Consider the following 57,671-nt stretch of genomic DNA (forward strand, 5'->3'; position numbering starts at 1 on the left):
CTGTGCCTGGAGTCGGTGGAGTTCTGGGGCAACGGCACCGAGCGGCTGCACGAGCGCCTGCGCTACGACCGCGACGAAGGAGGCTGGAAGCACCGCTACCTGCAACCGTGACGACACCGCTGCGCCGGCGTTTCACGGCGGATATGCGTCCCGCGGCCCCGGAGTCGGGCCGTAGGGCGGATAACGCCACCGGCGTTATCCGCCGCTGCGCCGACGTTTCATGGCGGATAACCGCAAGCGGTTATTCGCCCTACGCGGCCTCGAAGCCCACCCGTTTCACGGTGGGTAATCGCACGCGGTTATTCATCCCACACGGCCTTGGAACCCATCCGTTTCACGGTGGATAACCGCACGCGGTCATGCGCCCTGCGCGGGCTCGGAGTCCGGCCCAGGCGATGTTCGGGGTTGGACGCCGTAGCCGAATGCCCGGCGCAATCCGGCGATCGCCTGTTGCCGATCCATGCCGCGCACGGCCGGCGGATCGGCGCGTTCGCAGAATTCGCGCCAGACGAACAGGGTCAGCTCGGCGCCATCGGTAAGGGGGTCGGCGGTCGGCACGCCGAACTGCTGGAGCGTCCGGTAGCGCGTGTCCTCCCAGAACAATTCCTCGACCCAGTCGTACAGTGGAATCAGGTGGAAATGCACCGGCAGGCCGGGCATGTGGCCGTAGCGGCCGACATAGATGCGTCGCGGCCGCAGCAGCGTGTCCATTTCGCGTTCGACCCTGGCCAGCAGCGGCCCGAATTCGGCGAGGGCCTGTTCCGGCAACTGGTGGAAGGCCGTCGCCGGTTGCCGCGAGCCGAGCATGCAGTAGCCGGGCAGGGCCGAGTCGATCCGCTGGTTCAGCGTCCAGTGGCGGGTCTGGTGGATGATCAGCTCGGGCGGGATATGCATGGACGGCGCTCCGCAGATGGGGCGCCCACTGTAACCCGTCGTCAGGGAAGATCCAGCCCGGTCTTGCGCCGTTTCATTTCGTCGATGCGTTGTCGCAGCGCCAGGCGCTGGGCTTCCGGCTTGGCCAGCCACCAGTCGCGCACCGCCGAGTTGTCGTAGCGCGTCAGCCAGGCGGGGAAGCGCGCCATCTGCGCTTGCGGAAAGTCGTTGGCGCGGCCGCGCAGGTAGTGATCGAAGAAACCCAGCACCAGGGCGTTGGGAGCCTGGATGAGGACTTCCGTCGGTGCCGAGCCGAGCAGCCCGTCGCGCAGCGGCCGGCGGATGAACAGCGGATTGTCGGTAAGCCCGGCATGGGCCGAATCGCGCAGTACCAGGCGATGAATGTCCTGGCGTTGGCCGGCGTGCTCGAAGCGTTCGTAGGAAAAGTCGTTGAAGCTTCTCGGGCGGGCCGGCGGTTCGATGCCGAACAGCCGGTAGAAGTTGCCAAGGTCGGCGTGCAGCATCAGCAGCGGTGCCGGGAAATCGCTATCGAAGGGCGCGAAGTCGAAGTCGCCGCCGTCGAGGTTGACGGCCGCCGCGCAGCGTCGGTCGACCATGCAGACCGCGCCGGTGGTCGAGCCGCCGAAGGACATGCCCATCTCGCCGGTGTGCGCGAAGTCGCTGGCGGCCACCAGGTCGGCGACCCTGTCCGGGACCTCGCCGGCCTGCAGGCGGTCATGGACGAACAGGCGGTCGGCCAGCCATACCGGCGCGCTGAGGTTGACGGCGCGGTTGGCCGGGGCGGGCAGGTCGAGGGCGGTGTGCAACTGGCCGTCGAGGCGCTGGTCGAGATCGTCGCTGACATAGCCCTGGCGCATGGCCTGCGGCAAGCCGTCGTGGGCGGCCCGGCGCAGGTGTTCGACCAGCCCGGGGTCCATGGGCAGCAGCGTGCCGTCGGGCAGGCGGGTCGGCGACGCGTCGCCGCTGTGCTGGATGGCGTAGACCGCGTAGCCGTGGCTGGCCAGTTCTTCCATCAGGGTCCAGTTGCCGCCGGCGAAGGCGCTGTAGCCATGGCTGTAGAACACCACCGGCAGGCGAGCGGAGTCGTCGCGCAGCGGGGCGTCCGGATAGGAATTGGTGCGCAGGTGCTTGAGGTAGGTGAGCAACGGCGGAAAGCCGAGTATTTCACCGAAGCCCCGCGCGGTGCTGCGCGCCTCGCCTGGGTCGAAATAGTGACGCGGCGCGGCGCCGGCGATCGGGCGTGCCGGGTACCAGGCGCGCACCAGCAGGCGCCGCGGCTGCCCGGCCGGGGTGCCGAGCAGGCCGGGCCGGCTGGGGTCATCCAGTTCGAAATCGCGCACGCCGACCGCATAGGGGCCGCTCGGCGCCGGCAGCGGCGCGACCGGGAACAGGTACAGCGCGGCGATTGCCAGCAGCACCAGCAGGCCGTACAGCGAACCGGTCCGGAACGGCAGGCCGCGCTCGGGCTTCCGGCGCAGGCAGGCGCCGAGCAGCAGGGAGAAACCGGCGAAGGCGCCGACGCCGGCTTGCCAGCGGTCGTCCCATGCAGCGTACAGGCCGGCGCCGAGCGCCAGCGTCGAGGCGAGCGCCAGCAGGCCACGGCGGCCGGGCAGGGCGGGTATCCACCAGGCGAGCAGGGCCGCCAGCAGGGTCGCGACCAGCAGCAGGTCGACAGCGGTCATGGTGCTTCGCTCCTCGTTTCCACGGGGCGCGTCGGTTGGCTCGGCCAGAACGCCGCCAGCGCCAGCAGCAGACCGACCAGCGCGTAGGGGGCGCGGCTGTCCAGTTGGTGGAGCAGCGTGCCGAGCAGCGGCCCGCTGATCAGGCCGAAGCCATGTACGGCCACCAGGGCGCCGGCGGCGGCACCCTGTTCCTCGGCGCGCACGGCATTGGCGTTGAGCGCCGAGACTGCCGGGAATACCCAACCCATGCCCGCCGCGGCGACGAAGAAGGCCAGCCAGAGCAGCGGCGGCGAGTCGGCGAAGCACACGGCGGCGAAGCCGATGGCGGCGACCAGCCCGCCGACCCGGATCAGTCGCGGCGGTGGCCAGTCCAGGCGGCGCACCAGGAGCTGGGCCAGGATCAGCGCGACGCCCACTGCGGTCAGGGCGATGCCGGCCACCCGCGCGGCGTCGGCGGAATCCAGGCGCAGCCGGTCGAGGGCGAAGAAGCCCACGGTGATCTGCGCCACGGTGACGCTGAACATCGCCACGAAGCCCACCGCCAGCGGCCGCCGCAGGCGGCGGTCGCCGATCGCCAGGGCGGCGCCGCGGTTCGGCTGGCGACGCTCCTCGCGCGGCAGCCAGCGCCAGAGCGCCAGCAGGGCGACCAGGGGCAGCGCGCCGGTGACCAGCAACGGCAGGACCAGCCCGTGAGTCGCCAGGAGTCCGGCCAGCCCCGGCCCGATCACCATGCCTATCGCGCTGGCCGCGCCGAGTCCGGCCAGCGCCGCGGCGCGTCGTTGCGCCTCGACGTGATCGGCCACCAGTGCCGCCGTGCAGGCCGGCACCGCGGCGTAGAAACCGCCGGCGAGGCCGCGCAGGAGAACGATACCGGCGAAGGCGAGCAGGGTCGGCAACGTCCAGTGCAGGGCGAGCACGATGAACAGGCAGAGCGAGCCGTAGGAGAGGGCGAAGCCGGCCAGCCCGCCGAGCAGTATCCGCCGTCGCCCATGCCGGTCGCTGGCGATGCCCCAGGGCCGCGCCGCGAGCATCCAGGCGATGCCGCCGACGGTCACCGCGGCGCCGGCCTGCCAGGGCGCCAGGCCGAGCTTGCGGGCGAGCGGGCCGACCAGGGCGACGAAGGACATCACCGCGAGGGTGCAGACGAAGGTCTCGAACATCAGCGGACGCAGGTCCAGGGTGTTGGCGGAGGGCGGCGGGGTGGTCATCTCAGGGGTTCCTTCGGGTTCGCGGCAGGCGCAGCCAGACCCAGCCGACCAGCACCAGCGGAGTGCCCAGGGCGAGCCAGGAGAGCAGGTCGTAGAGGCCGTCGCCGAGCAGCGCCGAGAGCAGCCCGAAGAGGCCGAGCAGGGCCAGTAGCAGGGGCCAGCGGAAGATCATCCAGAGACCGCGCCTCATGCCTTGCCCTCCGTCGCCAGGCTGCCGTCCGGCAGTTCCGCCAGGCGCTTCTCCAATGGCGTCTTGCGTCGGCCGAGCCAGAGGTAGAGACCGCTGGCGAGGATGACGATGCTGACGAGGTCGAGCAGCGCCCAGACGATCTTCAGCGGCATGCCGCCGTAGTCGCCGAAGTGCAGCGGCTGCGACAGCAGGAGCGTCTTCACGTACAGCGGCATCTCGCGCATGTCGGTGAGTTCGCCGCTCTGCGCGTCGATCAGTGCCGGCTTCAGCAGGCGCTCGGTGAGCGGCGTGTTGCCGCGCATGAACACCGCATAGTGATGCTGGCTGCTGAACTGGGTGCCGGGGAAGCCGACGAAGCTGACCTCCATGTCCGGCGCCGCCCGGCGTGCCGTGGCCAGGGCCGCGTCGAGCGAGCCGAGGCGCTGTAGCGGCGGCGCGTCCTTGTAGGGCGCGGTCATTTCCGCCAACTGCCCGCCTTGCCAGAGCATCAGGATCGGCAGGGCCAGGGTGTTGATCACTCCGGTCACGCCGACCACCAGTACCCAGGACAGGGTGACGATGCCCAGCAGGTTGTGCAGGTCCAGCCACTTCAGGCGACGGCTGCGTTCGGCGCGTACCGTGGCGAAGTCCAGCTTGCGCATGAACGGCGTGTATACCACCACCCCGGACACCAGCGAGGCCACCAGCAGCAGGCCCATCAGGCCGAGGAACAGGTAGCCGGGCAGGCCGAGGAACAGGTCGGTGTGCAGCTTCAGCATCAGGTACATGAAGCCGCCCGGCGGCGGCAGTGCGTCGAAGAATTCCCCGGTGCGCGCGTCGAACGGCTGCATGTGGCCGTTCTCCGGCGGCGGTACCAGGCTCGGCGCGCTGATCACCAGGCCCAGCGGGTCGTCCTTTTCGAATACCAGGAAGCGCACCACTTCGCCCGGCCGGGCGGCCAGGGCGCGGGCGATCACGTCGTCGTAGTCGATGCGCGGCGACTCGGCGGTGAGCGGCTCGAGCTGCGGATGCGGCTCGAAGTAGTGCTCGATCTCCTCGTGGAAGATCAGCGGCAACCCGGTGAGGCAAAGCATCAGCAGGAAGATCGTGGAGATCAGGCTGGTCCATTTGTGCACCAGGTACCAGGTGCGCAGGGTTTTCGCGGTCATTAGCTGGTCATCGGCGGTTTCTGGTTATGGTGGGGCGGACTCAGAAGTCCGCCGTGAGGGAAAGGGAAAGGGTGCGCGGCGAGCTGATCGACAGGTAGCCGTTGGCTGCGGTCCAGTAGTCCTTGCCCAGTGCGTTCTCCAGGTTGGCGCGCGCCACCAGCGGCTTGCCGGCGACCTGGAAGGCGTAGGCGGCGCCGAGGTCGACGCGGTTCCAGTGCGGCACGGCGAGGGCGTTGGCGCTGTCCACATAGGCCGAGCCGGTGTAGATCCAGCGGCTGTCGAGGGTCAGTCCGTCGACGAACGGGGTGTCCCAGCTGACCCCCAGGTTGGCCTGGCGGCGGGCCACGCCGGGCGCGTCCTTGCCTTCGCTGGCAGGGTCGCCGGTCTTGTTCTGCTCGGGCTTGATGTAGGTGGCGCCGGCCATCACCCGCACGCCGTCCAGCGGTTCGCCATAGAGGCTCAGCTCCACGCCGCGGTTGCGTTGCTCGCCGTCGGCGCGGAAGACGTTGCTGGCGTCGGTATAGGCGTTCGGTTTCCTGATCTCGAACAGCGCCAGGGTGGTGGTGAAGCCGCCCAGGTCGTACTTGGCGCCGATCTCGTATTGCTCGGCCTTGTATGGCGCCAGCACCTGGCCGGCGTTGGCCGCGGTCATCGGCGCCGCCTCGCCCTGGCTGAGGCCCTGGATGTAGTTGGCGTACAGCGACAGGTCCTGCAGCGGCTTGACCAGCACGCTGGCCATCGGCGTCCACACGTGCCGCTTGTCGTGGCTGGTGCGCGCGCCGCTGGTCTGGTCGTAGTTGCGCGACTCGATCTGCTGGCGGCGCACGCCCAGGGTGACCTGCACGCGATCCTCGAGGAACGACAGCCTGTCGGCCAGCGCCACGCCGCCGAGGTCGGTTTCATTGGTCTTCGGAATGCTCCCGTCGAGGCTGGAGAAGTCCGGCAGCGGCGTATGCGGCGAGGTCTGGTAGAGGTTGCCCGGCTGCATCCCGGTGAAGGCATAGACCATGCCCAGCCGTTCGTGCAGGCGGTTGGCGCTGAGCGTCCAGTCGTGGCGGAGCGGGCCGGTGTCGAAGTTGCCGCGCAGGCCGACCTCGGCGGAATAGGTGCGGCGGTCGCCGCGCTGGCGTGCCAGGCTGTTGACGATATCGCCCTGGTTGCCGACGAGGATGCTGTTGGCGGCGATGGTTTCGTAGTTGCTCTGGCGGCCGCCGATGCTGGCGAACGCCGTCAGGTTGTCGGCGAGGTCGTACTCGCCGCGGTTGACCATGGAGTAATCCTCCTGGTCCAGGTAGGAATCGCGCAGGCCGAAGCGTGTCTTCGAGTCCGGGGCGTGGGGGATGTGGGTGGTTCCCGGGCCGGTCAGCAGCGGGCGCACCACGCCTTCCAGGCTTTCCTTCTGGTACAGCAGGTCGCTGGACAGGCGCAGGCGCTCGCCACGGAAGTCCAGGCCCAGGGAGAGCATGGGAAACTCGCGGCTCTGATGGTCGACGGCGGTATCGCCGTTGCGGTAGACGCCGTTGAAGCGCACGCCGAAGGCGTTGTTCTCGCCGAAGCGCCGGCCGATGTCGAGGTGAGTGCCGAGCTGGCCGCGCTGGGTCCAGTCGACGCTGACGCGGGTCAGCGGCTGGTCGTCGGCGCGCTTGGGCACCAGGTTGATGGTGCCGCCGACGCTGCCGCCGGGGGAAATCCCGCCGAGCAGGGCGTTCGGTCCCTTGAGCACTTCCACGCGCTCGGCGAATTCGATCGGTACCCGCCAGAACGGCAGCAGGCCATAGAGGCCGTTGAAGGCGACATCGGCGTTCTGCACGCTGAAGCCGCGAATCGTGTAGCTGTCCACCAGGTCGCCGCGCCCGCCGACCACCCGCACCGACGGATCGTTGGCCTGTAGCAGGTCGGCGACGCTGCGCGCCTGCTGCTGCTCGATGGTCCTGGCGGTGTAGCTGGTGATGCTGAATGGCGCGTCCATCACGTCGGCGTTGCCCAGCATGCCCAGGCGCGCGCCACGGGCTACCTGGCCGCCGGCGTACTCGGCAGGCAGGGTCTCGGCACCGGCGGCCTGGGCGGTGATCAGCGAGGATTGCAGTTCCAGCGCGCCATCGGTGGCTGCCGGCACCAGGGTGTAGCTGCCATCGCTGCGCTGCTGCAACTCCAGGCCGCTGCCCAGCAGCAGGCGGTGCAGCGCCTCGACCGGCGCGTAGCGGCCGCGCAGGGCGGCGCTGCGGCGACCCTCGGTGAGCGCCGGGTCGAACGCCAGGGATACCCCGTTGTCGCTGGCGAAGGCCGACAGGGTACGGCCGAGCGGGCCGGGGGCGATGTCATAGCTGCGCGCCGAGCTGGCGGCGGGCGCCTCGGCGGCAAGCAGGGCGGGGGCCGCGCCGGCGAGGGCGAGGGTCATGGCGGCGGCGTGGATGGCCAGGGACAGCGAACGGGGACGAAGCGTGCGTACGGGCATGTACAGGGTTCCTCGTGGTCTCTGCGGACCTTGGGTCGGGGCGGATTCCTCTACTTGCCAGCCGAGAAGGAAAAAGGTCTCAGGTCGAGGCGGTTATTTTTCTGCGGAGCACGGTATGTCGATGGCAACGCCTGTTCCGGCGCAACGGCGGACGGCCTGCCGGGGTGGACGCGAGGGGGCGGTTGCCACGGGGATGGCGGCCGCGCCGTCACGCCGGCACCAGGCTGATCCAGTAGTCGGTCACCCCGCGTACCTTCAGCGGATAGGTGGCCTGCAGCATGCCCAGCGTGCGCCGCAGGTCCAGCAGCGGATAGGCGCCCGACACCGCCAGCCTGGCCAGTTGCGGGTCGCAGCGCAGTACGCCGCGACGGTAGCGGGCGAGTTCGGCGAGCACCTCGGCCAGCGGCATCCGGTCGGCCATCAGCATGCCGCGGGTCCAGGCGTCCGGCAGGCCGTCGAAGGCCAGCCGGCGCGCTTCGCCGTCGGCGCCCAGGCGCACCGACTCGCCGCTTTCCAGCCAGCGCCCGCGTCCGTGGAGCGGGCTCAGTTCGACCCGCCCGGCGAGTACCGCGACCCGGGTCGCGGCCATCTCCTGGCGTACGTTGAAGCGGGCGGCACCGGCATGCAGCCGCGCTTCGGCGGTGGCGACGCGGAACGGACGCGGGTCGGCGCGGCTATCGACGAAGATCTCGCCGCGCAGCAGGCGTACCAGCCGCTGGCTGGCGTCGAAGGCCAGGTCCACGGCGCTGTCGGTGTTCAGGGTCAGCAGGCTGCCGTCGGGCAGGGTCAGGCGGCGCTGTTCGCCGACGCCGGTGCGCTGGTCGGCCAGCCAGTCGCGCAACGGCTCGGCCTGCCAGGTGGCGAGCCCCAGCGAGGCGCCGCCGAGGACCAGGGCGAGGTGCTTGATCGCGCGCCGCCGGTCCAGCCCGCGCTCGCGGCCGAGGGTCGGCAGGGCCAGCGCCGGCGGCAGTCGGCCGAGGCATTGCAGCAGGCGCTCGGCGCGCTCCCAGGCATGGGCGTGCTGTGGGCTGCGCTGCCGCCACTGGGCGCACGCCTGGCGCGTGTCGTCGGTGCAGCCGCTGTCCTGCAGGCGCACCAGCCACTCGGCGGCCTCGTCGAGGATCGGCGAGGGAATCCGGCCTTCGTCCGCGGCGTTCATTCCATCAGCTCCAGGCACTGGCGGAAGGCCTGCTGCATGTAGCGCTTGACCGAACCCAGGGACACGCCCAGGCGCTCGGCGATGGCTTCGTACTTCAGGCCTTCGATCTGCGCCAGGAGAAACGCCTGGCGGACCCTGTCCGGCAGGCTGCCGAGCAGGGCGTCTACTTCATGCAGGGTTTCCAGCACCATCAACCGCTGTTCCGGCGGCGGCGCGAGGTCTTCCGGGAGGTTGGCCAGGGCATCGAGGTAGGCGCGCTCCAGCGACTGGCGCTGGAACCAGTTGATCATCAGCCCCTTGGCGACGGTGGTCAGGTAGGCGCGCGGTTCGCGCGCATCCAGTACCCGGCGCGAGGCGAGCAGGCGGGCGAAGGTGTCCTGGGCCAGGTCGGCGGCGTTTTCCGCGCAGCCCAGGCGTCGCCGCAACCAGCCTTGCAGCCAGCCATGGTGGTCCTGGTAGAGATGGCTCACAGCGTCGTGCAGGGAGGCGTCGGCCGGCGGCATGGAGGGGATCGCTGTTGTAATTGAGAATGAGTCTCATACTACTTACAGCGAGGGCATGCCTACAAGTCCCCCGGATCGGCGGCGCAGCGCCTCAGGCGTTTTCCAGGCCGTACTGGAAGAAAGCCATGTCGGCCAGGCGCCCGGTGGGGTAGAGGAGCCCCTTGCGGGCGGTCTCCAGGCGCGGGAACGACAGCCTTTCTTCGCCGATCAGGCGGTGCAGCGCGGTGAGGGTCCCGCCGTTGACGCTCGTCAGGCCCCGGCGTGGATACAGCGCGCGACAGGCGGCCACGTAGTGGCGGTCGAGGGCGGGAAACTCGCCCCAGACGCCGAGCAGGATCTTGCTCTTCAGGGTGTCGGTCCAGCTCACCCGGCTGCTGAGGGCGTCCATCGACCCGAGTACCGTTTCCAGCAGCTTGCGGTTGTGCGCCAGGCGCGCGCCGTTGCCGGCGAAATCCACCAGGGACAGCTCGAAGAGTTCCGGTCCGGCACCGCTGAAGAGCTGCCGGGCCAGCGCTTTCATCAGGTCCAGGTTGCTGTTCTGCAGCAGTCCCGAGGAGCCACGGAACATGCCCCAGTTGGCCAGGTAGAAACCCAGGTGCAGGGCGGTGGTGTCGAGCTGTTCGGGGGCGGTCAGGTCGTCCCAGCTGCGACTGGGGTCCCAGACATACTCCCAGAGGTACTCCCAGGCCCTCAGGCGCGGGTATTCGTTGCCCGGGGCGGGCGCCAGGCTGGCGTAGTAGCGGTGGACATAGCGGGCGGCATCGAAAGCCATGCGTTCGTTCCCTGGCGGCTTGGAAAGACGGCATGGTAGAGCGTGTGATATCAAAAGGCCATATCGCTGTTCGCAGGGGACGCCTTAGCGCCCCCGCGGAGCGGCCTCAGGTGTTATTGCAGCCCTTGGCGATGGAGTCCTCGTTGGAGGTGTACGGCCGCGAGGGTTCCAGGTTCCACTCGGGCTTGTTGCGGGCGACGTTGAAGTGGCAGGCCAGTTGTCGGCGCATGCTGCCGATATTGCTGTCGCGGTTGTCCGGGTTGTCCTTCCATTCGCTGTCCAGGTAGTGGTCGACCACCAGCTCGTTGGGACGTCAGCGGGACGTGGCGGCGCCAGTCTGCAACCGGGCGCTGCGATGCACCGTGGTCCGGCATCCACAGGCCACGCCGCTGCCAGGCAACCGTTCCTGGCCGCGCCTGTTGGCGGCGGCGTCGCCCTGCAAGCGCCAGGTATCGGGCTCCGCCGTCAGTCCATGTCGCCGCCATGGTGCGCGGACTGCTCCAGGAGGCTGCCCTTCGCCGTCCTGCCCCTCGCTTCCGGCGACAGCCGGGTTGCCTGCAAGGCGAACCAGAGGGTCGCCACATCGGCGGTGCTGTCCAGCGAGCGACCGCTGATTTCCTCGATGCGGCGTATCCGGTAGACCAGGCTCTGCTTGTGTATGTGTAGCCGCTGCGCGGCGTTCAACCAGGACCTGTTTTCCTCGAGAAAGACCTGCAGCGTGTGTAGCAGTGCGGAGCCATTGGCCGCGTCATAGTCGTGGAGGGCGCCGAGGACCAGACGGAACGCCCGCTCGGCCTCGGCGAGGCTTCTGGGTAGCCAGGGCGCCTCGTCGTCCAGTTCCGCGTAGCGACACAACGGTCGCCGGGAATGGCTGTGGGCCAGGGCCAGACGCGCTTCGCGCAAGGCCTCGGCGCAACGTTCGGCACGACGGAGCGGGGCGCTCACGCCCAGCGAGCTGTCCAGGGCTTCCTGCAGTGTCGAGGCGAGGCCGGCCTGGTGCAGCAGAATGATTTCCTGGCCTTGCGCGCGAACCAGCAGGCGTGAGTCGTGGCCCCGGAAAAGACCGATAGGGTCGGTCGCGAGCCCCTCGGAACTTGCCACGGAAACGACTGCATCGTCGAGATCGAGCCCGGGCAGCAGTTCCTCCAGCCGCTCCTCGGCTTGTTCCCGGTATAGCCGTCGTTGCAGCAGGTCGTCGAGCAATTCCGAACCCAGGCGCAGGTGGCGTTCGCTTTCGACGCGCAGCCGTTCGATCTCTATGCCGAGCACTGCCGTCAGGTGGTGCAGGAGACTGTAGTCCGGCAGCCGCTCGCCCAGGGCTATCAGCAGGCAGTTCCGGTCGGAAGGAATGCCGATGCTGAGCGCTTCGCCTTCCGCGAGCGGATGGCGAAGGACCATTGGCTGCGGCTCCGCCTGCTCGCGACGGCGGTTGCGCAGCGCGTCGGCCAACTCCACGGGCAGCCCTGGCAGGCCTGGCTGCCAGGCCGCCAGGGTGTCGGGAACGATGAGGTAGAGGCTGCTTCGCACGTCCTTGCCGAGGCGTTGCAGCAGCGCCGGCAGGCCCAGTCCCTGCATGCTCAACCGGGCGCTTTCGTATATCCGGGCCAGGGCGTTGCGGCGCTCGTATTCGTCTTTCTGTCCCGCATCGACGATGGCCCGGGTCACGGCGGCGAAAGGGACGCCGTAGTGGGTGAGAATCAACGGGAAGCCCAGGGCCTCGGCCGTCTCGCGCAGGGCATCGAGGTCGCTCGGGGCTTCCATGTTCTCGCCGATCATCATGCCTGCCAGGCCGGCCTCGGCCAGTCTTCGGACGTAACGCCGTTGCCGCTCGGCCTCGCTCGGTATGCCCAGCCCGGTGGTCATCAGCAGGTCACCCTCGCCGAGCCATTCGGTGGGGTCGTCGAGTTCGCAGACATGCGCCCAGCGAACCGGGCGGTCGAGGCCGCCGGCTCCGCTCAGCAGGCGCGAACGGAGTTCGGGGAGGGCGATCAGGTGGCGGATGCTCTGCGGCATGTCCAGGAAACTCCAGGCATGGGCCTTCAGTGTAATCGCCCCGGGCGCAGGCAGCGCGCCCTGTCACCAACTGGCGGGCAGCATCCCCAGTGCCGAGGCGATCGCGTAGACCCCGCTGGAGGCGAACACCAGGACGATCAGCCCCTGTATCAGCGGATGGGCATACCAGCCGCAGCTGAATGCCGGCAGTTGGTCGCCGTGGCGCCGCGCCGCGTTGAGCAGGAGGATGGGGATGATGCCCATCAGTACGCCGCCGAAGGTACCGGCGAAGTACAGCGCGTTCACGAAGCCGCCGAGCCCCGCATAGGCCAGCAGGAACGGCGGGACCGAGACCGCGGCGAGCACCGCCAGGCGTTTGCGCCGGTTGGTTTCGCTGCCCAGGCGGAAGTGGTCGAAGATATTGGTGAACAGGCACCCGCCGAGTCCCCAGTAGGAGGTCAGCATCGCCAGCAAGGCGAAGGTGTTCGCCACGTAGTAGGCCCATTGGCCGAGGGAGCGTCCCCAGCTCAAGGTCGCCACCTCGCTGAGGTTGTCGGGGCCGACCAGGGCGATGACCGAGGCAGGAATGGCCGCCACCAGCAGGAAGGTCAGCAGCATGCCGACCACGATCAGGCGCGGCACGCGCCCGGGGGTTGCCAGGTTGCCGCGCACCAGCTCCGGAACCAGGAACTGCGCGCCGAACACGAAGACCGCCAGGTTGAACACTGGAACCACGTATTGCCACTGGCTCTGCCAAAGGTGGGCGAGACGGGCGTCGTCGTGCATCAGGGTAGCGCCGATGAGGATGCAGACGATGGCCACCATGCCGGCGCTGATCAGCTTCTCGCCCACGCCGAGCGCCTTCAGGCCCAGGTAGAGCACCAGCGCCGAGGGGACGAAGAAGATCAGGCTGCCGACCTCGCGCGTGAGGCCGTACTGGCCGAAGAACTCGAGCATGATGTTGCCGCTGCCGGTCATGTAGGCGACCAGGGCCCCGTAGCTGTTGGCCGCCACCGCGATGAAGATCAGCCAGCCGCCGAGCGGGCCCAGGTAACGCCGGGAGAGGCCGCTGAGCTGGTTGTTGCCGCGGGTTCTCAGGCAGGCTTCGGTCACGTAGAGCATGGTGACGATGCAGAAGAGGCAGGTCAGGGCCAGGCATACCAGCAACGGCACGTAGCCGACCTTGCGGGCGGCGTAGGCCATGCTCAGCACGCCGGCGCCGATGTTGGTGCCGATGATGATAGCGATCGTCTCGAGCGAGCCCAGGGGATGGGCCTTGAGGCCCGATGCGTTGTCGTTCGCTTCTCGCATACCCATTTCTTGTTTCCTCTGTCAGGGCGGTGGAGTTCGGTTCTTCGGGGTCAGTCGAAGATCAGGTAGGTCTTGCGCACGGTCTGGCGGATGTCCCAGGTGCCCTGGGTGGCAGCGGCGAAATAGAGCGCGTCGCCGGCGCGAAACTCCACGGCCTGGCCTTCGTCGGGGGTGAAGCGACCTTCACCGCTGACGATGTAGCTGTACTCGGCCTGCTCGACCTGTCGGCGGAAGCGCCCCGGGGTGCATTCCCAGATGCCGGTCACGCCGTTGCCGTCGGCGAGCGGGCGGTGGGCCGCGGTACGGGTCAGGGCTACCGGTTCGCCCAGGGGCTGGCCGACGGGCGTGGGCGAGGTGAAAGGACTTTCGTCGTCGAGACGGATGAGCGAAGGGTTCATGCCATGGGCTCCTCAGGATTTGTCTTCAAGGCCGGCGGGGGCGAAGCGCGCGAGAAAGCGGTCGGTGGCCGAGGGCGCGGTACCGGCGAGTTCCGCGCGTTCCTTGCGCAGGACGGCGTTGCGCACCAGGGAGCCACCCAGGTAGCGCAGCGGCTCGGGGGGGAAGCTCCGGCAGCGGCGTTCTACCAGCGGACAACGGCTCCACGGGTCGTCGCGGCCGAGGGCGAGGCTGGCGAGGATCCGCCCGCCCAGGCGGCTCGGTCCCACGCCGTTGCCGCTCCAGCCGATGCCGTAGTGGATGTTCTCGTGCAGGCGGCCGAAGACCGGCAGGCTGTCGTAGGTACGGTCGATGGGGCCGGACCAGCCGTCGACCAGCGGGATGTCGCCTAGCGAGGGATAGGTGCGGCGGAAGTCGGCCTCGGTCAGGGCCAGGCTCTCCCGGTCGACGTCGAATACCCGGCCGATGCGCGAGCCGTAGCTGATGGCGCCGGTGCCCTTGCCGAAGGCGATGCGCCCGTCGCGGGTGGTGCGGTAGTAGTCCACCATCAGTTGGGAATCGGTGATGGCTTCCCCGCCGGTCCAGCCGATTCGCTCCAGCCGTTGCGGTATCGCCTCGGTAACCGCGATGGAACTGTTCACCGGCACGATCAGCCTGGAGAGCCTGGGCAGGGCGGCCGACCAGGCGTTGGTCGCGAGAACCACCGCCTTGGCCTGGACCCGGGCCCCGGCGCTCAGCAGCTGTGCCGGCTGGCCGGGAACGATCTGGCTGACGCCACAACGCTCGTGGATTTCCACGCCGAGGGCCAGCGCCACGCGGCGCATGCCTTGCACCAGCAAGGCTGGTTGCACGGTGGCATTGCTGCGCTCGAAGACCCCGGCGAGATGCACCGGCGAACCGGTCCGGCGTGCCACTTCGCTGGCGTCGAGGCGTTCGAAGGGACTGACGCCGAGCCGTTCGCAGGCGGCGAGGGTATCGTTCCAGGCGTCGAGGTGGTGCGCCGTGGTGGCGGTCCACAGCCAGCCCTTCTGCTGGAAGTGCGCATCGATGTCATGCCGCGCGCAGAACTCCCCGAGTTCCTGGATTGCCCGCTCCGCGCTTTCGCCAAGGAAGCGCGCCTGCGCCTCGCTGCAGAAGCCCAGCAAGGTACCGATCTTCGGCCACCAGGACATCACGAAACCACCGTTCCTACCGGAAGCGCCGCCGCCGCAGACGTCCTGCTCCAGCAGCAGGACCCGTGCGTCCGGCTCCAGTTGTTTGAGGGTGATGGCGGTCCAGAGCCCGACGAAACCGCCGCCGACTATCGCCACGTCCGCCGAGTGGGTGCCGACGAGGGGGGCGCTGGTGGCGTCGGCCAGGTCGGTCGAGCGCATCCAGTGGCTGGGGGTCAGGGGAGGGGTGAGCGTGAGTTTCATGGCGCGGGTCCGGGGTCGCTGAATCTGGAGCAAGGGTGGCGAGCGGCGCCGTCCGCGACAATTGGACGCAACTAGGAATCGAGGAGGTGCTCTCGTACGATCGTATGAGTCTTGTGAAGGACAGGCCTGGTCGGGACTGCCCGCCCTGTCCGAGCGAGCTGGCAGGCCCGAGCGGCGCCGCTGAACCGGAGGCTCAGGCGTCGCGCAGTTCGAAGGCGGGAAACAGCTCTTCCAGTTCTCGCCATAGCTGCGCAGCGCCCTGCGGCGCGGGCTTCGCGAGAAGCTGCGGATCGAGCTGGCGGGCCGGGCGCGCCAGTTGTACGGCGAAGCGCTCCACGCCCATCTCGCGCAGGCGCGTCGCCAGGCGCCAGAGGCGTTCGCTATCGAACAAGCGCCAGTGCACCGTGGTCCGGCATTCGTAGGCCACGCCGCTGTCCAGCAGGCATTCCAGGCTGCGCCAGTTGGCCGCGCCGCTGCCGTCCACGCCGGTAATGGCGGCGACGTCCTCGGCCGGCGCCTTGACGTCGAAGCCCACCCAGTCGCTCTGCGCCAGCACCCGGGCGAAGGCGCGGGGGTTGATGCCGGCGCTGTGCAGGCCGACGCGGAAACCCAGTTCGCGGACCGTGCGCATGGCGTCGCCGAGGGCCGCCTGCAGGGTCGCCTCGCCGCCGCTGAAGACCACCGCCTGCAACAGGCCCTGGCGTCGGCGGAGGAAGTCGAGCAGGCGTGGCCAGGGGATTTCCTCCGCGCCGCGCGGCGCGATCAGTTCCGGGTTGTGGCAGTAGCGGCAGCGCCAGGCGCAGCCCTGGCAGAACAGCACGCAGGCGAGCAGGCCGGGGTAGTCGAGGGTGGTCAGGGGCACCAGGCCCCCGACCCTGAGCGTGGCGCTCATCGCGTCTCGCGGAAATGGCGGCGTTCGCGATGCTCGGACTGCTTGCCGGCATTGAACGCTGCCACGGGACGGTGGTAGCCCATCACGCGGGTCCAGACTTCGCAGCGCTGGCGCTGGCCTTCGGGCAACTGGTTGGGGTTCATCGGTGGTACTCCTTGCTGGTGGATGAAAGGAACGACAGGCGACTCAACCGCCGCAGCCGCCGCAACAGCTCTTGGGCGTGGAGCGTTGCAGCAGCTCCTCGTCGCACTTCGGGCAGAACTCGTGCTCGCCGGCCAGGTAGCCGTGCCGCGGGCAGATCGAGAAGGTGGGGGTGACGGTCAGGTACGGCAGGCGGAAGCGACCGAGGGCGGTGCGCACCAGGGTCTTGCAGGCTTCGGCGGAGGAAATCCGCTCGGCCATGTAGAGATGCAGCACGGTGCCGCCGGTGTACTTGCATTGCAGGGCGTCCTGCAGCTCCAGCGCCTCGAACGGGTCGTCGGTGAAGCCCACCGGCAGTTGCGAGGAGTTGGTGTAGTAGGGCGCCTCCGGCGTGCCGGCCTGGAGGATGCGCGGATAGCGCTTGCGGTCCTCGCGGGCGAAGCGATAGGTGGTGCCCTCGGCGGGCGTGGCTTCCAGGTTGTAGAGGTGCCCGCTGTCCTCCTGGAAACCCACCAGCCGCGCGCGCACGTGATCGAGCAGGGCCAGGGCCATCTCGCGCCCGGCTTCGCTGTGCAGTCCCTCGCGGTCGTCGCTGAAGTTGCGCACCATCTCGTGCAGGCCGTTCACGCCGATGGTGGAGAAATGGTTGCGCAGGGTGCCCAGGTAGCGTCGGGTGTAGGGATAGAGGCCGGCATCCATGTGCTGCTGGATCACCTTGCGCTTCAGCTCCAGGCTGGCGAAGGCGAGTTCGAGCAGGTGGTCGAGCTGGCGGTAGAGGCCGGCGGCGTCGCCACGGTGGCGATAGCCCAGGCGCGCGCAGTTGATCGTCACCACGCCCAGCGAGCCGGTCTGCTCCGCCGAGCCGAACAGGCCGTTGCCACGCTTGAGCAGTTCGCGCACGTCCAGTTGCAGGCGGCAGCACATCGAGCGCACCTGGTTGGGCTGCATGTCCGAGTTGAGGAAGTTCTGGAAGTAGGGCAGGCCGTAGCGCGCGGTCATCTCGAACAGGCGCGTGGCGTTGTCGCTGTCCCAGGGGAAGTCGTGGGTGATGTTGTAGGTCGGGATCGGGAAGGTGAATACCCGGCCGTGGGCATCGCCGGCCTGCATCACCTCGATGTAGGCGCGGTTGATCAGGTCCATCTCGGCCTGCAGCTCGCCGTAGGCGAAGGGCATCTCCTCGCCGCCGATGCGCGGCACCTGGTCGCGCAGGTCGTCCGGGCAGACCCAGTCGAAGGTCAGGTTGGTGAAGGGCGTCTGGGTGCCCCAGCGCGACGGCACGTTGAGGTTGTAGATGAACTCCTGGAGGGCCTGGCGCACGCTGGCGTAGTCGAGGCGGTCCTTGCGCACGTAGGGCGCCAGGTAGGTATCGAAGGAGCTGAAGGCCTGGGCCCCGGCCCACTCGTTCTGCAGGGTGCCGAGGAAGTTGACCATCTGCCCCAGGGCGCTGCCCAGGTGCTTCGGCGGACCGGCCTCGACCCGCCCCGGCACGCCGTTCAGGCCTTCGTTCAGCAAGGTGCGCAGCGACCAGCCGGCGCAATAGCCGGCGAGCATGTCGAGGTCGTGGATATGCAGGTCGGCGTCGCGGTGGGCGGCGGCGATGTCGGCATCGTAGACCTCATCCAGCCAGTAGTTCGCGGTGACCTTGCCGGATACGTTGAGGATCAGCCCGCCGAGGGAATAGCCCTGGTTGGCGTTGGCGCGCACCCGCCAATCCTCGCGGGACAGGTATTCGTTCATCGACGCGGCGACGTCCACCAGGGTCTTGCGCTCGCGGCGCAGCCGGCCGTGGCGTTCGCGGTAGACCACGTAGGCGCGCGCCGTGGGGTAGTGGCCGGCCTCCATCAGCACCCGTTCGACCAGGTCCTGGACCCGTTCGATATCCAGGCAGGCGCGTTCCGGCAGGCGTTCCACCACGCGTTCGGCGAGCGCCTGCGCCTGCTGCGGGTCGAACTCGCCGGTGGCTTGGCCGGCGGCGGCGATGGCGCGTTCGATCTTGCCGGGATCGAAAGGGACTTCACGTCCGTTGCGCTTGAGCAGGGTGGCCGGCCAGGTAGCCTTCCGGGGCTGGGTCATTTCAACTTCTCCACAACATGATGTGTTTTGATTTTGCAAAACAACAATATGTTGTGGATTCTGGCGAGCGATGCCGAGCCGGCGTTGATCTGCGTCAACGTCCGGCGGATTGGCCGGGTTCCATTGGAGGTATTCCCCGTGCTCGGGTGACGGCGTATCAGGCCTGGGCGAGGCGGGCGAAGACGACGTAGTTGTCCAACTGCTGCCAGACCGTGGCGGCCTCGGCGAAACCCGCCTGGCGCAGGGCGGCGAGATGGAAATCGAGCGAGCAGTCTTCGTCTTCGCTGGCGCGCCTGAGCGGGCGCCGCGCGAAATGGGCGTCGCGCTGCGCCTTCAGCGGGGCCAGCCGGGGGATCTGCGCGGCGCGTTGCCACCAGTCTTCCCAACTGTCCGCGCCGCTGGCCACGGACGCCTGGAGGACCCGCTCGCGGTGCTTCCGGGACAATTCCGCGAGTCCCGGCCAGCGTCGGTCGTAGCGCATGTGGTCGGCGTTCAGCAGCACGCCGCCGGGGGCGAGCAGCTCGCCGGCCTGGGCGTAGAACCCGGCGAGTTCGGCGGGCGACAGCCAGTGCAACGCGGTGGAAGAGAGCAGCGCCGCGGGCCGTTCGCCGGCGAGGGACTCGCGCGCTTCGGCGACCCGTTCGGTCCAGCCTGGATCGGTGAGGTCGCACTCCACCACGCGGACCCGCTCGGCGAAACCGGCCAGCGCCGTACGCGCGATCTCCAGCAGCATGACGTCGGCGTCCAGCGCCACCACCCGCGCCGCCGGGAAGCGTTCGAGCAGGCGCCGGCCGAGGGAGCCCGGGCCGCAGGCGGCGTCGATGGCGGTGAAGCGCCCGTCGCGGCCGAAGAGGTCTTCGAGCAACTGGAACATCGCCTCGTAGCGCTCCTCGCGCTGGCGGATGTAGCCCTCCTGCTGGCGGTCCCAGCGTTCGAGGAGCGCCATGATCTGCTCGGTTGCGGTCATCTTTCCTCCTGGGGGGCATGCCCGGTTGAGAGTGGGGTCCTGTGCTTCGAGGGATACGGCGAGCGAGACGTTCCCTCTCCTCGATGAAGAAGAAACGGCGGGCATTCTTCATTCGAAGAAATGTTATGTTATAACTTATAAATATTCATAATTCATACCTGCCGACCATGACCCCCCATTCCTCCCCGCACCGTCTTCCTCCGCTGCGGCTGGCCCGCGCCGTGCCGTTCCTCTACCTGCTTCCCTGCCTGGCGCTGGCCGCGCCGGTCGACCTGGAGCCGACCGTGGTCAGCGCCACCACTACCGAGCGCAAGCTGCGCGACGCCCCGGCCAGCGTTTCGCTGATCGCCGCCGAGGACCTGCGGCGGCGCCCGGTGCGCGACCTGCAGGAAGCCCTGCGCGGTTCGGAAAGCCTGCAGTTCAACGGCGTCGGCATGTCCCGGCGGGGCATCAGCGTTCGCGGCATGTCCAGCGAGCACACCCTGGTGCTGGTGGACGGCCAGCGGATCTCCACCTCGTCCGGGGCCATCGCCCATTCCGACTTCGACCTCGGCTGGGTGCCGGTGGAGAGCATCGAGCGCATCGAGGTGGTACGCGGGCCGATGTCCTCGCTCTACGGTTCGGAAGCCCTCGGCGGGGTGGTGAACGTGATCACCCGGCGCGCCACCGATACCTGGACGGGTAGCGGTCTGCTCGATGGCGGCGTGCGCGAGGACGGCCTCGGCGGGCAGAGCCACCAGCTCGGCGCCTATCTCGCCGGGCCGCTGGTGCCCGGCAAGCTGGGCCTCGCCCTGAACGGCGAGAGCCGCCGCCAGCAGGAAACCCCGGACGCCGATGAGCGCCGACTCTCCGAGCTGGAAGGCGGCAACGCCGACAGCGGTGGGCTGAACCTCAGCTGGACCCCGGACGACGCCCAGCGCATCGACCTCGGCCACCAGCGCGGGCGCGAACGACGCTGGCGCAACAGCGAGACCGGAGGGTCGCGCTCGCGCTACTACGAGTCGCGCGACGTGATCGAACGCGAGCGCTGGTCGCTCGCCCACAATGGCCAGTGGGACTGGGGCAGCAGCCAGCTGCGCACCTACCGCAACCGCCTGGAGCGGCACAACGCGCGTTCCGACGGACAACCGCCGAGCAACCCGCAGCGCCTTACCGACAGCGTGGTCGACGGCCACCTCAGCGTGCCGGCCTTCGAGCGACATCTCTTCACCCTCGGCGGCGAATGGCGCAAGGAAGAACTGGAGGATCGCTCGGTGAATACCGCCGGCGACGCCAGCGCGCGACACAAGGCGCTGTTCCTGCAGGACGAGATCGCCTTCGGCCCGGACTGGTCGCTGACCCTCGGCAGCCGCTTCGACAAGCACGAGGCGTTCGGCTGGGAAAGCAGTCCGCGCCTGTACCTGCTGCACCACCTTTCCGATGCGCTGACCCTGCGCGCCGGCGTCGGCCGCGGCTACAAGGCGCCGAGCCTGAAGCAGCTATCGCCGGAGTATGCGGCGGTCGGTGGCGGCGGGCGCTTCACCATCTACGGCAATCCCGACCTGAAGCCGGAGACCAATACGTCCTACGAACTGGGCGCCGACTACCAGGGCGATGACTGGTCGCTGAAGGGCACGGTGTTCGAGAACGATGTCCGCGACCTGATCCAGACCGTCTGCGTAGCGCGCTGCGGGGTGCGCGGCGGCGAGATACGCAACTACGAGAACGTCGACAGGGCACGGATCCGCGGCCTCGAGCTGGGCGGCGGCGTGGACCTGCCGGCGGACCTGCGCTGGGAACTCAACTACACCTACCTCGACGCGCGCAACCGCACCGCCGGCCAGCGCCTCGGCGACCGCTCCCGGCACCTCGCCAACAGCCAATTGCGCTGGAGCCCCAATGCCCGCTTCAGCGCCCAGTTGCGCACCGAATACGTCGGCAGCCAGGTGGCCTACAGCAGCAACGTCGGCTACGCCTTGCCGGCCTACAGCCTGTGGCACCTGGAGCTGAGCCAGAAACTCAGCGAGAACCTGACGCTGCGCGGCGGCATCGAGAACCTCGGCGACCAGCGCCTGGCCGACGACGACACGCACTTCACCTATGCCGAACCTGGGCGGACCTTCCATCTCGGCCTGGTGGCGAGCTTCTGATGCGCCGTTCGCTACTCTTCTGCGGCGCGCTGCTGGCCAGTCTCTGTGCCTGGGCGGAGCCGGCCCAGGTGCGTCTGCTCAGCAGCGATTTCGTCCTCCCGGGCAAGCACCAGCGCCTAGCCGGTTGGGCGCGCGAGGCCGGTGTCGAGTTGCGCGGCCTGCGCCTCGGCATCGGCGAGGCGCCGCCCGGCGAGTGGCTGGACGGCGGCAACCTGCTGATCCTCGACACGCCGCGGCCGACCGATCGCGCCCAGGTCGAGGAGGCGCTGGGCGAGCGCTTGCAAGGCGGGACGCAACCCTGGATCCGCGTCGGCGGCGGTCCGCCGGGTTTCGGCAACCTGCCGGCGGCGCTGGGCGGGCGCCTGGTCGGCTACTACGCGAACGGCGGCGAAGCCAACCTGCGCCGGCTGTTCGAGGCGGTCCGACGCTGGCATGCCGGCCTGCCCGTCGACGCGTTGCCGGCGCCGCAGCCCCTGGCGCAGGCCGGCTTCTATCATCCCGACGCACCGGCGCCGTTCGCCGGCCTCGCCGACTACCTGGCCTGGGGCGCCTCGCGCTGGGCCAGCGATGCCCCGCGCATCGCCTTCCTGATCCCGCGCGGCGCCATCGCCGACGCCCAGACCGGCGCCATCGACGAACTGTTGCGGCGTAGCGAGCGGCACGGCCAGGCGCCGCTGGCGGTGTGGTTCGACGACAGCGATCCGGAGGCGTTGAGGAAGTCCTTCGCTGGCGCCGATGTCCAGGCGCTGGTCAACCTGCAGCACCTGCAGAACGGCCCGGCGCGCCGTGCCGAGTTCCTCGCGCTGGACGTGCCGGTATTGCAGACCCTCGGCTACCGCGACGGCAACGAGGCCGACTGGCTGGCCGCCGCCAGCGGGGTGGCGCCGCGTACCGCGGCGGCCTTCCTCGGCATGCCGGAAACCTGGGGAATGAGCGATCCGCTGGTGATCAGCGCCCTGGAGAACGGCGAGCCGAAGCTGATGGCCGGGCAGGCCGAGGCCCTGCTGGACAAGCTCGACCGGCTGCTGCGCCTGCGTCGCCTGCCGGCGGCGGACAAGCACCTGGCGCTGATGTTCTGGAACCACCCGGAGGGCGAGAAGAACGTCGCCGCCTCGCATCTCAACGTACCGGCCAGCCTGGCCCGTCTCGGCGAGGCGCTGCGGGCGGCCGGCTACCGGGTTGCGACGAGCGACGAAAGCGCGCTGATCGATACCGCCCAGCGCCTGCTCGGCGGCTACTACCGGCCGCAGACCCTGGACGCGCTGTATCGCGACGGCCTCGCCGCGAGCCTGCCGCTGGACGCCTACCTGCACTGGCTCGAGGCGCTGCCGGCGGACCTGCGCGAGGAGATGCGCGCGCGCTGGGGCGACCCGCGTCGACATTGGGCCTTGCGCGATATCGACGGCCAGCGACGCTTCGTGTTCCCGGCGGCGCACCTGGGTAATCTGCTGCTGTTGCCGCAGCCGCCGCGCGCCGGCCGTCCGGGCGAGGCCTACCACGACAGCGCGGTGCCGCCGGACCATCTCTTCCTGGCGGTCTACCAGTTCGTCCGCGAGGGTTTCGGCGCCGACGCGCTGATCCATTTCGGCACCCATGGCACCCAGGAATGGCTACCCGGCAAGGACCGCGGGCTGGCGGTGGGCGACTACCCGCTGCGGACGCTCGGCGACCTGCCGGTGTTCTACCCGTACATCCAGGACAACGTTGGCGAGGCGATCCAGGCGCGCCGGCGCGGGCGCGCGGTCACCGTCAGCCACCAGACGCCGTCGTTCGCCCCGGCCGGGCTGTACGACGAACTGCGCGACCTGCACCAGTTGATCCACGAATACCAGCAACTGGACGAGGGCGCGGTGCGCGAACGCAGCGCCGAGCAGATCCGCGCGGCGGTGCGGGCGGCGCACATGAACGACGACCTGGGCTGGAGCGAGGCAGCGATGCGCGAGGATTTCCCGGCGTTCCTCGGCGTGCTCCACGACCACCTGCACCGACTGGCCGGCTCGGCGATGCCGCTGGGGCTGCACACCTTCGGTGTCGCCGCCTCGCCGGAGCTGCGCCTGGGCACCGTCATGCAGCAGCTCGGCGAGCCCTACTACCGCGCGCTCGGTCTCGACCCCGACGAACTGTTCGCCGCCGATTTCAGGGCGCTGCGGGAAGGTCGTGCCTACCGCACGCTGCAACGCTACCTGCGCGACGGCGGCGAGATCGCCAAGGTGGCCGATCCGCGCCTGCGCGAGCAGTTGCTGCGCGCCCGCGAACTGGACCGCCAGCTCGCCGACACCGGCGAACTGGAGGCGCTGCTCGCCGGCCTCGCCGGGCGCTTCGTCGCGCCCGGGCCGGGCGGCGATCCGATCCGCAATCCGCAGGTACCCAGCGGGCGCAACCTGTTCGCCTTCGAGGCCGACAAGGTACCGACCCGCGCCGCCTACGAAGCCGGCGCCGAGGCCTTCGGCCAACTGCTGGAAAGCTACCGCGCCGAGCACCAGGGCAGGGCGCCGGAAAAGCTCGCCTTCAGCCTCTGGTCGTCGGAAACCATGCGCCACCTGGGCATCGTCGAAAGCCAGGCGCTGCACGCCCTCGGCCTGCGCCCGCGCTGGGACGCCGGTGGCCGCCTGCTGGCGCTGGACATCGTGCCGGCGGCGGAACTGGGGCGTCCACGGGTGGACGTGGTGCTACAGGTGACCAGTGTCTACCGCGACCAGTTCGACGGCTTCATGCGCCTGCTCGCCGAGGCCATCGAGCGCCTCGCCGCGCTGGACGAGCCGGGCAACCCGCTGGCGCGCAACAGCCAGGCGCTGGAGCGGCGCCTGCGCGAACGCGGCGTCGAAGCGCCACTGGCGCAGCGCCTGTCGCGCCTGCGGCTGTTCGGCAATGCGCCGGGCGACTACGGCACCGGGGTAACGCAACTGACCCTCGACTCCACCCGCTGGGACGACGACTCGGCGCTCGCCGAGCAGTTCCTCGGGCGCTTGCAGTACGCCTACGGCAGTCGCGACTGGGGCGTGAAGCTGGATGGCGGCAACCTATTCGCCGAACAGTTGAAGGGTGTACAGGCGGCGATCCTCTCGCGCTCCTCGACGCTCAACGGCGTGCTCTCCACCGACCACCCGTTCGAGTACCTCGGCGGCCTGTCGCTGGCGGTACGCCACCTCGACGGCGCCAGCCCGGCGCTGTACATCGCCGACCTGCGCCAGCGCCAGCCGCGCACCACGGCCGCCGCGCAGTTCCTCGCCAGCGAGCTGCGCGGGCGCTACCTCAGCCCGCAGTGGATCGCCGCGATGCAGCGCGAGGGCTACGCCGGCAGCCTGGAAATGCTCGACCTGGCCAACAACCTGTGGGGCTGGCAGGCGGCGGATCGCACCATGGTCCGCGCCGACCAGTGGCAGGCGTTGCACGACACCTTCGTCATGGACCGCCGCGAGCTGGGTCTCGCCGAGTGGTTCGAAACGCACAATCCGACCGCCCAGGCGCAGATCATCGCGCGCATGGCCGAGGCCATCCGCAAGGGCTACTGGGACGCCAGCGAGCAGACCCGCCGCGAACTGGCCGAGCGCTGGCGGCAACTGGCGGCCGCCGGCGCCGGCGAGGTCGGCGCGGCGACCACCCGTGAATTCATCGAACGGATGGCCGGCGGTTTCGGCGAGGCCGCGGCGCAGGCAGAGGGCGCGGCCGCGTCCGGTGCCGGCGAAACGGTCAGCGGCCGCGTCCTCGAAGAAGTCGCGCCGCCGCCGTCCGGCGAGCCGCAGCCGTGGCTCCGGCTGGCCGCCGCCGTGCTGCTCGCGCTGTTCGCCGCCGGCGCCGTCCGGCAATCCGTAGTCAATCGTCGTCCGATGGAAAATCGCTCATGAATGGTCTGGAAACCAGCCTCTACGAACTCACCCGCCTGTTCCTGCTGCCGGTGCTGCTGTTGATCCTCGCCGCGCTGGCCTACGCCTTCGTCGCCCTCGGCGGCTTCGCCATGGAAGCCTGGCAGCGCCGTCGCGGGCGCTACCGCTCGCGCCTGGCGGCCTGGCAGGCGCTGCATGGCGGCAACAGCGACGACCTCGAACTGTGGATCATGCAGCGCCTGGAATGGCTGCGGATCACCTCGCGCAGCGCGCCGATGCTCGGCCTGGTGGCGACCATGATCCCCATGGGGCCGGCGCTGCTGGCGCTGACCCGCAACGACGCCCAGGGGATCGGCGAGAACCTGGTGGTGGCGTTTTCCGCGGTGATCCTGGCCCTGGTCGCCGCCAGCATCACCTTCTTCATCCTCACCGTGCGTCGCCGCTGGCTGCTCCAGGAACTGCGCGCCGTCGAACGTGCGCGGGAGGCCGGCTGATGCGCTTCCTCGAACACGACGAGGCGGACGACCCGATCCTCTCGATGGTCAACCTGATCGACCTGTTCCTGGTGGTGATCGGCATCCTCCTGATCGTCATCGTGCAGAACCCGCTCAACCCATTCAGCCAGGACAAGGTGGTGGTGGTCGAGAATCCCGGCGAGGCGGACATGCGCATGCTGGTCAAGGACGGCAAGGAGCTGAAGCGCTACCAGGCCAGCGGCGAGATCGGCGAAGGGCAGGGCAGCCGCGCCGGGGTGACCTACCGCTTGGCCGACGGACGGATGATCTACGTGCCGGAGAGCGGCGGGGAGGCCGGCAAGTAGCGACGCGTACGGCGGAGAGCTGGGACTTTTGCCCGGAGTTCCCGGATAATGGCCGGTTTCCGTTTCTCTTGGTGCTCGCCGTGGAAGTAAAGGTCAATTTTCTCGATAACCTTCGACTGGAAGCCAGGTTCGATGATTTCACGGTGATCGCCGACCAGCCGATTCGCTACAAGGGCGACGGCTCCGCGCCGGGGCCGTTCGACTACTTCCTGGCGTCGTCGGCGCTGTGTGCCGCCTACTTCGTCAAGCTGTACTGCCAGACGCGCAACATCCCCACCGACAACATACGCCTGTCGCAGAACAACATCGTCGACCCGGAGAACCGCTACCGGCAGATCTTCAAGATCCAGGTGGAACTGCCGGCCGACATCTCGGAGAAGGACCGCCAGGGCATCCTCCGCTCCATCGACCGCTGCACGGTGAAGAAGGTGGTGCAGACCGGGCCCGAGTTCGTCATCGAGGAGGTCGACAACCTCGATGCCGACGCCCAGGCGCTGCTGATGCCCGGCACCGATGCCGCCGGCTGCACGCGCATCCCGGGCAAGGACCTGCCGCTGGAGCAGACCATCGCCAACCTGTCGGCCATCCTCGCCGGCCTCGGCATGAAGATCGAGATCGCCTCCTGGCGCAACATCGTGCCCAACGTCTGGTCGCTGCACATCCGCGATGCGCAGTCGCCGATGTGCTTCACCAACGGCAAGGGCGCGAGCAAGGAAAGCGCGCTGGCCTCGGCGCTGGGCGAATTCATCGAGCGGCTGAACTGCAACTTCTTCTACAACGACCAGTACTGGGGAGAAGAGATCGCCAATGCGGCGTTCGTCCATTACCCGGACGAACGCTGGTTCAAGCCCGGCCGCGACGATGCGCTGCCGCTGGGACTGCTCGACGGCCATTGCCTGGCGATCTACGACCCCGACGGCGAGCTGCGCGGCTCGCACCTGTACGACACCAACTCGGGCAACGTGCAGCGCGGTATCTGCGCCTTGCCCTTCGTGCGCCAGTCCGACGGCCAGGTGGTGTATTTCCCCTCCAACCTGATCGAGAACCTCTACCTCAGCAACGGCATGAGCGCCGGCAATACCCTGGCCGAGGCGCAGGTGCAGTGCCTGTCGGAGATCTTCGAGCGCGCGGTCAAGCGGCAAATCCTCGAAGGCGAACTGGCGCTGCCGGACGTGCCGCCGGAGGTGCTGGCCAAGTACCCGGGCATCCTCGCCGGGATCCGCGGCCTGGAAGAGCAGGGCTTCCCGGTACTGGTCAAGGACGCCTCGCTGGGCGGCGAATTCCCGGTGATGTGCGTGACCCTGATGAATCCGCGCACCGGTGGCGTGTTCGCTTCCTTCGGCGCCCACCCGAGCTTCGAGGTGGCCCTGGAGCGCAGCCTGACCGAACTACTCCAGGGGCGCAGCTTCGAAGGCCTGAACGACCTGCCCCAGCCGACCTTCGAAAGCCATGCGCTGACCGAGCCGAACAACTTCGTCGAGCATTTCATCGATTCCAGCGGCGTGGTGTCCTGGCGCTTCTTCAGCGCCAAGGCCGATTTCCCGTTCGTCGAGTGGGACTTCACCCGGCAGGGCGAGGCTGCCAACGCCGAGGAAGCCGCGACCCTGTTCGGCATCCTCGAAGCCATGGGCAAGCAGGTCTACATGGCGGTGTACGAGCACCTCGGCGCTACGGCCTGCCGGATCCTGGTGCCGGGCTACTCGGAAATCTATCCGGTGGAAGACCTGATCTGGGATAACACCAACAAGGCCCTGGCGTTCCGCGAGGACATCCTCAACCTGCACCGCCTCGACGACGCCGCGCTCGGGGCGTTGCTGGAGCGCCTGGAAGACTGCGAGGTGGACGACTACACCGACATCACCACGCTGATCGGCGTCGAGTTCGACGACAACACGGTCTGGGGCCAACTGACCATCCTCGAGCTGAAAGTGCTCATCGGCCTCGCCCTGAAGCGCTTCGAAGACGCCAAGGAAGGCGTGGAGGCGTTCCTCCAGTACAACGACAACAGCGTCGAGCGCGGCCTGTTCTACCAGGCGCTGAACGTGGTGCTGGAGGTCGTCCTCGACGACGAGCTGGAGATCGCCGACTACGAGGCCAATTTCCGCCGCATGTTCGGCGACGCGCGGATGGATGCCGCGCTGGGCTCGGTGGACGGCAGCGTGCGCTTCTTCGGCCTGACGCCGACCAGCATGAAGCTGGAAGGGCTCGACCGGCACCTGCGGCTGATCGACAGCTACAAGAAGCTGCACGCGGCGCGAGCCAGGATGCAGCCCGTGGTCGACGGCGAGGCCGGCGCTGCCGCGGCTGGCGGTCTCAAGCCTCGGCGCATGGCGATCCGCAAGCGCAAGTGAGGAGGGCGCCGAGGTCAGGGCGCGAGGATGATCATGAGGGAAACTTGATTTCATCACGAAGAAATTGAGTTTGTCTCATGGCATGAGTCTCCCGAGAATCCCTCCATCGACCTTTCGACTGGAGGAACACCCATGGCCCTGGCCCACACTCTCGGCTTCCCACGCATCGGACGCGATCGCGAACTGAAAAAAGCCCAGGAAGCGTTCTGGAAGGGCGAGCTGGACGAGGCCGGCCTGCGGGCCGTCGGTCGGCAGCTGCGCGCTGCCCACTGGCAGGTACAGAAGGATGCCGGCATCCAGTTGCTGCCGGTCGGCGATTTCGCCTGGTATGACCAGGTGCTGACCCATTCGCTGACCTTCGGCGTGATCCCCGAGCGCTTCCGGGCGCACGGCGAGGCCGGGCCGACCCTGCATACCCTGTTCGGCATGGCCCGTGGCGTCAGCGACGACAGTTGTTGCGGCGGTGCCCATGCCCAGGAAATGACCAAGTGGTTCGACACCAACTATCACTACCTGGTCCCCGAGTTCAGCGCCGATCAGCAGTTCCAGCTGAGCTGGGAACAACTGTTCGAGGAGGTCGACGAGGCCAGGGCCCTCGGCCACCAGGTGAAGCCGGTGCTGATCGGTCCGCTGACCTACCTGTGGCTGGGCAAGGGCAAGGGCGCCGAGTTCGACAGGCTCGATCTGCTGGACCGCCTGCTGCCGCTCTACGGCCAGATCTTGCGCCGCCTCGCCGGCCAGGGCGTGGAGTGGGTGCAGATCGACGAGCCGATCCTGGTCCTCGACCTGCCGCAGGCATGGAAGAACGCCTTCGAGCGCGCCTACAACCTGCTACAGGGCGAACCGCTGAAGAAGCTGGTCGCCACCTACTTCGGCGGCCTGGAAGACAACCTGGGCCTGGCCGCCAACCTCCCGGTGGACGGCCTGCACATCGACCTGGTGCGAGCGCCGGAACAGTATCCGAGCATCCTCGACCGCCTGCCGGCCTACAAGGTCGTCTCGCTGGGCCTGGTCAACGGTCGCAACGTCTGGCGCTGCGACCTGGAGAAAGCCCTGGAGGTGGTGCGCCATGCCCGGGAGCGCCTGGGCGAGCGGCTGTGGGTCGCGCCGTCGTGCTCGCTGCTGCACAGCCCGGTGGACCTGGAGCGCGAAGACGGGCTGGACGCCGAGCTGAAGAGCTGGCTGGCCTTCGCCGTGCAGAAGTGCCGCGAAGTCGCGGTGCTGGCCCGTGCCGCCACTGAGCCGGAAGCCGCCGAGGTGCTTGCCGCCCTGGAAGAGAGCCGTGCGGTCCAGGCCAGCCGCGCTTCTTCGCCGCGAATCCACAAGCCGGCCGTGCAGGCGCGCCTGGCCGCGATCAAGGCCAGCGACGCCCAGCGCCGCTCGCCGTTCGCCGAACGCATCGCCAGGCAGCGCGCCGGACTCGACCTGCCGGCGTTCCCGACCACCACCATCGGCTCCTTCCCGCAGACCTCGTCGATCCGCCTGGCCCGCCAGTCGTTCAAGCAGGGCAAGCTGAGCGAGGCCGAGTACATCGAGGCGATGCACAGCGAGATCCGCCATGCGGTGCAGATCCAGGAGCAACTGGGGCTGGACGTGCTGGTGCACGGCGAGGCCGAGCGCAACGACATGGTCGAGTACTTCGCCGAGCAACTGGACGGCTACGTCTTCACCCGCTTCGGCTGGGTGCAGAGCTACGGCTCGCGCTGCGTGAAGCCGGCGGTGATCTATGGCGACCTGAGCCGTCCGCGGGCCATGACCGTGGAGTGGATCAGGTACGCCCAGAGCCTTACCGACAAGGTGATGAAGGGCATGCTGACCGGCCCGGTGACCATGCTGATGTGGTCCTTCCCGCGCGAGGACGTGTCTCGCGAGGTGCAGGCGCGCCAGTTGGCCCTGGCGATCCGCGACGAAGTGGTCGACCTGGAGGCCGCCGGCATCAGGATCGTGCAGATCGACGAGGCGGCTTTCCGCGAAGGCCTGCCGCTGCGCCGCAACGCCTGGCCGCACTATCTGGAGTGGGCCACCGAGGCCTTCCGCCTGTGCGCCTCCGGAGTCCGCGACGAAACCCAGATCCATACGCACATGTGCTACAGCGAGTTCAACGATGTGATCGAGTCCATCGCCGCCATGGACGCCGACGTGATCACCATCGAGACTTCGCGTTCGGACATGGAGCTGCTGGAGGCCTTCGAGCAGTTCGACTACCCGAACGAGATCGGTCCGGGCGTCTACGACATCCATTCGCCGCGCGTGCCGAGCCGGGAAGAGATCGTCGCGTTGCTGCGCAAGGCGGCCCGGCGGATACCCGCCGAGCGGCTCTGGGTCAACCCGGACTGCGGCCTGAAGACCCGCGCCTGGCCGGAAACCGAGGCAGCGCTGGTGAACATGGTCGCCGCGGCCCGCGAACTGCGTGGCGACCTCGCCCGCGGTTGACCGGCGGGCCTGGTGAGCGGAACGGGACGCCTGGCGTCCCGTTCCGCATTTGCACGTCGGTTCAGCGCGGAGCGTCCACCAGCGCCCGTAGCACATGGTCTTCCCAGACCCCGGCGATCTTCAGGTAGGCGCGGGCGTAGCCTTCCTTCTCGAAGCCGAGGCTTTCCAGCAGGCGCTCGCTGCGTGCGTTGCGCGGCAGGTGGCTGGCCATGATCCGGTGCAGGCCGAGCTGCTCGAAGCAATACCGGTTGGCTACCCGCAGGGCTCGTGCCATCAGGCCGCGGCCCTGCGCCGCAGCGGCCAGGGAAAAGCCCAGGTGGCAGGCCTGGAATACCCCGCGGACGATATTGGTGTAGCTGCAGCGCCCCAGCACCTCGCCGTCGTCGGGATCGAGCAACAGCAGGAGAAGCGCCTCGCCTTCGTCCATGCTCGCCACCTGTAGCAGGGTGCGGGCGCGGGCGTTGTCCACGGAAAAATACCCCGGGTCGCGCAGCGGCTCCCATGGCGCCAGGTGCTCGCGGTTGGCGTTCTCGTAGCGGCTGGTCCGGACGAAATCGTCGGGTTGCAGCGCGCGCAGGAGGAAGTCCGCGTCGCGATGCAGTATCGGCACCTGCCGCCGGTTGCCCGGCAAGACCCTCGGGTAGCCGGGCGGGAAGGGCGCCAGGGCAGACTTGAAGTCATTCATAGAACTTGCCCGCCAGCATCAGCTGCGCCGCGCGCCGCCAGGCATTCTCCGGCCTGGAATAGCCCGGCAGGCCGTCGCGGGAGTCCTCGCCCCAGGTCGCGGCGGCATCGAGGAAGCCACCGATGCTGCCGTTCTCCCAACCCAGCGGGCTGGGGCCGAATGGTTTCGGCGGGTTGGCGGCGGCGAGGCGGCGGTCTTCCTCCCAGTCCGCCGCCAGCGCGGCGAGGAAGTGCAGGAAACCCGCTTCGTCCTCGACCTGTTCGGCCAGCGCGTAGAGATCGGTTGCCATGTGCTTCCTCCTGGAAGTGGGTTTCGGGATACGACGGCGCGAGGTCGGAGCGCGGTCAGGCCGGGTGCAGCGATCATAGCGCGGACCGGCGCTGGCATGGCTCGCAGCCTGGCTGATGCGCGGGCGCGGGGCGATTGTCTGGGCGTACCAATGCCTGCCTCAACCAGAGCGTCTCGGTAGTCGGGCTGGCCGGCCTGGCAATCCTGGCATCGCGCGCCCCGCTGGGTCCCGCCCGCTAGGGGACGGACGGCGATGCGGGCACCGAGGAAAGTTGCCGGAGCCCGATCTACACTGGCGTTTAGCGGTAGGACGGCTATCTCCGGTTCTCCACTCCCTCGCGATGGACAGGCGCCATCAAGGAGTCGTGCGCGATGCTCTTCGGCAGAAAAAGCAGGGCGGTGGAAAGCGCCGCCAAGGATGAAGACTTGGCGTGGCGACTCGATGCCATCGGGCAGAACGTCGCCACCATCCGTTTCACTCCCGATGGCCAGATACTGTCCGCCAACCCGCTGTTCCTCGCGGCGGTCGGCTATTCGGCGGACGAACTGGTCGGCAAGCACCACCGGATCTTCTGCGACGAGGACTACCAGGCCTCCGCCGCCTACGTGCGCTTCTGGAAGGAACTGGCCAGCGGCACGCCCCAGCGCGGCGTGTTCAAGCGCCTGCGGCGCGATGGTACGCCGGTCTGGCTGGAGGCCACCTATTTCCCGGTGAAGAATGCCGAAGGGGCGGTCGTCGAGGTGCTGAAGATCGCCGCCGACGTGACCCGCAACCATTCCGAACTGCTCCTGCTCAACGCGATCAACGACGCCATACGACAGTCCATGGCGGTCATCGAGTTCACCCCGGACGGCGAGATACTCGATGCCAACGAAAACTTCCTGCGTCTCTTCGGCTACAGCCTCAAGTCGCTCAAGGGCCAGCACCACCGCATGCTCTGCTTCGACGAGTTCTATCGGGAGAACCCGGATTTCTGGGCTCGGCTGCGGCACGGCGAATTCTCCCGCGGGCATTTCGAGCGCCGCAGCGCCGCCGGCGAGCGGGTACATATCGAAGCCACCTACAACCCGGTCAAGGACAGTTCGGGGCGGATAATCAAGGTCATCAAGTTCGCCATCGACGTTACCGAGCAGGTCAATCGCAACGAGGAAGTACGGCGCGCCGCCGAGCTGTCGTTCTCCACCGCGGAAGAGACCGCGCAGATTTCCACCCGCGGCATCGACTCCCTCGACCAGTCCGTCGCCCTGTCGGCCAAGACCCTGTCGATGGTCAACACCGCCGTCGGCCTGATTTCCCAGCTCACCCACCAGACCAAGGACATCGAGAACATCGTCACCACCATCCAGAGCGTCGCCGAACAGACCAACTTGCTGGCCCTCAACGCCGCCATCGAGGCGGCTCGCGCCGGCGACATGGGGCGCGGCTTCGCGGTGGTCGCCGACGAGGTGCGGCAACTGGCGGCGCGCACCAGCGGCGCCACGGTGGAGATCAAGAACGTGGTCACCGAGAACGTCAAGCTGACCCAGCAGATCAACCACAACATGCAGACCATCGAGTCCAGCGCCCAGGAGAACAACAACCAGATCACCACCGTGGCCGGCATCATGCAGGAGATCAGCAAGGGCGCCGAGCACGTGGCGCGGGTGGTGTCGAGCCTGTTCAAGTGACCTCGGCGCAGGCCTCCGGCGGCCGATAGCGGCGCAGGCGTCGAGCATCCGCCCGCCTTTGTGGCATGGCCATGGCCGTCATTTACTTTGAACGTATCTTCGAGCCGTTCGGTCGGACCTGAAAAAGCGGCATCCGCCGCGCCGATGCACCGACCGTGAGGCTTGTACCATGACCAATCCGGAGCCGGCGGACCTGCCGATCAGCCTGCTGATCAATGGCCAGCGCCGAGAGCTGAGAGTACCCCCGTGGCTGACGCTGCTCGACCTGCTGCGCGAGCGGCTCGACCTGGTGGGCAGCAAGAAGGGCTGCGACCACGGCCAATGTGGCGCTTGCACGGTGTTGCGCAACGGTCGCCGGATCAACGCCTGCCTGACGCTGGCGGTGATGTGCGACGGCGATGCACTGACTACCATCGAAGGTCTGGCCGAGGGTGATCGCCTGCATCCCCTGCAACAGGCGTTCATCCGCCATGATGCCTTCCAGTGCGGCTACTGCACGCCCGGACAGATCTGTTCGGCCCTTGGCCTGGCGAGCGAGGGGCGGGCGCGCTCGCGGGCGGAGATCCGCGAGGGCATGAGCGGCAACCTGTGCCGCTGCGGCGCCTACGGCAATATCCTCGACGCCGTGGAAGACGCCTTGCCGCTGCTCGATCGCGACGGGCAGGGAGGGCAGCGCGCATGACGCCCTTCGCCTATGCCAAGCCGGCCGACATCGAGCAGGCGCTGGGCCTCGCCGGCCCGGAGTCGCGCTACATCGCCGGTGGCACCAACCTGCTCGACCTGATGAAGGAAAACGTTGCCAGGCCCCGGCGACTCATCGACATCACCGGCCTCCCGCTGCGCGACATCCGCCGGACGCCCACCGGCGGCCTGCTGGTCGGAGCCCTGGTCAGCAACGCCGAACTGGCCTGGAATCCCGCCGTGGAGGCGGACTATCCCTTGCTAGCCCAGGCGATCCTCGCCGGCGCCTCGCCGCAGTTGCGCAACATGGCCAGCACCGGCGGCAACCTGTTGCAGCGTACCCGCTGCCAGTATTTCTACGACACCGGCACGCCATGCAACAAGCGCGAGCCGGGCAGTGGATGCCCCGCGCGCAGCGGGCTGAACCGCAACCATGCGATCCTCGGCGCCAGCGAACACTGCGTGGCGGTACATCCATCCGACCTGTGCGTGGCGCTGGCGGCGCTGGAGGCTCAGGTACTGGTGCGCGGCCGCGCTGGCGAGCGGCGGGTCGCTTTCGCCGACTTCCATCGCCTGCCGGCGGACACGCCCGAGCGCGACAACTGCCTGGCCGTCGACGAACTGGTCACCGCCATCGAGCTGCCAGCGCCGCGCTTCGCCCGGCATTGCCACTACCTGAAGGTGCGCGACCGGGCCTCCTACGCCTTCGCCCTGGTCTCGGTGGCGGCGGCCCTGGAACCGGACGGCGAGCGCATTGGCGAACTGCGCCTGGCGCTCGGCGGCGTGGCCCACAAGCCATGGCGCGTCGCAGAGCTGGAGGAACGTTTCAGGGGCCACCCGGCGAACCGGGACAGCTATGTCCGCTTCGCCGAAGCGCTGCTGCGTGACGCCAGGCCGCTGGCCCACAACGCCTTCAAGATCGGATTGGCGCGCAACGCCATCGTTCGCGCACTGGAAGAAGCCCACTCGGGAGGGATCGGCCAATGAGCAGCCTGCCACACAGCACCGGGCAAGCCCTGGATCGCGTCGACGGGCCAGCCAAGGTCACCGGCCAGGCTCGCTACGCCGCCGAATATCCTGCCGCCGACCTGCTCCACGGCAGCGTGGTCAGCAGCGACGTCGCCCGCGGCCGGGTGCGCGGCATCGACTGTGCGGCGGCCCTGGCGGTACCCGGGGTGGTCGCGGTACTGCATCACCTGAACCGGCCGCCGATGGCGGGCGACGACGAGCCCTACAAGGACGCCGATGCCGCCGAAGGCGAACCCTTCCGCCCGCTGTTCGACGACCGCGTCCTGTACAGCGGCCAGCCCCTTGCCCTGGTCCTGGCACGGAGCCTGGAACTGGCCCGCTACGCGGGCTCGCTGCTGCGCATCGATATCGAGCCCGAGCCGCACCAGACCGACCTGCTGGTCGCCCTCGACCAGGCCCATGAGGCTCCCGCCGAACTGCCCGCCGAGCGCGGCGACTTCTACACCGCCTACCGCGCCGCGCCGATTCGGGTCGAGGCCAGCTACAGCACGCCGATCGAGCACCACAATCCCATGGAACCGCACGCGTCCACGGTCATCGTCCAGCCCGACGGCAGCCTGCTGGTGCACGACAAGACCCAGGGGACGCAGAACAGCCAGGCCTACCTGCAAAAGGTCTTCGGCCTGCCCGCCGACAAGGTAAGGGTCTGTGCCGCCTACGTCGGCGGAGCCTTCGGCTCCGGCCTGCGTCCGCAATACCAGTTGGCCCTGGCGGTGATGGCGGCGCTGCAACTGCGGCGGTCGGTGCGCGTAGTGCTGACCCGCCAGCAGATGTTCACCTTCGGCTACCGGCCGCGCACCCTGCAGCGCCTGCAACTGGGCGCCGATGCCGAGGGGCGCCTGCTTGCGCTGGGCCACCAGGCGACAGCGCAGACCTCGCGCTTCGAAGACTTCACCGAGCACGTGGTGGAGTGGAGCGGCATGCTCTATCGCTGCGAGAACCTTTCCCTGGCCTACCGTCTGGTGCCGCTGGACGTCTATACCCCGCTGGACATGCGCGCCCCCGGCGCGGCGCTGGGGCTGATCGGGCTGGAATGCGCGATGGACGAACTGGCGGTGCGGCTCGGCATGGACCCCATCGCGCTGCGCCGGTTCAACTTCGCCGAGCGCAACGGCAACGAGGACAAGCCGTACTCCAGCAAGGCGCTGCTGGCCTGCTACGAGGAGGGCGCCCGGCGCTTCGGTTGGCAGGCCCGCGACCCACGGCCACGGAGCATGAGCGAAGGGCGCCAGTTGCTCGGCTGGGGCATGGCCGGTGGCGTCTGGGAGGCCATGCAGAGCAAGGCCAGCGCGAGGGCGCGGCTGGAGGCGGACGGCCTGCTGCGGGTGGCCAGCGCGACCACGGATATCGGCACCGGCACCTACACGGTGATGACCCAGATCGCCGCCGACGCCGCTGGCATGGCGCCGGAAGAGGTGCGCTTCCAGCTTGGCGACAGTGCGTTGCCCAAGGCTCCATTGCAGGGCGGCTCGTTCACCGTCTCGTCGGTCGGTTCCGCCGTCCGCCTGGCCTGCCTGCGCCTGCGCCAGGCCCTGGTCGCCCATGCCAGGGCCCGCCATCCGGAGCTGGCCGGCACCGCCGAAGAACGCTTCCGCATATGCCGTGGCCATCTGGAAGCGGGCGATACGCGATACGCCCTGGCCGACCTGCTGCAAGGGCTGCCGGAAGACGCGTTGCAGGTGGAGGTGGAAGCTGAACCCTCGGCGCGGCGCAAAGGCTACGCCACCGCGACCCATTCGGCGGTATTCGTCGAGGTGCGGATCGACGAAGCCCTCGGTACCCTGCGTGTGAGCCGGGTGGTCAGCGCGGTCGCGGCGGGGCGGGTGATCAACCCGAAGACCGCTCGCAGCCAGATACTCGGCGGGGTGGTCTGGGGCCTGGGCATGGCCTTGCAGGAGGAAACCCAGGTCGACCATGCGCTGGGCCGCTGCATGAACCACAACCTCGCCGAGTACCACATCCCGGTTAACGCCGATATTGGCGATATCGAGGTGATCTTCGTTGACGAACCCGACGATATCGTTAACGAACTGGGCTCCAAGGGCGTCGGCGAAATAGGCATCGTCGGCGTCGCCGCCGCAGTGGCGAATGCCGTGTACCACGCCACCGGCCGCCGCCTGCGCGACTTCCCGCTAACCGTCGACAAGTTGCTCGGCTGAGCCCGGCAGCCTGCGCAAGCGGCTTGGCGGCCACCCGCCGGGTCGCCGGGCTGGACTCTCCCCCAAGGGGAAGATCGCAGGCCCCTCTCGCCACCCGCAACGGAGTCGAACACGACATGCCGCCGACAGCCTCGGTGGCGCCCTCGCCGAGCGCTACCGCGATGCCGGTCCAGGCGCACTTGTTGCATCGCGGCCACGCCGAAGCGGACCTGCCCGGCGCCCATTGGGCCATCGCCTGGGCCGAGCGTCCGGCCTGTGGTTGCAAGCGTTCGAGGGCAGCCTGGCGGGCGCGAGGATCGTGTGGGGCCGAAGACCGGCGCTCCGCGTAGCGAGCGGTTTTCGCCTGGAAGCACGGTTGCGGGAAAAGTTCCGCTGGAAACCCTCCGACTTGCAGAACACGAGGCGCCCCGCATTCCTTGGCACTGCGCTTGATAGCGGCGAAAAGACCCACGGAAAATCACCGGGTCGTTCAGTCTTTGCCAAAGGAAATCAGTATGAAGAACGCAATGGCCCTGACCCTGGCCGGCCTGCTGGCCGCTCCTTCCCTCGGCTTCGCCGCCGCGCCGGACGCAGTGATGGTCTTCGCCCGCCAGGGCGACAAGGGCAGCGTATCCGTCGGCGACAAGCACTTCCGCACCCAGGCCTTCAAGGTCCGCCTGGTGAATGCGGCGAAGAGCGAGATCAGCCTGAAGAACAGCTGCCTGGTGGCGCAGTCCGCCGCCGGCCAGTCCTTCAGGCTGGATACCGTGGACGAGGAACTCACCGCCGAGACCCTCAAGCCGGGGGCCACCGTCGAAGGCGAGGCGATCTTCGCCTCCGAGGACGACGCGGTGTACGGCGCATCGCTGGTCAGGCTGAGCGACCGGTGCAAGTAGGCGGGTAGCCGTTGCGCAGCGAAAGCCGCAGGGCAGCCTCGGCGGCTTTCGGGTGCGAGGAAACGGCTTTCGAAGGTTTCGGCGCGAATCTGAAATCATTCAGGGCGCGTTTCCGGTGCTTCTGGTTGCCTGGGCTGGGGCCGAATTCCAGATACCAGATGCCAAATGCCAAATGCCCCGGGCGAGGGGAGGGTAGACATCGTTCCAGGCTGCGCCTGAGCGAGGCGCTCGATCCACAAGGCACGCCCGGCCCTCTCTCCCGTGCGCGGGAGAGGGTTGGGGTGAGGACCGCCAACACCACATTTCAAAAACCAAATCAGCACCACTCAAGCCGCGACTATTGCGGTTAGCAGTGAGGGAGGTTGTGGTTCTGCGGGTGGCAATAGAGGTGCCCACCAGGTATGGGAGAGGCTATGGCTTAGGGAGGGAAGGGCTGTATACGGCCAATAGCAGCCGCTCCGTAAAGCCGTTTTCGATGTACGCTTAGATGAATTTTATCGATTGGTGGCATGTGACGGCGACGTTCTGACGCAAAATGCATGTCACTCCAAACGCGTTTTTAGGGGTACCGCGCTGAGCACTTTGAGACGGCCTTCTCCGCCGTTGAAAAGTCTATCTTGTTCAAATACGTGCCCAGAAGTAACCATGGTTGGGAGATAGAAAACGATACCGTCTCGATGTCCGGAACTGGCGATCACGCTCTCAAGCTGAATTAGCATCGATTCGTATGTGCGTATATTTAATCTATTCTTGATCTCCACAACTACTGACTGACCACCACTCTTCACTAGGACGTCTGCAAAAATCTTCCGTTTTCCCCCGCCAATTGGAGCTTCAGACAGCACTTCTGCATTAGGAAAGATAGCGGACAAAAAACCCGCTACTGACCCTAGCCACTGAGGATACGAGTTACTTTCCAACTCATCCACGGGACGGAGAGTAAAATACGATTTAAGGGCCTCAGTAACACGCCCCCAAAGATCCCCCTCCACAAAATTTAACTTGCTTTTTATCGTCCGCGCCAATAGTTTTGCGGACTCCTGTTCACGGTCGCGTGCAAGCTGTAAGGCCATCTCGTCAACAAGAAGGCAAGAGAACGCTGTTACTGACACGATAGCGAGGAAAGCTTCACTCTCGCTGAAGTCCAATTTGTGATCATGAGTAGATGGGTTTCTCCACTCCTGTCTGTAGTTCGTAAATTGATCCAGCACTCTCTTCCTGAAGACATTAGATTTGCTAAAGAACTGCTCAATATCAAATACTCGCGTTTTATCAAGGCTTTTCTTGGCTAGAACACCGTAAGCCTCTTTGAGGCCACCTTCGAATGCTTGATTTGTTCTATACACTGCATCAGTGAATGCCGAATCATCGGCGTCCCTTTGTCCCCTCCTTAAATGTTTATAAGCAATTTCTACGTGCGCGAGCATCGCCATCAGTCCAGGCGTGTGATCACCAGCACCAGCTTGATCGATCTTTCCTCGAAGGGTCGCAATAATATCCATTAACCAAAAACGCTCTAACAATCTGCGAGTGAAAAAGGCGTAATGTTATCAGCCATTTGTGTCGCGTAATTTTACTTTCCGGAGCCTCTTGAGCCCATTGCGTCAAGAGTTAGAATCGGCCGACTGCAGCTGGTGACGGCCAGATTCTCTCTGACCCGGTAGACATCCCCGGTCTATGTGCCTGCGAAAACCAGCAACCTGGACTAAATCGCGCCAGAGACGACAACCCGGCCCGCTCTGGCCTACAGGTAACGACTGCGGGGTAGTTGAATGATCTGCTGTCCGCAGGCGGAACTTGTTCGTAGGGGCGCGCGAAGCACTGGCTAGGGGATTAACCTGACCGGCGTGTTTATAGTAGTCCTCTGCTCCAAGGTAGAACGGTCATTCGATGCGCAAACTCTCCGGTGCCTTATCATAAATTTAGTGAAACGTGCAGCTGCCGCTTCGGCCTCTGCGTGATATTTATAGGATCCATCTTCCTGCCGTAGGAAATACCCTACAGGCACCCTTAGCCCACTCTCTTTAGCCTTGAATGCAAAAATCTCGAGTAACTCAAGCTTGTGTTGAGATTCGGGGCGGAAACACACATTCTCACCGCCTTGGTAAACCGTAGATGGGTATGCCCAACCATCAGGACTGAAATTTAACATTGAGTTGGTAAATTCGCTGCTGAAAAGGTAGGCGCCTTCGCCAGCAGCTAATAAGTTTTGGTTGATAAACTTCCGAATGATGGAGAGTTTTTTCTTAGTATCTGACGCCAGGCCGGTATAAAATTTATTGCCCACCGTTGCCACAGTGAGCGCTTCTTTAGATTGATAAGCCATCAGAAGCACATTGGATTCGGGCTTGACTCGAACCTCGGCAAATGTTGTAGGTATTTGACCCTCAGAGGTATATAGTAACCCTTGAGATGGCCGATTGACACGACCGTGGTATTTTACGCGATCGTCGGGGGGCGCCCAGAACTCTGATTCCGAAAGGTCTTTGAATTCCGAACTCCAAATTCGCGCACGGTAAAAAATTCCACCGGGAAAATATTCTTTTTCTTGCGCGGAGAATGCACCCGCTCGCATAGGCCCTATCGAGATCATGACGACATCTTTAATTCTCTCATAGATGTCTTTGATGGCTAAATTTCTATAGTCATCGTTAAACTCTTTGACTCTTTTCTTGAGCCCTTTGCTGCTGATATTACGCAGCAATAAGTCGATGCGAGCTAAGCCTTCATTCGGTGCGCGCTTGCTATATATATCCAAAGTCGACATTTAAAGCCTCTACTTTTCTTACAGCCTGCATTGTAGTCCCCCAAAAATCTTGTTAGGCCAAAAACTGGCCTCTTTCCTTCTAGGCACAAGGTTGTAGCATGACGAACTTAGCACTTTAAATAGCCTTCGGCTAGGCAAAATACATCTCGATTGAGGGCATTGGCGCCTGGCCGGTTTGAGTCGACCCCAGCCTATAACGACCGGTTGAATCCACAGCCAATAGCTGTCTGTCGTCACTGGCTGCAATCCGGCCAGAGGCGGCCAGTCAAGAATACAGGGCTATTTCACGCCATCCTTAATCTCAATCGGGACCTTAAGTTCTTGTCTATGCTCTATCCACTCAGAGTAGGGGACTATCCGATCGGCTGGTTTGATTGTCTTGATCAAAGGCTTGATCTGCTGTCTATCGAGGTTGACAACCTTCTGCTTTACCTTCGTGACATCGGCAATTTCTTCAGGTGTAAGCTCCACATCCCAATCAACCGGTGTATCGGTGAACCCAAAGCGTAGGCGATATCGCTCAACTGCTTGGACTTCGTCGTTAGATAATTCCAAGTTTGTCGTCAGCGTACCAATGTCTGCTTTCTCGAACAAAAGGGTCCTGCATACCTTTGGACAGGGAGGCGAAGGCAAAAATGGGAAGGACTCACACTTGCATGTGACGTCCGCAAAAGCGCTCATCGCAACCATCCAGAAAAGCATTCCGACAACCCAACTCGATTTCATGCATCACCCTCACCGCGGTCAACGTCGCGAAACAGCACCCACCAAAAAAGATAAGCTGTGAGCCAAAGTGCAAACGCGATGACCCCGTAGAATAGGTAATCCAGTTGAGCCTGGAAGTCGGCGTTAATCTGATTGAACGCCTTATCTTGGACCGCGCCCTTGGTAAACAGCGCAGCCAGGTAACTACGCGAGAGTTCATTGCCCGCCTGCACGGATACCAGCAAGAAGATCCAGGTTAGGGTTAGGAGAAAGTAGAAGCTACGCCATCCCCGGCCGACAGGGCTGTAATGTGACGATCCAATAACGACAGCTACCGAGCCACCGAGCATGGCCAGCGCCCATGTGGTGAGCTGCGACGAAGCGGCGGCGATCTCCTTCAGCCCCGCGAGGAATAGGTCCATTTCAACCCCCATATTCAGCCACCAAGCTTTTAGCTGAGGTTAGCCCTCGCATTCAAATGCGCAATGGCGACGGCGATCCATTCAAAGCTCCTATCTGAACGCCCACTCCTCCGCCAGATGTTGCAGCCGTAGCCCCCGCTTTCGGCCAAAAGCGGCCGGTCTCACAGAGGCTAAGCAGACCATCCTTGAAGCTGGAAGATATCTATGAAACTAGGGACGATTCATTCCGTATCCTGCGCTGCACGATCACATAATCATAGGGAAGCTGTAATCAGAGATGGCCAACCGTCTGGTTGCTCTTCTCGAGAGCGATTGCCCTCAGATTCTTGTTGCTTTGGGGCGGACGATGCTGGAGAGGAAGAAGGACTCTGCAACGGCGTGGCACCATCGTCCTTTCCGCTAAGCGGCGGATCCACTCGGGTGAAGGCGAAATGGCTCACTGCAATTACCATTGAGAGCAACACCGCCAGACCCACAACTGCAACCCCATTGAAGACGCGCTCTGCACGAGCAATGGGCCGCCTGACCATCTTGTCGAACTCTGCAGCTGCCAGAAATCTGTAAAGCTTTGGCTGCCATTCCTCCCGTAGTGCATGTTGAATACGAATGAATTTCCATCCAGAGAACACACTGATCAGCGTATAGGTGAACGCCACGAGCACAGCGGCAGTAATGAGATACGGGTTGATCTGCACGCTTAAGCGTGCAGCTACAATACCCAAACCCACAGTAAGGGCAGTCGCAATAGCAGTGACCGCCTGCCGCGTTGCGTCGGTAGCTTTCGAGGTCTCGTCAGTTACGGCCTTACGAAGGTCTCCCAAGGACTTCAGGGTGTCCTTTGCGATATCGGAAATTGCCATCTGATAGGCAATCTTCGCAGATTCTAGGGCGGCCTCCAGATGCTCGCCAAAGTATGAAACCACCTCCCCATCAGCACGCCCTGAGCGAGCAATTTCAGCTGAGAGTAGGATGTGCTTGGTTTCTGCCTCTCTAGGATTGTCATACACCCATCCGGCAGCCTCTTGGAGAATCAAGAGGCGCTCCAGTGTTATAGGTGAAGCATCTATTTTGAGACTAGGATCAAACGCAAGCTTCAGCTTTGGTGGCCCCTTGAAAAGCAAGGTCGAGCCCGATGGATCGATCTCGTTCGCAATACAACGACTAAGCGCATCGAAAGCGTGCACCATCCATAACGCATGGAAAGGATTGGCGGCATCAAGCATCTGACCGTCTAGCAGAAGCCAAGGCAGTACATCTTCAGGAACGGTTCGGACTGAAGAAGACTCCTTTACCAGCAGTCTGGGAGGCTTTGACGGAAGTCCAACCTCAAAACTCAGTTCATCCTCCCATCTCAAGAACGCTCTCGATCGACAGCAGAACGGATGGCTCAGGCCTAGCAGGCGCCATGTCGTTGAGGCGTGCCCTTTCTCGAGATATTTCTTGAAGCCAGCCTCAGTGACTAGGAACAGATCACCATTAGCTGACGACACAGACTTTTGAAGCTCCAATCGAAATGGGGCGAAGTCATCTTCGACTTCGTTGAGCTCGTACTCATTTCCCTGCTGGTCAAAAATGCTGAGCGGCCAACCAGCAGCCACTGTAGCTTCTGCCAGTTCAATCGCAACGTTCGCTGATAGGCTCGAAGCAGAGAGCGTCAACTCCCCCTCAGAGACCAGAGTCTGCCGGTTGCGTGCTAGCGCGTTAAGCAGGGTTGCCAAGTTTAGGTGCGACAACGCTATTCTCCGTGACCTTGTTGGTCTCGACAATGATCGTCTTCTTATCACCCTCAAGGTCAATCACCGTCACATTGGGATTGTCCTCCTTGTCAGGGAAGAGAATTGTCACACCTTCAACCGTCATGATTTTGCGCATGTAGGGTTGTCGAAGAATCTTTCGGTCGGGTTTGAAGCTGAGTTCATGAAGCTTGCTGCTCTTAACCCGCCTGCGTGTTTCCCTCTCCAAACGGGTTGCTACCTTCTCATCCACAGGAGAGTTAGCAGCAACGAGCACAGCTTCGACGATTGCATCTTCATCGATCTTCATTCGTCTGCCTAAAACACCCTGGGCCACTTTGATAGCCTTAGGTACGTCCTCGCTCGGCAGGTCTTTCTTACAGGCTTGCAGGGTACTCCTCAGCAGCTTCCTAGTTATTTCGCTGAGCTCGGTGTCCGAAATGCTTCGCGTGACAGCAAGAAAGTCAGCGAAGTAATCGGCAATATCCGGGCCCTGCTTTGTCCTGTCAGTGGCGGATACGTCCTGGCTGGCAATACCATTCACTATGCGAATCAAGGCTGTCTTCTGAATAGCCTTCTTGTCGTCGACGAGGGCAGTCAGGATACGTCGCAATGCATTCGCTGGCTGAGCATCATCCTGCTCAAGCGCTAGCTTATAGTCATACTTGATCAAGCTGAAGATGGTGACATCGGGATCGTCGACAGCGAGTTCGAACATGCACAATACCCCATCAGCACTCCCCCCAACATGTTTGTTGTTGAAGTTCAATGCTAGAGCCTGGGCTCCTCGCTCAAACGTTGCCTCGCCGTTAGCTATGGTTTCCAGCTGCTGCTTAGTGCTTGAATGATTCTTAAACATGAATACTGGCGCGGCAGCCGTATCGAGGATTTTCTCTTTGAAGAAGCTCTCCTCCTCCAGCGCTCGCTCGGGCATGGCCAGGAAATCCTTGTTGCCAACCACGTGAAGGATCATTCGTTTAATGGTCAGCGAGGCCTGTTCTTCATCCGTAAAAAAGCTCATTAGATCTCCAAAGATCTCTGGCTATGCTGTTCGCCAGCACGACATTCGATAGCAAGCAGTACGCCGCCACCATGGTTCATTGACATTGCTTGGACTAAGACCCATTGCCGACACAATGGCAAGATCTCACTGTGTATTTCACAAAGTGGAAAATAAGGCGCCAGCAGAGAATGCAGCAAGGGGCCATCACGCCGCCAAACGATCGACACTCCAGTCATAGCTGGGACGCTCTCAGGAGGCAAGAAGGGATATCTCCTCCACTTTTCCACGCAGTGGATCGCTAGTACTGGCACAGCCAATGCGTTCCGCTCGTATTTTAGGGAGGGTAGCCTGCCAATGCTGGCCTGCTCAAGATTAGGAGTGTCTGCTTCTGGCCGTTTTCTGACAGCCCAAATTGGCGAAATCAATACCAAGAGAGACGCCATACGCAGCTACCTTCCACCTTCCCAACCCCTCACCCATTCCTCCCCAACCTATACCCACTGACCGCCTCGTAAACCGCCTTCCGCAACCGATTGATCCCGCCGATCGGCCGATGCTCCGGCAGCGCGTGCCAGGGGTTGAACGAAAGGTTGTCACAGAACAGGTTCTGTTCCCGGCTATCGAAATCCTGAGCTGGCACAATGATGTCGGCTATGGTAGCGAAGGGCGCGTCCGACTCCTTCCATTCGACGCTGGTGTCTTCGATGGGCATGTACTTGGCCGGGTCCTGGCGCTGCACCTGGAAGGCGTAGCAGGCGGGGGTGCGGTCGATGGAGAGTTGCTGGTACAGGGCGGCGCGGAGGAAGTTGGGCAGGTCCTGGTTCTGCTTCGGTAGCTGGTAGGCCGGGCACTTCTCCGGGGCGGGGACGACGCGGAACTTGATGTTGTGTTCGCCCAGCTTGTACGGCGAGATGCCGTTGTAGCCGGCGTGCAGCGGGCTGTCCGGGGCGGGGGCGAGGGTGCGCAGGGCGATCAGCAGGTGGCGCAGTTCCCAGCTGGCGGGGTTCCAGTTGGGGAAGAAGGCCAGGGCTTTCTTGCCGTCGGCCTGGGCGGCGAAGTTCTGCCGGTATTCGGCGATGTCGCGGATGAAGAACACCGGCTGGTTGAACATGACGAAGTCCTGCTCGCCGTCATGGCCGCGGCCGGGCAGGAGTTTTTCGCCGGGCACGTCGAGCAGCTTGATGGCCATGCCGCGCGCGTCGTTCTTGCTGTCGAACTGCGGGTAGGCGTTGCCGTTGGAGAAGCGCACCCAGGCGTTCCAGCTCTTGCCCGGTTCGGCGAACACGCCGCGACGCAGGGTCGGGTCGAGGTCGGCGCGTACCTTGAACTCGGCCTTCACGCAGCCGTGGGCCTTGGCGTGGGCATCGCGCAGGACGCGGGTGTTGTCGCGGTGCTGTTCGACCACGCGGATGGCGTCCTGGATGATCGCTTGGGTGATGCGGGCTTCGTCCGGGGCGATCTGCTCTTCCGCGGACACCGGGCCGGAGAATTTCCAGGCGTAGTAGAGGCTGCCGATGGCCCAGCCGCCGAGGCCGACGGCCAGCAGCAGGAGGAGCAGGCGGCCGAGCCATTTGCCGAGGAACAGCCAGGCGTGGGTGAGGAGTGCGCGCATGGAGTGGGTGTCCTTGGTGGTGTGCGTTGGCTGTGGGCTTTTATTCTTCTTGGGCGGGGAGTGCGCCACGATTGCTTCTCCCCGTCCTCTGGCTAGGCGTCCCCCCTGAAGGGAGAGGGGCTGCTCGGGGTGGAGAGGGGCAGCGGCGCCATGCCTCGCGCTTCTCCATTTCCCAGGTTCAGCGTTGCGCGGTCCGTTGCTCCGGCGCCGGGCATTTCGGGCCGGGCGTCCAGGGTGGGGTCTGGGCCGGGACCAGGCGGCGCTCGAATTCGGGGTTGCCGAGCACCTTCAGGTATTCCACCAGCGCCCAGCGTTCTTCCGGGCTGAGGGCGCGGCCGATCACGCCGTTCTGCCGGCAGCCGTCGCGGAATTCGTGGCCGCTGTTGCGGTTGCCGGTGAGACGGGTGTCGAGGAGGAAGCCACCGGGGAATTTCTCGGTGCGGAATCCGACGAATTTCGGATCGAATTCGAAGGTGCCGACGTAGAACTGCGGCGAGCGTTCGGCGGCCGGGGAGAGCAGTTGGAACAGGTTGGGCACCGAGCCGTTGTGCAGGAACGGCGGGGTCGCCCAGACGCCGTCCAGCGGGCGGGCCTTGTAGGCGCGCAGTTCCTGTACGCCGATCGGTAGGTCGAAGCCGTTCATGGTCTTCTGCTGTTCCGGCGGGATGCCGGCGTCCCGGTAGGCGCGCTGCTCGACGAAGGCGGTGATGTAGGCCAGGCCCTTGGCCGAGGACAGTTGCGAGAGGTCGAGTTGCTGCGGATCGGCGCCGATCAGCTGGACGTTCATCCGCGCCAGTTCGTCGACGCTCCAGCCGAGCTTGCGCAGGTCGTAGCGGTGGTCGGCGATGTTGTCGGCGGTGGTCGGATCGGTGCCGATCACCTCGGTCGGCACCATGTGCATGCGCCACTCGGGATTGCGTCCGGGGGCGGCGTATTCCGCCGGTTGCACCTTGGGCGCATGGCAGAAGGCGCAGTTGGCTTCGAACAGGGCGCGGCCCTGGGAGGCGCGTTGCAGGTCGATGCGGCCGAAGAGGTCTTCCGGCCAGGTCGGTGGTTTCAGTTGTTGCAGGGTTTCTTCCAGGGCGTGCAGGTCGTGCAGGCGTACGCTGGAGGCGTAGCGCTGCTCGCCCTGCAGCGGCTGGCCGTGCTCGTCGAAGATCTGCAGGCGCGCGCCGACGCCGAGGGCCTCGCCGATATTGCGCGCCATCGGCTGCATGGCCGAGCCGTTCCATTGCACCCAGTCGAATTTCCAGATGTCCCAGACCTGCGGATAGCTCACCGGGGCGTTGGCGACGCGGTAGTTGCCCGGGTCGATGGCATCGCCGAAGACGCTGTTGGCGATGCGCCCGAAGGCGTCGGTGCGGCCGGGGCCTTCCTCGGTGGGGTAGAGGTGGCGGCGGGTGTCGTTCCAGGCGGTGCGCAGGAGGGTGTCGAGTACGGCCTTGAAGTCGGCGCGCAGTTGCGACTTGTCCTGTTCGTAGCGTTCGCCGAGGACTTTCCTGGCGAAGCGGTTGAACTTGAACGGGTTGTAGTAGGTGGCGGCCATGCTCGCGCCGAGCGCCTGGCCGAAGGCGCCGCCGCGCAGGGTCGGCACGGTGGCGGCGATGGAGTGCATGGCGGCGCCGCCGTCGATGCGCAGCGACTTGCCCTGGTAGCGCAGTTCGCCGGTGTGGCAGGCAGCGCAGGTGATGTCCAGGTAGCGGGTGCCGGTCTTCTCGTCGCGGTGCTGGCTGAAGCCCACCGGCAGGTTGCCGGGGTTGAGGTCGCTGGCCTTCTGCTGCGGATCGACGAGGAAGCCGAAGCGGGCGAGGTATTCGGGGGCGGCGAAGGGTTCTTCGGAGAAGGGCAGTTCGAGGGCGGTGAACCAGTCGTAGTGCAGGCCCTTCACCAGGGTGCCCTGGGGCGTGTAGTAGAAGCGCTGGCGGGCCTCGTCCTGCCATTGCGGCAGGTAGCGTACCTCGCTCGGCGCCTGGTAGTGGGGCAGGTTGGGATGGGCGACGTAGTAGACCACCACCCCGACGACCGCCAGCACGATCACGCCGACAACCAGCAGAGCCTTTTTCACGGTGCGCATCAGGAACGTCCTTGTAGGCCTTTTTTTGGCACCGTTATGCCAAGGCGTTGGCATATTGGCAAGCTGCTATCAGCTTTTTTGACAAGGTTTTCTTGACAGCGAACGGGTGAAACGTTTGCGCAGGCCTCGCCTGGCGATGTTGGCGACGAAAGCTCGGTATTTCACCGGAGAAAGGCGGACGCCGGAGCGTCGTGGAACGGCAGGGCGAGGCGCCGGTGGCCTGCCGGTCAGAGACCGGAGAAGGCCAGCCAGGCGATGATTGCGGCGTAGAGCATCCAGGTGGGATCGGTACGGCGGTCGAGCAGGGCTTTCATTTCTTCGCCTCCGCGCTCCAGAAGCCCTGGGCGTTGCGGAAGGGCTGGCGGGCCAGTTGTTCCAGGCGGGTGATGCCGTCGGCGCGCATGGCATTGATCAGGGCCGAGAAGGATTTGGCGGAGTAGCTCATGGTGTCGTCTCCAGTTCCGTTCTGGTTATTCGGGGATCTGGCGACTATGTAAACATCGGCGTTGGCGAATGAAAAATGGATAGTCTCACTAGCCACTATCGATGGAATTGATTGATAGGCGAGAACATCTCCCCGCCGCAGGGCGGGGCGATGCGGATCATTCCGGGTTGAACAGGATCACCGCCGCGCGCAGCTTGCTGCGGCCGAAGCGGCTCATCTTGTCGAACTCGGCGTGGCTTACCGGGATGTGCTGGCAGTCCAGCGGCTGGCGGTGCTGGCTGTGGTCGACGTCGGGATCGTGGAGGTAGACGAAGTCCTCGTCGTAGTGGGTGACCAGCACCCAGTGCGGGGCCTTGGAGCGGGTCAGGCGGTAGCTGCTGATCAGCACCAGCGGCTGGCCGCCCCTGGCCAGCTGGCGCGGGATGTCGAGCCTGGCCGAGCGCTTCTGCTCGACGCCCGAGGCGTCCAGTTCCTCGCAGAAGTCCTCGTGGACCAGGCGCATCACCGCCTTCTTGTCTTCGTTGCGTACGCCGTCGAGGAACAGCGGGCCGCTGGCGGACAGCACCAGCTTGACCCGGAAGCCGCGCCGCCAGGCGGCCAGCGCCAGGCCCTGGGGGCTACAGCCGCCGTGCCCGGCGGTCATGTAGATGGTGGTCGCCTCGCGCCACAGGCGCAGTTCCTCGCGGCGGGTCAACTGGCGTTCCGGTTGCAGCGCGCCCATGGCCATCAGCAGGCAGGCCGGGCCGCAGGTGAAATCGGTGGTCTGCCGGTAGAAGGGCACGTGGCGGCGCTGGTCGTGGCCGGGGTTGCGGATGCGTTTCTCGAAGCGCAGCGCTTCGCTGTGGTCCTCGTAGTAGTCGCGCACGGTGGCGAAGGGACGGTAGCCGTTGCGCTCGTAGAGGGCGATGGCGCCACGGTTGTCCGGGCGCACTTCCAGGCGCATGTAGGCGCGGTCGTTGTCCCGCGCGGCCTGCTCGGCGGCTTCCAGCAGCTTCTGGCCGAGGCCGATGCCGCGGGCGCGCGGGTCGATGGCGATGGAGTAGAGGCGGGCCAGCGAGGTGCCTTCGTGGAACAGCACCAGGGCGTAGCCGAGCACGCCGCCGTCGCCCTCGGCTACCGTCAGGCTGGCGTGGGCGCGGGTGAGCATCCACTGGAAGTTGCGGCGGGACAGGCGATCGTAGTCGAAGCAGCGGTTTTCCAGCTCGACCAGGGCGGACAGGTCGTCCACACCGGCCGGGCGGAGGGTCAGGTTCATAGCGGTCTCCACGGCCGCGGGCGGGAACTTCCGCGCGGGCGTGCTGTAATGGGTGCTGTACGCTTCGGTTTGCTGGCAGGCGCCATAGAGCGGTTTCGCAAGGGATTCCCGCCGAGTATTGGCCGGGATGCGTGCGCCGGCAAGCCGGTTCCGAATGCGCCGTGGTTTCGCTGTCCCCCCGGGAGGTGTCGTGAGCAAGCTGTTCATCATCGTGGAACGCAAGGAAGACTGGACGTCCTATTACCCCAGCGAGGATGTGGTCACCGCCCAGGAATACCTGGAACTGCCCATCGACGACGACACTGGCAAGCGGGTCCAGGTGATCAACCTGTGCCGGCACTACAAGTACCTGCGCCATGGCTACTACTGCTCGCTGCTCGCCGAGGCGCGCGGGCACAAGGTGATCCCCTCGGTGCGGACGATCAGCGAGCTGGCCAGGAAGTCGCTGTACAGCCTGGTCCTGGAAGATCTGGATCGCACCCTGGACAAGGCCCTGGCCGCGCACCCCTACGGCAGCACCGATGGTTTCACCCTGACCCTGTATTTCGGCCGTACCGACATCGAGCCGCTGCAGGACCTTGCGCGACAACTGTTCGAGGCGTTTCCCTGCCCGTTGCTGCTGGTGGAGTTCAAGCGCAACCGCACCTGGCACATCGAGGGCATCAAGCCCGGCGCCATCCACAAGCTGCGCGAGGACCAGGAAGACCTCTTCGCCAACGCCCTGGACAGCTTCAGCCGGCAGATCTGGCGCAAGCCGCGTTCGCGCAAGCCGTTCCGCTACGACCTGGCGATCCTCCACGACCCCGGCGAGGCGTTCCCGCCCTCCGACGCCAAGGCGCTGAAGAACTTCGTGCGGGTCGGCCGCAGCCTCGGCATCGACGTCGACCTGATCGAGCGCAAGGACTATTCGCGGATCGCCGAGTACGACGCGCTGTTCATCCGCGAGACCACCAATGTCGCCGATCACACCTACCGTTTCGCCAAGAAGGCCGAGAGCGAAGGGTTGGTGGTGATGGACGACCCGGTGTCGATCCTGCGCTGCACCAACAAGGTGTACCTGGCCGACCTGCTGCGCAGCCACAAGCTGGGCATGCCGGCCACCGAGATTCTCTACAAGGAGAACCCGCAGGAACTGGAGAAGGTCGGCGAGCGCCTGGGCTTCCCGCTGGTGCTGAAGATTCCCGACGGCAGCTTCTCGCGCGGGGTGATCAAGGTGGAGGACCAGGAGCAGTTGCTGGCGGCCAGCGCCGAGCTGTTCGAGCGCTCGGTGCTGATCCTTGCCCAGGAGTTCTTCTATACCGAGTACGACTGGCGTATCGGCGTGCTCAACCGCAAGCCGATCTTCGCCTGCCAGTACTTCATGTCCAAGGGCCACTGGCAGATCTACGACCACAGCCCGGACGCCGAGGAGGTCAGCGGCGATTTCCGCACCATGCCCGTGCACGAGGCGCCGCGCAAGGTGTTGGAGCTGGCGGTGAAGACCGCCAACCTGATCGGCGACGGCCTCTACGGGGTAGACCTGAAGCAGGCCGGCGACAAGGTGGTGGTGATCGAGGTGAACGACAACCCGAACATCGACTGCGGGGTGGAAGATGTCTACCTCGGCGACGACCTCTACAAGCTGGTCCTGGAGGAGTTCGTCCGGCGCCTGGAAGTCAAGCGTCGCGGCTACGACTGATAAGACGATTTCGGCATTGGCGATATAAACAAAGATTCACTTTCGCGCGTCAAAAAATTGCTAGATTTTCCTTTCAGAGCGCCAACATGCCGTTTTTATGACGGTTCAAAGAATTGGCGCCGCAAAGGAGCACACATGCCAGATGCATCGAACCTCCGCCGTCTGCTGGTGGTGGACCCGTGCGACGATTGCCGGCGCCTGTTGCCGGGACTTCGCGAGGCGGGTTGGGCAGTGGACAGCTGCGCGCTGGAAACGGCGCGCGAACGCGCCTGCGACGTCGGCCTGCTGCGCCTGCGGCCGTTCCACCTGGAGCGGCCGGAGACGGTGAAGGACCTGATCAGCCGCAGCGGCACCGAGTGGATCGCCGTGCTCAGCCCGGACACCCTGCCGGTGAATGGCGTCGGCGATTTCGTCTGCGAATGGTTCTTCGACTTCCATACCTTGCCGTTCGACATGGCGCGGGTGCAGGTGACCCTCGGCCGCGCCTTTGGCATGGCCCGCCTGCGCGGGCGCGGCACGGTGCCCGGCGATGCCGAGGGCGAGCACGAACTGCTCGGCGAGAGCCTGGCCGTACGCGACCTGCGCCGGCTGCTGGCGAAGCTGGCGCCGACCGACTCGCCGGTACTGATCCGGGGCGAGAGCGGCACCGGCAAGGAACTGGTCGCGCGTACCCTGCACCGGCAGTCGCGGCGCGCGGACAGGCCGTTCGTCGCGATCAACTGCGGGGCGATTCCCGAGCACCTGATCCAGTCCGAGCTGTTCGGCCACGAGAAGGGCGCCTTCACCGGCGCGCACCAGCGCAAGGTCGGGCGGATCGAGGCGGCCGACGGCGGCACCCTGTTCCTCGACGAGATCGGCGACCTGCCGCTGGAGTTGCAGGCCAACCTGTTGCGCTTTCTCCAGGAACAGCAGATCGAGCGGGTCGGCGGTAGCCGGCCGGTCGAGGTGGACGTGCGGGTGCTGGCGGCGACCCATGTCGACTTGGAGGCGGCGATCGATGCCGGGACGTTCCGCGAGGACCTCTACTACCGGCTCAACGTCCTGCAGGTCGGCACCGCGCCGTTGCGCGAACGGAGCGAGGACCTGCCGCTGCTGGCCCAGCATTTCTCCCGGCTCTACAGCCTGGAGACCGGCCGCCGCCCGCGCCGCTTCAGCGAGGACGCGCTGGCGGCGATGGCGATGCACGCCTGGCCGGGCAATGTCCGCGAACTGGCCAACCGGGTACGTCGCGGGTTGGTCCTGGCAGAGGGAAAGCAGATCGAGGCCCAGGACCTCGGCCTGGAATGCGCGCGCGGCGACGGCCCGCCGTTGTCCAGCCTGGAGGTCTACAAGCTCTGCGCCGAGCGCCAGGCGATGTGTGATGCGCTGGCCCGTTACGGCGACAACCTCAGCGTGGCCGCGCGGATGCTCGGGGTGTCGCGGCCGACCTTCTACCGCCTGTTGCACAAGCACCGGTTGCGCTGAGTGGGCGGCGGGAGATCTGCCGGCCAGGCAAAATATCCTGCGTTTCCCAGCCGTAGCGAACTAGAATCCAACCGATCCCGACCGGTTCGCGACAGTTGCTCGTGGCGATTGACAGAATCTGTCAGATCGACGCATATTCACCTAACGCAAACGTTTGCGTCTGGATAATCTCCTGGAAAAGCCTCAATACAACGATAAGAAAAGCTGGAGGATACACCATGAAGCGGGTCGCTTCCCGGCGCCTGTTGGCTGCCGTTGTGCTGACTGCCTGTTCCTCGTTCCTGCCCCTGTCCGCCGTCCACGCGGAAACTCCCGAGAAGCCCAGGATCGCGCTGGTGATGAAGTCGCTGGCGAACGAGTTCTTCCTGACCATGGAGGACGGCGCCAAGGCCTACCAGAAGGAGCATGCCGACCGGTTCGAACTGGTTTCCAACGGCATCAAGGACGAGACCGATACCTCCAGCCAGATCCGCATCGTCGAGCAGATGATCGTTTCCGGGGTCGACGCACTGGTGATCGCGCCGGCCGATTCCAAGGCGCTGGTGCCGGTGGTGAAGAAAGCGCTGGATGCCGGCATCGTGGTGGTCAACATCGACAACCGCTTCGACCCGCAGGTGCTGCAGGCGAAGAAGATCGGCGTGCCCTTCGTCGGGCCCGACAACCGCAAGGGTGCGCGGCTGGTCGGCGAGTACCTGGCGAAGCGACTGAAGGCCGGCGACGAGGTCGGCATCATCGAAGGGGTCTCCACGACCACCAATGCCCAGCAGCGCACCGCCGGCTTCAGGGATGCGATGGACGCGGCGGGGATGAAGATCGTCTCCTTGCAGTCGGGCAACTGGGAAATCGAGAAGGGCAACGCGGTGGCTTCGGCGATGCTCAACGAGCATCCGGACCTCAAGGCGCTGCTCGCCGGCAACGACAGCATGGCCCTCGGCGCGGTATCGGCGGTGCGCGCGGCGGGCCGCGCCGGGCAGGTGAAGGTGGTCGGCTACGACAATATCCAGGCGATCAAGCCGATGCTCAAGGATGGCCGGGTGCTGGCCACTGCCGACCAGTTCGCCGCGAAGCAGGCGGTGTTCGGTATCCAGACCGCGCTCAAGCTGCTCGCCGGGCAAACCCCGGAACATGAGAAGGACGGCGTGGTCGAGACGCCTGTCGAGTTGGTGACCGCGCCCTGAGCCGTCCGATGGAGCCTTCCCATGTCTAGCGACGCATTGCCGCTGCTGAGCATCCGCGGGGTCGGCAAGACCTACGCGCAGCCGGTGCTGGCGGAGATCGACCTGCAATTGTTCGGCGGCGAGGTGCTGGCCCTGACCGGCGAGAACGGTGCCGGCAAGAGCACCTTGTCGAAGATCGTCGGCGGCCTGGAACGTCCCGGCGCCGGCAGCCTGGAGCTCCTCGGCCGGCCTTACGCCCCCGCTAGCCGCCGCGAGGCCGAGGCGCTGGGCGTGCGCATGGTGATGCAGGAACTGAACCTGCTGCCGACCCTGTCGGTGGCGGAGAACCTGTTCCTCCACGACCTGCCCCGGCGCGCCGGCTGGATCGACCGTCGGCGCCTGCGCGCGGCGGCCCGCGAGGCGATGGCCCAGGTCGGCCTGGAGGCGATCGATCCCGACACGCTGGTCGGCGACCTCGGCATCGGCCACCAGCAGATGGTCGAGATCGCCCGCAACCTGATCGGCGACTGCCGCTTGCTGATCCTCGACGAACCCACGGCGATGCTTACCGCGCGCGAAGTGGACATGCTCTTCGAGCAGGTCGAGCGGCTGCGCGAACGCGGCGTGGCGATCGTCTACATCTCCCATCGCCTGGAAGAGCTGGCGCGGATTTCGCAGCGCATCGCGGTGTTGCGCGATGGCCGCCTGGTCTGCGTCGAGCCGATCGAGCGCTACGACGCCGACCAACTGGTGACCCTGATGGTCGGCCGCGAACTGGGCGAGCGCTTCGACCTGGGCCCACGGCAGACCGGTGCGCCGCTGCTGCGGGTGGAGCGGCTGAGCCGGCGCGGCAAGGTGCATGAGGTGTCGTTCGAGGTGCGCGCGGGGGAGATCTTCGGCATTTCCGGACTGATCGGCTCCGGGCGCACCGAATTGTTGCGCCTGATCTACGGCGCCGACCGCGCCGACGGTGGGCAGGTCCTGCTCGGCGATCCGCCGCAGCGCCTGAGCCTGCGTTCGCCGGCCGACTCGGTGCGCCAGGGGGTGGCGCTGATCACCGAGGACCGCAAGGGCGAGGGCCTGCTGCTGGACCAGTCGATCAGCGCCAACCTGGCCCTGGGCAACCTGCCGGCGCTGGCGCGCCACGGGGTGATCGACCGGCGCCGCGAGGAAGCCCTGGCGCGGCGCCAGGTGGAGGCGCTGCGGGTGCGCTGCGCGGACACCGCGCAGGCGGTGGGCGAACTGTCCGGCGGCAACCAGCAGAAGGTGGTGATCGGCCGCTGGCTGGAGCGCGACTGCCAGGTGCTGCTGTTCGACGAGCCGACCCGTGGCATCGATGTCGGCGCGAAGTTCGATATCTATGCCTTGCTCGCCGAGTTGACCCGCCGGGGCAAGGCGCTGGTGGTGGTGTCCAGCGACCTGCGCGAGCTGATGCTGATCTGCGATCGCATCGGCGTGCTCTCGGCGGGACGTATGGTGGACACCTTCGAGCGCGACGCCTGGACCCAGGACGCGCTGCTGGCGGCGGCCTTCGCCGGTTACAAGAAACGCGACGCGCTGCTGGCGACGTCGTGAACACGCAACGCAAGGAACCAGAAATGAGCGACCCGACGTCTTCCGCTACCGCCGCCGCAGCGCCAACCCTGCGACGCGGCAACTATTTCGGCCTGGGCACCTACCTCGGCCTGGCCGGCGCGCTGCTGGCGATGATCGCGCTGTTCTCGGCGCTGAGCAGCCACTTCCTCAGCTATGGCACCTTCCTCGCCATCGCCAACCAGATCCCCGACCTGGTGGTGCTGGCGGTGGGCATGACCTTCATTCTGATCGTCGGCGGCATCGATCTCTCGGTAGGTTCGGTGCTGGCCCTGGCGGCCTCGGCGGTAAGCCTGGCGACGCTCGGCTGGGGCTGGGGCGTGCTGCCGGCGGCGATGCTCGGGATGGCCTGCGCGACCCTGGCCGGCTGCGTCACCGGTTCGATCACGGTGGCCTGGCGGATTCCCTCGTTCATCGTGTCCCTCGGGGTGCTGGAGATGGCCCGTGGGCTGGCCTACCAGATGACCGACTCGCGCACGGCCTATATCGGCGACGCCTATGCCTGGCTGTCCAATCCGCTGGCGTTCGGCATTTCGCCGGCCTTCGTGATCGCCCTGCTGGTGATGTTCGCCGCCCAGGCGGTGCTCACCCGCACGGTGTTCGGCCGCTACCTGATCGGCATCGGCACCAACGAAGAAGCGGTGCGATTGGCCGGTGTGAACCCGAAACCCTATAAGATTGCAGTATTCGCCCTGATGGGGCTGCTCGCCGGGTTGGCCGCGCTGTTCCAGATCTCGCGTCTGGAAGCGGCCGATCCCAACGCCGGGGTCGGCCTGGAACTCCAGGTCATCGCCGCGGTGGTGATCGGCGGCACCAGCCTGATGGGCGGGCGAGGTTCGGTGGTCAGCACCTTCTTCGGCGTGCTGATCATTTCCGTATTGGCGGCGGGGCTGGCGCAGATCGGTGCGTCGGAGCCGACCAAACGAATCATTACCGGGGCGGTGATCGTGGTAGCGGTGGTGCTGGATACCTATCGCAGCCATCGCGCCCGCAGACAGGGCTGAACGATGGCGACAATGAAGGACGTGGCGGCGATGGCGGGGGTTTCCTTCACCACCGTATCGCATGTGGTGAACAGGACGCGGCCGGTCAGCGACGCGGTGCGCAAGAAGGTCGAGGACGCCATCGCGCAGCTGCACTACGTGCCCAGCGCGGTGGCGCGCTCGCTGAAGGTGCGCACCACCTCGATCATCGGCCTGCTGGTGCCGAACAGTACCAACCCGTATTTCGCCGAGCTGTCGCGCGGCATCGAGGATTGCTGCGAGCGCAACGGCTACTGCGTGATCCTCTGCAATTCCGACGACAACCCGCAGAAGCAGGCCAACTACCTGCGCGTGCTCCAGGAGAAACGCATCGACGGCCTGGTCCTGGCGTCCGCCGGCGGCGACGGCGCGCTGGCCAAGGGACTGGCGAACATGCGCACGCCGACCGTGATCGTCGACCGCGAGGTGGAAGGCGTGGAAGCCGACCGGGTGCAGATCGACCATGAGATGGGCGCCTACCTGGCGACCCGCCACCTGCTCGAACTGGGCCATCGCGACATCGCCTGCATCGGCGGGCCGCTGTCGACCAAGGTCTCGACGCTGCGGGTCGAGGGCTACCGGCGGGCGATGGCCAAGGCCG

General features: G+C 66.1%; 47 protein-coding genes and 2 pseudogenes (1 of these 49 running past the window's edge). 19 read left to right on the forward strand and 30 right to left on the reverse strand.

Annotated elements, in window-relative coordinates; translation table 11 throughout:
* Window positions 1-111, forward strand: a 111-nt coding sequence (locus LJF27_RS28975) for a pyridoxine 5'-phosphate oxidase C-terminal domain-containing protein (protein ID WP_272405278.1), incomplete at its 5' end; no start/stop codon positions are given.
* Between the two features lie 246 nt (window positions 112-357).
* On the opposite strand, the gene LJF27_RS28980 is transcribed toward LJF27_RS28975, so the two are convergent.
* From LJF27_RS28980 to LJF27_RS29065, 18 genes and pseudogenes are all read right to left on the reverse strand, one after another.
* Entirely contained in the window at window positions 358-894 is a 537-nt protein-coding gene (locus LJF27_RS28980; RefSeq protein ID WP_023089899.1) for an HIT family protein, read from the reverse strand.
* 41 nt (window positions 895-935) lie between these two features.
* Window positions 936-2,576, reverse strand: a complete 1,641-nt coding sequence (locus tag LJF27_RS28985) for a hypothetical protein (protein WP_003115906.1) — start codon at window positions 2,574-2,576, stop codon at window positions 936-938.
* A complete protein-coding gene (locus LJF27_RS28990) occupies window positions 2,573-3,784 on the reverse strand; it encodes an MFS transporter (protein ID WP_023116607.1) in 1,212 nt (403 codons plus the stop codon). Before LJF27_RS28990 ends, LJF27_RS28985 begins: the two co-directional genes overlap by 4 nt.
* A 1-nt stretch (window position 3,785) precedes the next feature.
* The gene (locus LJF27_RS28995; protein WP_003088166.1) at window positions 3,786-3,974 is read right to left on the reverse strand and encodes a hypothetical protein; all 189 of its coding nucleotides are present in this window, start codon (window positions 3,972-3,974) and stop codon (window positions 3,786-3,788) included.
* Window positions 3,971-5,122: a PepSY-associated TM helix domain-containing protein gene (locus LJF27_RS29000; RefSeq protein ID WP_003088170.1), complete on the reverse strand. Its 1,152-nt coding sequence runs from the start codon at window positions 5,120-5,122 to the stop codon at window positions 3,971-3,973. Before LJF27_RS29000 ends, LJF27_RS28995 begins: the two co-directional genes overlap by 4 nt.
* A 40-nt stretch (window positions 5,123-5,162) precedes the next feature.
* Window positions 5,163-7,577, reverse strand: coding sequence for a TonB-dependent receptor (locus tag LJF27_RS29005; protein ID WP_003144451.1), 2,415 nt, complete (start codon window positions 7,575-7,577; stop codon window positions 5,163-5,165).
* A 208-nt stretch (window positions 7,578-7,785) separates the two neighbouring features.
* Window positions 7,786-8,736: a FecR domain-containing protein gene (locus LJF27_RS29010; protein ID WP_003114934.1), complete on the reverse strand. Its 951-nt coding sequence runs from the start codon at window positions 8,734-8,736 to the stop codon at window positions 7,786-7,788.
* Window positions 8,733-9,239: a sigma-70 family RNA polymerase sigma factor gene (locus LJF27_RS29015; RefSeq protein ID WP_003088185.1), complete on the reverse strand. Its 507-nt coding sequence runs from the start codon at window positions 9,237-9,239 to the stop codon at window positions 8,733-8,735. The genes LJF27_RS29010 and LJF27_RS29015 overlap by 4 nt, the downstream gene beginning before the upstream one ends.
* A gap of 91 nt (window positions 9,240-9,330) precedes the next feature.
* The gene (locus LJF27_RS29020; protein WP_003114933.1) at window positions 9,331-10,011 is read right to left on the reverse strand and encodes a hypothetical protein; all 681 of its coding nucleotides are present in this window, start codon (window positions 10,009-10,011) and stop codon (window positions 9,331-9,333) included.
* Between the two features lie 106 nt (window positions 10,012-10,117).
* Window positions 10,118-10,318 (reverse strand): annotated as a pseudogene (locus LJF27_RS29025) (DUF2599 domain-containing protein); the annotation flags it as partial.
* 158 nt (window positions 10,319-10,476) lie between these two features.
* On the reverse strand, window positions 10,477-12,024 hold the full coding sequence (locus LJF27_RS29030; protein WP_023115391.1) for a PucR family transcriptional regulator: 1,548 nt from the start codon (window positions 12,022-12,024) through the stop codon (window positions 10,477-10,479).
* A gap of 63 nt (window positions 12,025-12,087) precedes the next feature.
* The gene (locus tag LJF27_RS29035; protein ID WP_003088197.1) at window positions 12,088-13,320 is read right to left on the reverse strand and encodes an aromatic amino acid transport family protein; all 1,233 of its coding nucleotides are present in this window, start codon (window positions 13,318-13,320) and stop codon (window positions 12,088-12,090) included.
* A 44-nt stretch (window positions 13,321-13,364) separates the two neighbouring features.
* The gene (locus tag LJF27_RS29040; RefSeq protein WP_003088200.1) at window positions 13,365-13,712 is read right to left on the reverse strand and encodes a cupin domain-containing protein; all 348 of its coding nucleotides are present in this window, start codon (window positions 13,710-13,712) and stop codon (window positions 13,365-13,367) included.
* 12 nt (window positions 13,713-13,724) lie between these two features.
* Window positions 13,725-15,125, reverse strand: a complete 1,401-nt coding sequence (locus tag LJF27_RS29045) for an NAD(P)/FAD-dependent oxidoreductase (RefSeq protein WP_003117378.1) — start codon at window positions 15,123-15,125, stop codon at window positions 13,725-13,727.
* 193 nt (window positions 15,126-15,318) lie between these two features.
* Window positions 15,319-16,017 (reverse strand): anaerobic ribonucleoside-triphosphate reductase activating protein, encoded by a 699-nt coding sequence (locus LJF27_RS29050; protein ID WP_003117379.1) that lies wholly within the window; start codon window positions 16,015-16,017, stop codon window positions 15,319-15,321.
* Entirely contained in the window at window positions 16,014-16,160 is a 147-nt protein-coding gene (gene nrdD / locus LJF27_RS29055) for an anaerobic ribonucleoside-triphosphate reductase (protein WP_003088212.1), read from the reverse strand. Before nrdD ends, LJF27_RS29050 begins: the two co-directional genes overlap by 4 nt.
* Before the next feature lie 43 nt (window positions 16,161-16,203).
* Window positions 16,204-18,231, reverse strand: a complete 2,028-nt coding sequence (locus LJF27_RS29060; protein ID WP_003111559.1) for a ribonucleoside triphosphate reductase — start codon at window positions 18,229-18,231, stop codon at window positions 16,204-16,206.
* 157 nt (window positions 18,232-18,388) lie between these two features.
* On the reverse strand, window positions 18,389-19,198 hold the full coding sequence (locus LJF27_RS29065) for a class I SAM-dependent methyltransferase (protein WP_003088221.1): 810 nt from the start codon (window positions 19,196-19,198) through the stop codon (window positions 18,389-18,391).
* A 167-nt stretch (window positions 19,199-19,365) separates the two neighbouring features.
* Between LJF27_RS29065 and LJF27_RS29070 the strand changes: the two genes are divergently transcribed.
* The 6 genes from LJF27_RS29070 to metE all read left to right on the forward strand — a co-directional run bounded on the left by LJF27_RS29070 (window position 19,366) and on the right by metE (window position 30,755).
* Window positions 19,366-21,327, forward strand: coding sequence for a TonB-dependent receptor domain-containing protein (locus tag LJF27_RS29070; RefSeq protein WP_023116606.1), 1,962 nt, complete (start codon window positions 19,366-19,368; stop codon window positions 21,325-21,327).
* Window positions 21,327-25,172: a cobaltochelatase subunit CobN gene (gene cobN, locus LJF27_RS29075; protein ID WP_023116605.1), complete on the forward strand. Its 3,846-nt coding sequence runs from the start codon at window positions 21,327-21,329 to the stop codon at window positions 25,170-25,172. The genes LJF27_RS29070 and cobN overlap by 1 nt, the downstream gene beginning before the upstream one ends.
* The gene (locus LJF27_RS29080; protein WP_003088234.1) at window positions 25,169-25,645 is read left to right on the forward strand and encodes a MotA/TolQ/ExbB proton channel family protein; all 477 of its coding nucleotides are present in this window, start codon (window positions 25,169-25,171) and stop codon (window positions 25,643-25,645) included. The genes cobN and LJF27_RS29080 overlap by 4 nt, the downstream gene beginning before the upstream one ends.
* Entirely contained in the window at window positions 25,645-25,971 is a 327-nt protein-coding gene (locus tag LJF27_RS29085) for a DUF2149 domain-containing protein (protein ID WP_003088238.1), read from the forward strand. Before LJF27_RS29080 ends, LJF27_RS29085 begins: the two co-directional genes overlap by 1 nt.
* A gap of 80 nt (window positions 25,972-26,051) precedes the next feature.
* Complete coding sequence (locus LJF27_RS29090) at window positions 26,052-28,322, forward strand: OsmC domain/YcaO domain-containing protein (RefSeq protein WP_031627920.1); 2,271 nt, start codon at window positions 26,052-26,054, stop codon at window positions 28,320-28,322.
* Between the two features lie 132 nt (window positions 28,323-28,454).
* The gene (gene metE / locus LJF27_RS29095) at window positions 28,455-30,755 is read left to right on the forward strand and encodes a 5-methyltetrahydropteroyltriglutamate--homocysteine S-methyltransferase (protein WP_023116604.1); all 2,301 of its coding nucleotides are present in this window, start codon (window positions 28,455-28,457) and stop codon (window positions 30,753-30,755) included.
* A 61-nt stretch (window positions 30,756-30,816) separates the two neighbouring features.
* On the opposite strand, the gene LJF27_RS29100 is transcribed toward metE, so the two are convergent.
* Together LJF27_RS29100 and LJF27_RS29105 are read right to left on the reverse strand one after the other, a co-directional pair.
* Window positions 30,817-31,386: a GNAT family N-acetyltransferase gene (locus LJF27_RS29100; RefSeq protein WP_003119171.1), complete on the reverse strand. Its 570-nt coding sequence runs from the start codon at window positions 31,384-31,386 to the stop codon at window positions 30,817-30,819.
* Between the two features lie 46 nt (window positions 31,387-31,432).
* Window positions 31,433-31,729: a DUF7660 family protein gene (locus tag LJF27_RS29105; protein ID WP_003102361.1), complete on the reverse strand. Its 297-nt coding sequence runs from the start codon at window positions 31,727-31,729 to the stop codon at window positions 31,433-31,435.
* 371 nt (window positions 31,730-32,100) lie between these two features.
* On the opposite strand from LJF27_RS29105, the pseudogene LJF27_RS30560 reads away from it, so the two are divergent.
* The 6 genes and pseudogenes from LJF27_RS30560 to LJF27_RS29130 all read left to right on the forward strand — a co-directional run.
* Window positions 32,101-32,868, forward strand: a pseudogene (locus LJF27_RS30560) (PAS domain-containing protein); the annotation flags it as partial.
* Between the two features lie 180 nt (window positions 32,869-33,048).
* A complete protein-coding gene (locus LJF27_RS30565; RefSeq protein ID WP_371020990.1) occupies window positions 33,049-33,396 on the forward strand; it encodes a methyl-accepting chemotaxis protein in 348 nt (115 codons plus the stop codon).
* A gap of 169 nt (window positions 33,397-33,565) precedes the next feature.
* Window positions 33,566-34,078: a (2Fe-2S)-binding protein gene (locus LJF27_RS29115; protein ID WP_003088271.1), complete on the forward strand. Its 513-nt coding sequence runs from the start codon at window positions 33,566-33,568 to the stop codon at window positions 34,076-34,078.
* Window positions 34,075-35,064 carry an FAD binding domain-containing protein gene (locus LJF27_RS29120; protein ID WP_003102358.1) on the forward strand — a complete coding sequence of 330 codons (990 nt, stop codon included), beginning with the start codon at window positions 34,075-34,077 and terminating at the stop codon, window positions 35,062-35,064. Before LJF27_RS29115 ends, LJF27_RS29120 begins: the two co-directional genes overlap by 4 nt.
* A complete protein-coding gene (locus tag LJF27_RS29125; RefSeq protein ID WP_023084359.1) occupies window positions 35,061-37,265 on the forward strand; it encodes a xanthine dehydrogenase family protein molybdopterin-binding subunit in 2,205 nt (734 codons plus the stop codon). Before LJF27_RS29120 ends, LJF27_RS29125 begins: the two co-directional genes overlap by 4 nt.
* 494 nt (window positions 37,266-37,759) lie before the next feature.
* Complete coding sequence (locus tag LJF27_RS29130) at window positions 37,760-38,140, forward strand: DUF4354 family protein (protein ID WP_003111130.1); 381 nt, start codon at window positions 37,760-37,762, stop codon at window positions 38,138-38,140.
* A 542-nt stretch (window positions 38,141-38,682) separates the two neighbouring features.
* On the opposite strand, the gene LJF27_RS29135 is transcribed toward LJF27_RS29130, so the two are convergent.
* The 10 genes from LJF27_RS29135 to LJF27_RS29175 all read right to left on the reverse strand — a co-directional run bounded on the left by LJF27_RS29135 (window position 38,683) and on the right by LJF27_RS29175 (window position 50,156).
* On the reverse strand, window positions 38,683-39,642 hold the full coding sequence (locus LJF27_RS29135) for a hypothetical protein (RefSeq protein ID WP_124164449.1): 960 nt from the start codon (window positions 39,640-39,642) through the stop codon (window positions 38,683-38,685).
* A gap of 323 nt (window positions 39,643-39,965) precedes the next feature.
* Window positions 39,966-40,907 (reverse strand): RES domain-containing protein, encoded by a 942-nt coding sequence (locus LJF27_RS29140; protein ID WP_023103239.1) that lies wholly within the window; start codon window positions 40,905-40,907, stop codon window positions 39,966-39,968.
* A 279-nt stretch (window positions 40,908-41,186) separates the two neighbouring features.
* Window positions 41,187-41,501 carry a hypothetical protein gene (locus LJF27_RS29145; RefSeq protein WP_123794466.1) on the reverse strand — a complete coding sequence of 105 codons (315 nt, stop codon included), beginning with the start codon at window positions 41,499-41,501 and terminating at the stop codon, window positions 41,187-41,189.
* A gap of 128 nt (window positions 41,502-41,629) precedes the next feature.
* Window positions 41,630-42,034, reverse strand: a complete 405-nt coding sequence (locus LJF27_RS29150) for a hypothetical protein (RefSeq protein WP_124138684.1) — start codon at window positions 42,032-42,034, stop codon at window positions 41,630-41,632.
* Window positions 42,035-42,288: 254 nt separating this feature from the next.
* Window positions 42,289-43,752, reverse strand: coding sequence for a hypothetical protein (locus LJF27_RS29155; RefSeq protein WP_123794464.1), 1,464 nt, complete (start codon window positions 43,750-43,752; stop codon window positions 42,289-42,291).
* Window positions 43,736-44,788 (reverse strand): nucleoid-associated protein, encoded by a 1,053-nt coding sequence (locus tag LJF27_RS29160; protein ID WP_025921246.1) that lies wholly within the window; start codon window positions 44,786-44,788, stop codon window positions 43,736-43,738. The genes LJF27_RS29155 and LJF27_RS29160 overlap by 17 nt, the downstream gene beginning before the upstream one ends.
* 454 nt (window positions 44,789-45,242) lie before the next feature.
* On the reverse strand, window positions 45,243-46,382 hold the full coding sequence (locus tag LJF27_RS29165; protein WP_003144436.1) for a catalase family protein: 1,140 nt from the start codon (window positions 46,380-46,382) through the stop codon (window positions 45,243-45,245).
* Window positions 46,383-46,560: 178 nt separating this feature from the next.
* The gene (locus LJF27_RS29170) at window positions 46,561-48,456 is read right to left on the reverse strand and encodes a di-heme-cytochrome C peroxidase (protein ID WP_012614249.1); all 1,896 of its coding nucleotides are present in this window, start codon (window positions 48,454-48,456) and stop codon (window positions 46,561-46,563) included.
* Between the two features lie 310 nt (window positions 48,457-48,766).
* Window positions 48,767-48,901 (reverse strand): hypothetical protein, encoded by a 135-nt coding sequence (locus LJF27_RS30425; RefSeq protein ID WP_003088290.1) that lies wholly within the window; start codon window positions 48,899-48,901, stop codon window positions 48,767-48,769.
* Window positions 48,902-49,058: 157 nt separating this feature from the next.
* The gene (locus tag LJF27_RS29175; RefSeq protein WP_003121988.1) at window positions 49,059-50,156 is read right to left on the reverse strand and encodes a GNAT family N-acetyltransferase/peptidase C39 family protein; all 1,098 of its coding nucleotides are present in this window, start codon (window positions 50,154-50,156) and stop codon (window positions 49,059-49,061) included.
* Between the two features lie 190 nt (window positions 50,157-50,346).
* On the opposite strand from LJF27_RS29175, the gene LJF27_RS29180 reads away from it, so the two are divergent.
* The 6 genes from LJF27_RS29180 to LJF27_RS29205 all read left to right on the forward strand — a co-directional run.
* Window positions 50,347-51,834 (forward strand): RimK family protein, encoded by a 1,488-nt coding sequence (locus tag LJF27_RS29180; RefSeq protein WP_023116602.1) that lies wholly within the window; start codon window positions 50,347-50,349, stop codon window positions 51,832-51,834.
* A gap of 135 nt (window positions 51,835-51,969) precedes the next feature.
* Complete coding sequence (locus LJF27_RS29185; RefSeq protein WP_003102344.1) at window positions 51,970-53,298, forward strand: sigma-54 dependent transcriptional regulator; 1,329 nt, start codon at window positions 51,970-51,972, stop codon at window positions 53,296-53,298.
* 218 nt (window positions 53,299-53,516) lie between these two features.
* A complete protein-coding gene (locus tag LJF27_RS29190; RefSeq protein WP_003088297.1) occupies window positions 53,517-54,476 on the forward strand; it encodes a sugar ABC transporter substrate-binding protein in 960 nt (319 codons plus the stop codon).
* 21 nt (window positions 54,477-54,497) lie between these two features.
* The gene (locus LJF27_RS29195; RefSeq protein WP_003119159.1) at window positions 54,498-56,030 is read left to right on the forward strand and encodes a sugar ABC transporter ATP-binding protein; all 1,533 of its coding nucleotides are present in this window, start codon (window positions 54,498-54,500) and stop codon (window positions 56,028-56,030) included.
* Between the two features lie 23 nt (window positions 56,031-56,053).
* Entirely contained in the window at window positions 56,054-57,052 is a 999-nt protein-coding gene (locus tag LJF27_RS29200) for an ABC transporter permease (protein ID WP_003088303.1), read from the forward strand.
* Window positions 57,053-57,055: 3 nt separating this feature from the next.
* Window positions 57,056-57,671, forward strand: the 5' portion of a protein-coding gene (locus LJF27_RS29205) for a LacI family DNA-binding transcriptional regulator (RefSeq protein ID WP_003119158.1). The gene runs 398 nt beyond the window's last position; 616 of the gene's 1,014 nt are visible here — the first part of the coding sequence; its start codon is at window positions 57,056-57,058; its stop codon lies off the right edge, out of view.

The organism is Pseudomonas sp. 203-8 (genome assembly GCF_020708595.1).
Classification (GTDB): Bacteria; Pseudomonadota; Gammaproteobacteria; order Pseudomonadales; family Pseudomonadaceae; genus Pseudomonas; species Pseudomonas aeruginosa.

Bases quoted from the DNA above. Each gene is read 5' to 3' on its own strand.
- metE (WP_023116604.1), top strand. From the start codon at position 28,455: ATGGCCCTGGCCCACACTCTCGGCTTCCCACGCATCGGACGCGATCGC.
- LJF27_RS29170 (WP_012614249.1), bottom strand. From the start codon at position 48,456: ATGCGCACCGTGAAAAAGGCTCTGCTGGTTGTCGGCGTGATCGTGCTG.
- LJF27_RS29000 (WP_003088170.1), bottom strand. From the start codon at position 5,122: ATGACCGCGAAAACCCTGCGCACCTGGTACCTGGTGCACAAATGGACC.
- LJF27_RS29185 (WP_003102344.1), top strand. From the start codon at position 51,970: ATGCCAGATGCATCGAACCTCCGCCGTCTGCTGGTGGTGGACCCGTGC.
- cobN (WP_023116605.1), top strand. From the start codon at position 21,327: ATGCGCCGTTCGCTACTCTTCTGCGGCGCGCTGCTGGCCAGTCTCTGT.
- LJF27_RS29135 (WP_124164449.1), bottom strand. From the start codon at position 39,642: ATGGATATTATTGCGACCCTTCGAGGAAAGATCGATCAAGCTGGTGCT.
- LJF27_RS29125 (WP_023084359.1), top strand. From the start codon at position 35,061: ATGAGCAGCCTGCCACACAGCACCGGGCAAGCCCTGGATCGCGTCGAC.
- LJF27_RS28990 (WP_023116607.1), bottom strand. From the start codon at position 3,784: ATGACCACCCCGCCGCCCTCCGCCAACACCCTGGACCTGCGTCCGCTG.
- LJF27_RS29175 (WP_003121988.1), bottom strand. From the start codon at position 50,156: ATGAACCTGACCCTCCGCCCGGCCGGTGTGGACGACCTGTCCGCCCTG.
- LJF27_RS29010 (WP_003114934.1), bottom strand. From the start codon at position 8,736: ATGAACGCCGCGGACGAAGGCCGGATTCCCTCGCCGATCCTCGACGAG.
- LJF27_RS29030 (WP_023115391.1), bottom strand. From the start codon at position 12,024: ATGCCGCAGAGCATCCGCCACCTGATCGCCCTCCCCGAACTCCGTTCG.
- LJF27_RS29040 (WP_003088200.1), bottom strand. From the start codon at position 13,712: ATGAACCCTTCGCTCATCCGTCTCGACGACGAAAGTCCTTTCACCTCG.
- LJF27_RS29150 (WP_124138684.1), bottom strand. From the start codon at position 42,034: ATGGACCTATTCCTCGCGGGGCTGAAGGAGATCGCCGCCGCTTCGTCG.
- LJF27_RS29160 (WP_025921246.1), bottom strand. From the start codon at position 44,788: ATGAGCTTTTTTACGGATGAAGAACAGGCCTCGCTGACCATTAAACGA.
- LJF27_RS29035 (WP_003088197.1), bottom strand. From the start codon at position 13,320: ATGGGTATGCGAGAAGCGAACGACAACGCATCGGGCCTCAAGGCCCAT.
- LJF27_RS29115 (WP_003088271.1), top strand. From the start codon at position 33,566: ATGACCAATCCGGAGCCGGCGGACCTGCCGATCAGCCTGCTGATCAAT.
- LJF27_RS30425 (WP_003088290.1), bottom strand. From the start codon at position 48,901: ATGAGCTACTCCGCCAAATCCTTCTCGGCCCTGATCAATGCCATGCGC.
- LJF27_RS29120 (WP_003102358.1), top strand. From the start codon at position 34,075: ATGACGCCCTTCGCCTATGCCAAGCCGGCCGACATCGAGCAGGCGCTG.
- nrdD (WP_003088212.1), bottom strand. From the start codon at position 16,160: ATGAACCCCAACCAGTTGCCCGAAGGCCAGCGCCAGCGCTGCGAAGTC.
- LJF27_RS29080 (WP_003088234.1), top strand. From the start codon at position 25,169: ATGAATGGTCTGGAAACCAGCCTCTACGAACTCACCCGCCTGTTCCTG.
- LJF27_RS29070 (WP_023116606.1), top strand. From the start codon at position 19,366: ATGACCCCCCATTCCTCCCCGCACCGTCTTCCTCCGCTGCGGCTGGCC.
- LJF27_RS29165 (WP_003144436.1), bottom strand. From the start codon at position 46,382: ATGCGCGCACTCCTCACCCACGCCTGGCTGTTCCTCGGCAAATGGCTC.
- LJF27_RS29005 (WP_003144451.1), bottom strand. From the start codon at position 7,577: ATGCCCGTACGCACGCTTCGTCCCCGTTCGCTGTCCCTGGCCATCCAC.
- LJF27_RS29065 (WP_003088221.1), bottom strand. From the start codon at position 19,198: ATGACCGCAACCGAGCAGATCATGGCGCTCCTCGAACGCTGGGACCGC.
- LJF27_RS29130 (WP_003111130.1), top strand. From the start codon at position 37,760: ATGAAGAACGCAATGGCCCTGACCCTGGCCGGCCTGCTGGCCGCTCCT.
- LJF27_RS28995 (WP_003088166.1), bottom strand. From the start codon at position 3,974: ATGAGGCGCGGTCTCTGGATGATCTTCCGCTGGCCCCTGCTACTGGCC.
- LJF27_RS29015 (WP_003088185.1), bottom strand. From the start codon at position 9,239: ATGCCGCCGGCCGACGCCTCCCTGCACGACGCTGTGAGCCATCTCTAC.
- LJF27_RS29060 (WP_003111559.1), bottom strand. From the start codon at position 18,231: ATGACCCAGCCCCGGAAGGCTACCTGGCCGGCCACCCTGCTCAAGCGC.
- LJF27_RS29105 (WP_003102361.1), bottom strand. From the start codon at position 31,729: ATGGCAACCGATCTCTACGCGCTGGCCGAACAGGTCGAGGACGAAGCG.
- LJF27_RS29045 (WP_003117378.1), bottom strand. From the start codon at position 15,125: ATGAAACTCACGCTCACCCCTCCCCTGACCCCCAGCCACTGGATGCGC.
- LJF27_RS29190 (WP_003088297.1), top strand. From the start codon at position 53,517: ATGAAGCGGGTCGCTTCCCGGCGCCTGTTGGCTGCCGTTGTGCTGACT.
- LJF27_RS29050 (WP_003117379.1), bottom strand. From the start codon at position 16,017: ATGAGCGCCACGCTCAGGGTCGGGGGCCTGGTGCCCCTGACCACCCTC.
- LJF27_RS28985 (WP_003115906.1), bottom strand. From the start codon at position 2,576: ATGACCGCTGTCGACCTGCTGCTGGTCGCGACCCTGCTGGCGGCCCTG.
- LJF27_RS29020 (WP_003114933.1), bottom strand. From the start codon at position 10,011: ATGGCTTTCGATGCCGCCCGCTATGTCCACCGCTACTACGCCAGCCTG.
- LJF27_RS29195 (WP_003119159.1), top strand. From the start codon at position 54,498: ATGTCTAGCGACGCATTGCCGCTGCTGAGCATCCGCGGGGTCGGCAAG.
- LJF27_RS29200 (WP_003088303.1), top strand. From the start codon at position 56,054: ATGAGCGACCCGACGTCTTCCGCTACCGCCGCCGCAGCGCCAACCCTG.
- LJF27_RS28980 (WP_023089899.1), bottom strand. From the start codon at position 894: ATGCATATCCCGCCCGAGCTGATCATCCACCAGACCCGCCACTGGACG.
- LJF27_RS29140 (WP_023103239.1), bottom strand. From the start codon at position 40,907: ATGTCGACTTTGGATATATATAGCAAGCGCGCACCGAATGAAGGCTTA.
- LJF27_RS29085 (WP_003088238.1), top strand. From the start codon at position 25,645: ATGCGCTTCCTCGAACACGACGAGGCGGACGACCCGATCCTCTCGATG.